The 57,671-nt window shown below is 44.5% G+C and carries 47 protein-coding genes (1 of these 47 running past the window's edge); 25 read left to right on the top strand and 22 right to left on the bottom strand.

Annotation, left to right across the window (positions count from 1 at the left end):
- Positions 1 to 612 carry the 5' portion of a LysR substrate-binding domain-containing protein gene (locus CW749_RS15435; protein WP_101113165.1) on the bottom strand. It extends 273 nt beyond the left edge of the window, so the window shows 612 of its 885 coding nt (coding positions 1-612); its start codon is at positions 610 to 612; its stop codon lies beyond the left edge, outside the window.
- A 102-nt stretch (positions 613 to 714) separates the two neighbouring features.
- Here CW749_RS15435 and CW749_RS15430 point away from each other — a divergent pair, with 102 nt between their 5' ends.
- The gene (locus CW749_RS15430) at positions 715 to 1,689 is read left to right on the top strand and encodes a TDT family transporter (RefSeq protein WP_101113164.1); all 975 of its coding nucleotides are present in this window, start codon (positions 715 to 717) and stop codon (positions 1,687 to 1,689) included.
- Positions 1,690 to 1,792: 103 nt separating this feature from the next.
- Here the strand turns inward: CW749_RS15430 and CW749_RS15425 are convergent, their stop codons facing one another.
- Entirely contained in the window at positions 1,793 to 2,671 is an 879-nt protein-coding gene (locus CW749_RS15425; protein ID WP_101113163.1) for a class I SAM-dependent methyltransferase, read from the bottom strand.
- A 551-nt stretch (positions 2,672 to 3,222) separates the two neighbouring features.
- On the opposite strand from CW749_RS15425, the gene recC reads away from it, so the two are divergent.
- From recC to recD, 3 genes are all read left to right on the top strand, one after another.
- Complete coding sequence (gene recC, locus CW749_RS15420) at positions 3,223 to 6,672, top strand: exodeoxyribonuclease V subunit gamma (RefSeq protein ID WP_101113162.1); 3,450 nt, start codon at positions 3,223 to 3,225, stop codon at positions 6,670 to 6,672.
- A 234-nt stretch (positions 6,673 to 6,906) separates the two neighbouring features.
- On the top strand, positions 6,907 to 10,530 hold the full coding sequence (recB, locus tag CW749_RS15415) for an exodeoxyribonuclease V subunit beta (protein ID WP_101113161.1): 3,624 nt from the start codon (positions 6,907 to 6,909) through the stop codon (positions 10,528 to 10,530).
- Complete coding sequence (recD, locus tag CW749_RS15410; protein ID WP_101113160.1) at positions 10,523 to 12,634, top strand: exodeoxyribonuclease V subunit alpha; 2,112 nt, start codon at positions 10,523 to 10,525, stop codon at positions 12,632 to 12,634. The genes recB and recD overlap by 8 nt, the downstream gene beginning before the upstream one ends.
- Before the next feature lie 85 nt (positions 12,635 to 12,719).
- Here recD and CW749_RS28215 read toward each other — a convergent pair whose 3' ends face one another.
- Positions 12,720 to 13,004, bottom strand: coding sequence for a hypothetical protein (locus CW749_RS28215; protein ID WP_237322475.1), 285 nt, complete (start codon positions 13,002 to 13,004; stop codon positions 12,720 to 12,722).
- Positions 13,005 to 13,273: 269 nt separating this feature from the next.
- On the bottom strand, positions 13,274 to 14,605 hold the full coding sequence (argA, locus tag CW749_RS15405; RefSeq protein WP_101113159.1) for an amino-acid N-acetyltransferase: 1,332 nt from the start codon (positions 14,603 to 14,605) through the stop codon (positions 13,274 to 13,276).
- 351 nt (positions 14,606 to 14,956) lie between these two features.
- On the opposite strand from argA, the gene CW749_RS15400 reads away from it, so the two are divergent.
- The 5 genes from CW749_RS15400 to CW749_RS15380 all read left to right on the top strand — a co-directional run bounded on the left by CW749_RS15400 (position 14,957) and on the right by CW749_RS15380 (position 18,879).
- Complete coding sequence (locus CW749_RS15400) at positions 14,957 to 15,379, top strand: DUF2850 domain-containing protein (protein ID WP_180958420.1); 423 nt, start codon at positions 14,957 to 14,959, stop codon at positions 15,377 to 15,379.
- 81 nt (positions 15,380 to 15,460) lie between these two features.
- Positions 15,461 to 16,564, top strand: a complete 1,104-nt coding sequence (mltA, locus tag CW749_RS15395) for a murein transglycosylase A (protein WP_101113157.1) — start codon at positions 15,461 to 15,463, stop codon at positions 16,562 to 16,564.
- 368 nt (positions 16,565 to 16,932) lie between these two features.
- Positions 16,933 to 17,748 (top strand): tRNA cyclic N6-threonylcarbamoyladenosine(37) synthase TcdA, encoded by an 816-nt coding sequence (tcdA, locus tag CW749_RS15390; RefSeq protein WP_101113156.1) that lies wholly within the window; start codon positions 16,933 to 16,935, stop codon positions 17,746 to 17,748.
- Between the two features lie 187 nt (positions 17,749 to 17,935).
- Entirely contained in the window at positions 17,936 to 18,364 is a 429-nt protein-coding gene (csdE, locus tag CW749_RS15385; protein WP_101113155.1) for a cysteine desulfurase sulfur acceptor subunit CsdE, read from the top strand.
- A 62-nt stretch (positions 18,365 to 18,426) separates the two neighbouring features.
- Entirely contained in the window at positions 18,427 to 18,879 is a 453-nt protein-coding gene (locus CW749_RS15380; RefSeq protein ID WP_101113154.1) for an outer membrane beta-barrel protein, read from the top strand.
- A 411-nt stretch (positions 18,880 to 19,290) separates the two neighbouring features.
- On the opposite strand, the gene csdA is transcribed toward CW749_RS15380, so the two are convergent.
- From csdA to CW749_RS15355, 4 genes are all read right to left on the bottom strand, one after another.
- Positions 19,291 to 20,496, bottom strand: coding sequence for a cysteine desulfurase CsdA (gene csdA / locus CW749_RS15370; protein ID WP_101113153.1), 1,206 nt, complete (start codon positions 20,494 to 20,496; stop codon positions 19,291 to 19,293).
- Positions 20,497 to 20,499: 3 nt separating this feature from the next.
- Complete coding sequence (locus CW749_RS15365; protein ID WP_101113152.1) at positions 20,500 to 21,096, bottom strand: DJ-1 family glyoxalase III; 597 nt, start codon at positions 21,094 to 21,096, stop codon at positions 20,500 to 20,502.
- Positions 21,093 to 21,986 carry a 2-dehydropantoate 2-reductase gene (panE, locus tag CW749_RS15360; RefSeq protein ID WP_101113151.1) on the bottom strand — a complete coding sequence of 298 codons (894 nt, stop codon included), beginning with the start codon at positions 21,984 to 21,986 and terminating at the stop codon, positions 21,093 to 21,095. Before panE ends, CW749_RS15365 begins: the two co-directional genes overlap by 4 nt.
- A gap of 118 nt (positions 21,987 to 22,104) precedes the next feature.
- Entirely contained in the window at positions 22,105 to 22,863 is a 759-nt protein-coding gene (locus CW749_RS15355) for an outer membrane protein OmpK (RefSeq protein WP_101113150.1), read from the bottom strand.
- Positions 22,864 to 23,247: 384 nt separating this feature from the next.
- On the opposite strand from CW749_RS15355, the gene CW749_RS15350 reads away from it, so the two are divergent.
- The 3 genes from CW749_RS15350 (at position 23,248) to CW749_RS15340 (ending at position 25,323) form a co-directional block, all read left to right on the top strand.
- Positions 23,248 to 23,838: an LON peptidase substrate-binding domain-containing protein gene (locus tag CW749_RS15350; protein WP_101113149.1), complete on the top strand. Its 591-nt coding sequence runs from the start codon at positions 23,248 to 23,250 to the stop codon at positions 23,836 to 23,838.
- Between the two features lie 232 nt (positions 23,839 to 24,070).
- Positions 24,071 to 24,604 carry a sigma-70 family RNA polymerase sigma factor gene (locus CW749_RS15345; RefSeq protein ID WP_167404723.1) on the top strand — a complete coding sequence of 178 codons (534 nt, stop codon included), beginning with the start codon at positions 24,071 to 24,073 and terminating at the stop codon, positions 24,602 to 24,604.
- Positions 24,601 to 25,323 (top strand): ChrR family anti-sigma-E factor, encoded by a 723-nt coding sequence (locus CW749_RS15340; RefSeq protein WP_101113147.1) that lies wholly within the window; start codon positions 24,601 to 24,603, stop codon positions 25,321 to 25,323. The genes CW749_RS15345 and CW749_RS15340 overlap by 4 nt, the downstream gene beginning before the upstream one ends.
- Positions 25,324 to 25,398: 75 nt before the next feature.
- Here CW749_RS15340 and CW749_RS15335 read toward each other — a convergent pair whose 3' ends face one another.
- The 4 genes from CW749_RS15335 to CW749_RS15320 are packed head-to-tail and all read right to left on the bottom strand — an operon-like array spanning position 25,399 to position 29,131.
- Positions 25,399 to 26,781 carry an MFS transporter gene (locus CW749_RS15335; protein ID WP_101113146.1) on the bottom strand — a complete coding sequence of 461 codons (1,383 nt, stop codon included), beginning with the start codon at positions 26,779 to 26,781 and terminating at the stop codon, positions 25,399 to 25,401.
- Positions 26,782 to 26,841: 60 nt separating this feature from the next.
- The gene (locus tag CW749_RS15330) at positions 26,842 to 27,384 is read right to left on the bottom strand and encodes a peptidylprolyl isomerase (RefSeq protein ID WP_101113145.1); all 543 of its coding nucleotides are present in this window, start codon (positions 27,382 to 27,384) and stop codon (positions 26,842 to 26,844) included.
- The gene (locus tag CW749_RS15325) at positions 27,384 to 27,956 is read right to left on the bottom strand and encodes a YajG family lipoprotein (RefSeq protein WP_101113144.1); all 573 of its coding nucleotides are present in this window, start codon (positions 27,954 to 27,956) and stop codon (positions 27,384 to 27,386) included. Before CW749_RS15325 ends, CW749_RS15330 begins: the two co-directional genes overlap by 1 nt.
- A gap of 38 nt (positions 27,957 to 27,994) precedes the next feature.
- On the bottom strand, positions 27,995 to 29,131 hold the full coding sequence (locus tag CW749_RS15320) for a methyltransferase (protein ID WP_101113143.1): 1,137 nt from the start codon (positions 29,129 to 29,131) through the stop codon (positions 27,995 to 27,997).
- Between the two features lie 238 nt (positions 29,132 to 29,369).
- Here CW749_RS15320 and CW749_RS15315 point away from each other — a divergent pair, with 238 nt between their 5' ends.
- The 9 genes from CW749_RS15315 to nqrM all read left to right on the top strand — a co-directional run bounded on the left by CW749_RS15315 (position 29,370) and on the right by nqrM (position 37,347).
- Positions 29,370 to 29,684 (top strand): BolA/IbaG family iron-sulfur metabolism protein, encoded by a 315-nt coding sequence (locus CW749_RS15315; protein WP_101113142.1) that lies wholly within the window; start codon positions 29,370 to 29,372, stop codon positions 29,682 to 29,684.
- A 410-nt stretch (positions 29,685 to 30,094) separates the two neighbouring features.
- Positions 30,095 to 31,435 carry a Na(+)-translocating NADH-quinone reductase subunit A gene (locus tag CW749_RS15310; protein WP_101113141.1) on the top strand — a complete coding sequence of 447 codons (1,341 nt, stop codon included), beginning with the start codon at positions 30,095 to 30,097 and terminating at the stop codon, positions 31,433 to 31,435.
- A 3-nt stretch (positions 31,436 to 31,438) separates the two neighbouring features.
- Positions 31,439 to 32,683, top strand: coding sequence for an NADH:ubiquinone reductase (Na(+)-transporting) subunit B (locus CW749_RS15305; RefSeq protein ID WP_101113140.1), 1,245 nt, complete (start codon positions 31,439 to 31,441; stop codon positions 32,681 to 32,683).
- Complete coding sequence (locus tag CW749_RS15300) at positions 32,673 to 33,461, top strand: Na(+)-translocating NADH-quinone reductase subunit C (protein ID WP_101113139.1); 789 nt, start codon at positions 32,673 to 32,675, stop codon at positions 33,459 to 33,461. Before CW749_RS15305 ends, CW749_RS15300 begins: the two co-directional genes overlap by 11 nt.
- Positions 33,461 to 34,093, top strand: a complete 633-nt coding sequence (locus CW749_RS15295; protein ID WP_101113138.1) for an NADH:ubiquinone reductase (Na(+)-transporting) subunit D — start codon at positions 33,461 to 33,463, stop codon at positions 34,091 to 34,093. Before CW749_RS15300 ends, CW749_RS15295 begins: the two co-directional genes overlap by 1 nt.
- A gap of 7 nt (positions 34,094 to 34,100) precedes the next feature.
- The gene (gene nqrE / locus CW749_RS15290) at positions 34,101 to 34,697 is read left to right on the top strand and encodes an NADH:ubiquinone reductase (Na(+)-transporting) subunit E (RefSeq protein WP_006957944.1); all 597 of its coding nucleotides are present in this window, start codon (positions 34,101 to 34,103) and stop codon (positions 34,695 to 34,697) included.
- 17 nt (positions 34,698 to 34,714) lie between these two features.
- Positions 34,715 to 35,938, top strand: coding sequence for an NADH:ubiquinone reductase (Na(+)-transporting) subunit F (gene nqrF / locus CW749_RS15285; protein ID WP_101113137.1), 1,224 nt, complete (start codon positions 34,715 to 34,717; stop codon positions 35,936 to 35,938).
- Positions 35,939 to 36,093: 155 nt separating this feature from the next.
- A complete protein-coding gene (locus tag CW749_RS15280; protein ID WP_101113136.1) occupies positions 36,094 to 37,098 on the top strand; it encodes an FAD:protein FMN transferase in 1,005 nt (334 codons plus the stop codon).
- A gap of 15 nt (positions 37,099 to 37,113) precedes the next feature.
- Positions 37,114 to 37,347, top strand: coding sequence for a (Na+)-NQR maturation NqrM (nqrM, locus tag CW749_RS15275; protein WP_101113135.1), 234 nt, complete (start codon positions 37,114 to 37,116; stop codon positions 37,345 to 37,347).
- A gap of 175 nt (positions 37,348 to 37,522) precedes the next feature.
- Here the strand turns inward: nqrM and CW749_RS15270 are convergent, their stop codons facing one another.
- The 8 genes from CW749_RS15270 to CW749_RS15235 all read right to left on the bottom strand — a co-directional run bounded on the left by CW749_RS15270 (position 37,523) and on the right by CW749_RS15235 (position 48,424).
- Entirely contained in the window at positions 37,523 to 37,897 is a 375-nt protein-coding gene (locus tag CW749_RS15270; RefSeq protein WP_101113134.1) for a hypothetical protein, read from the bottom strand.
- Between the two features lie 9 nt (positions 37,898 to 37,906).
- On the bottom strand, positions 37,907 to 41,869 hold the full coding sequence (locus CW749_RS15265; RefSeq protein ID WP_180958419.1) for an AsmA family protein: 3,963 nt from the start codon (positions 41,867 to 41,869) through the stop codon (positions 37,907 to 37,909).
- A 185-nt stretch (positions 41,870 to 42,054) separates the two neighbouring features.
- The gene (locus CW749_RS15260; RefSeq protein ID WP_101113132.1) at positions 42,055 to 42,699 is read right to left on the bottom strand and encodes a flagellar motor protein MotB; all 645 of its coding nucleotides are present in this window, start codon (positions 42,697 to 42,699) and stop codon (positions 42,055 to 42,057) included.
- 2 nt (positions 42,700 to 42,701) lie between these two features.
- Positions 42,702 to 43,481: a MotA/TolQ/ExbB proton channel family protein gene (locus CW749_RS15255; RefSeq protein ID WP_101113131.1), complete on the bottom strand. Its 780-nt coding sequence runs from the start codon at positions 43,479 to 43,481 to the stop codon at positions 42,702 to 42,704.
- Complete coding sequence (locus tag CW749_RS15250; RefSeq protein ID WP_237322462.1) at positions 43,481 to 45,325, bottom strand: FliG C-terminal domain-containing protein; 1,845 nt, start codon at positions 45,323 to 45,325, stop codon at positions 43,481 to 43,483. Before CW749_RS15250 ends, CW749_RS15255 begins: the two co-directional genes overlap by 1 nt.
- Positions 45,325 to 45,912, bottom strand: coding sequence for a tetratricopeptide repeat protein (locus tag CW749_RS15245; RefSeq protein ID WP_101113129.1), 588 nt, complete (start codon positions 45,910 to 45,912; stop codon positions 45,325 to 45,327). The genes CW749_RS15250 and CW749_RS15245 overlap by 1 nt, the downstream gene beginning before the upstream one ends.
- Before the next feature lie 3 nt (positions 45,913 to 45,915).
- The gene (locus CW749_RS15240) at positions 45,916 to 46,941 is read right to left on the bottom strand and encodes a hypothetical protein (protein ID WP_101113128.1); all 1,026 of its coding nucleotides are present in this window, start codon (positions 46,939 to 46,941) and stop codon (positions 45,916 to 45,918) included.
- A gap of 259 nt (positions 46,942 to 47,200) precedes the next feature.
- Positions 47,201 to 48,424: a diguanylate cyclase gene (locus CW749_RS15235; RefSeq protein ID WP_101113127.1), complete on the bottom strand. Its 1,224-nt coding sequence runs from the start codon at positions 48,422 to 48,424 to the stop codon at positions 47,201 to 47,203.
- A 244-nt stretch (positions 48,425 to 48,668) separates the two neighbouring features.
- On the opposite strand from CW749_RS15235, the gene dinB reads away from it, so the two are divergent.
- Complete coding sequence (gene dinB / locus CW749_RS15230; protein WP_101113126.1) at positions 48,669 to 49,736, top strand: DNA polymerase IV; 1,068 nt, start codon at positions 48,669 to 48,671, stop codon at positions 49,734 to 49,736.
- Between the two features lie 13 nt (positions 49,737 to 49,749).
- Here dinB and CW749_RS15225 read toward each other — a convergent pair whose 3' ends face one another.
- Positions 49,750 to 51,669: a RecQ family ATP-dependent DNA helicase gene (locus CW749_RS15225; RefSeq protein WP_101113125.1), complete on the bottom strand. Its 1,920-nt coding sequence runs from the start codon at positions 51,667 to 51,669 to the stop codon at positions 49,750 to 49,752.
- A 152-nt stretch (positions 51,670 to 51,821) separates the two neighbouring features.
- Between CW749_RS15225 and CW749_RS15220 the strand changes: the two genes are divergently transcribed.
- Both CW749_RS15220 and CW749_RS15215 read left to right on the top strand, forming a co-directional pair.
- Positions 51,822 to 52,304 (top strand): transcription elongation factor, encoded by a 483-nt coding sequence (locus CW749_RS15220; protein ID WP_101113124.1) that lies wholly within the window; start codon positions 51,822 to 51,824, stop codon positions 52,302 to 52,304.
- Between the two features lie 86 nt (positions 52,305 to 52,390).
- Positions 52,391 to 53,137: a YggN family protein gene (locus CW749_RS15215; RefSeq protein WP_101113123.1), complete on the top strand. Its 747-nt coding sequence runs from the start codon at positions 52,391 to 52,393 to the stop codon at positions 53,135 to 53,137.
- A gap of 87 nt (positions 53,138 to 53,224) precedes the next feature.
- Here the strand turns inward: CW749_RS15215 and CW749_RS15210 are convergent, their stop codons facing one another.
- On the bottom strand, positions 53,225 to 55,768 hold the full coding sequence (locus CW749_RS15210) for an Ig-like domain-containing protein (protein WP_101113122.1): 2,544 nt from the start codon (positions 55,766 to 55,768) through the stop codon (positions 53,225 to 53,227).
- A 466-nt stretch (positions 55,769 to 56,234) separates the two neighbouring features.
- Here CW749_RS15210 and CW749_RS15205 point away from each other — a divergent pair, with 466 nt between their 5' ends.
- Positions 56,235 to 57,584 (top strand): sodium-dependent transporter, encoded by a 1,350-nt coding sequence (locus CW749_RS15205; RefSeq protein WP_101113121.1) that lies wholly within the window; start codon positions 56,235 to 56,237, stop codon positions 57,582 to 57,584.
- The last annotated feature ends 87 nt before the right edge of the window (positions 57,585 to 57,671 follow it).

Here is a 57,671-nt window from a genome sequence, read left to right as displayed (position 1 = left end):
AAACTCTCGGCTCCCTGATCCCGTTTCTCTCAGAAGCCAATCCGTGTATTCTAGATCCCGTACCCCTAAGTTTGTCTGTTTGGCGAGTTCATGTTTTGGGCTCGCAATGACGCACATTTCATCTAAACACCAAGGCTGGGTGATGAGCTGAGGGTGTTGTGTCTTTCCCTCTATTAATCCAACGTCTAGCTCGTAATCTGCCAATTTTTCGCAAATGAGGGCGGTATTGGCAATAAAAAGCGATTGATGATGGTGCTGGGTAACAGAACGAAAATTGCTGAGCATAAACGGAGCAACTTGATTACCAATGGTGTCACTGGCACCAATATTGAGTTCGCCATGCAAGGCTTGATCGCTTTGAAAGAGCTGATCGATGTCATTGGCTCTGTGTAACAGTTCGTCGGCGATGGGCAGCAGTCTTTTCCCTTCACGGTTCAATATTAATCGATTGTTCACGCGATCAAACAGGGCGTGCTTAACCTGCTTTTCCAGTTCACTCAACGACATACTGACCGCCGCCTTCGAGAGGTAAAGTTGATCCGCAGCGGCGGTGATGGTTTTTTCCTGTGTTATAGCAACAAAAACTCGGAGCTGTTTCAGCGAAATATTCATAACGTTCAACTTTACTTAACCTTGGTTTAAATATATTCAGATATAATTAAATACTTGGCAAGTTTATTATGTTGCTATTGAGTTAATTAGAGATAAGCAGCCATGATCAAGAAAATGACCACCAGAAGCGCTCTGGCTCCTACTCCAATGGCAGGGTTAGCACTTGGCATTGCAAGTTTAGGGTGGAGTTGGGAAAACGCCGCTAACCTAAACGGAATGGGACAACTGTTAGGTGCGGGTATCGCGGGCATTCTTTTGCTTATCTTAACGGTTAAGTTCATGTCCCATCGGCATTTACTTAAAGAAGACATGGCACACCCTGTTGTTGGCAGTGTTTTGCCTACCTTTGCCATGGCTCTAATGGTGATTTCACACAGTTTTGGTCAGTGGAATCAAGGGTTTGGTGATGCTGTTTGGATGGCGGCAGTCTTAATGCACGTATCGTTCTTGGTTAGCTTTATTTATCACCGCAGCATGAATTTCCAACTCAACCATATGGTGCCAAGTTGGTTTGTGCCACCTGTAGGGTTGATTGTTGCTGATGTTTCTTTCTCAGGAACGCCTGCGCTCGCTTATATTGCAGAAGGTGTGCTTAATTTTGGTTTGGTCACTTACGCGATTTTGCTGCCAACCATGATATATCGTCTTGTTTTCTGTGAAAGTGTTCCGGATGCTGCAAAACCTACTATCGCGATTCTTGCCGCTCCTGCGAGCCTTTCTTTGGCTGGCTATTTAACGGTAACTCAAGAGCCGTCTCCTGTATTGGTTGCTTTGTTATTTGGTATCGCTATTTTGATGACAGTGGTTATTTATGCGGCTTTCTTCCACTTGCTTCGCCTGCCTTTTAGCCCTGCGTATGCTGCTTTTACCTTTCCAATGGTGATTGGTGCAACAGCGTTATTTAAAATGGCGAATTGGTTAGAAAGCATCGCCGTTTCATCGCAATATGTAGAACAGGTTCGTTTTCTTGCGAACATAGAGCTAATCATAGCCAGTGGGGTCGTCGGCTACGTGTGTTGGTGTTATGTACGACACGTATTACCAACCGTGATGATGAGCGGAAAAGTAGCGAGCTAGTCAGTTATACCCAAGTAACCTCAAGATGCTTGTTTCAGCGTCCTCTCTACCAAAGAGTAGGGAACTGGCTTTCAGGCAAGGCACCGAAATGAAGATCTCGTTCCTAAAGCGGGATCTTTATGATTTCTTTGGAAGTTAAAGTATCAGTAATAAGTGCAATTCCTATCTCATTCAAGTCAATAGAAAGCGCGACTCTTTCGTCCTTTTCAATTTCTTGCCAAGCGTTACGCATTCCTTCAGACCAGTTAATATCGTCAATAATCATTACTGTGCTTTTCGCAAGGTAGGGTAAAGCTGTATTGAAATATTCTAGAACGGCATCGTGATCATGGTGACCATCGTTAAAAAGGTAATCGATTGGTTGATGGGCGCTGAGCGTCTTATGAAGTGTCGAATGAAAAGGCCCCGTCACGATGGACGTGTTGTTTAGCTCCATGAAATCGAGGCTTTCTTGAGCCACTTTAGCGACCTCTGGAGAGCCTTCAAGTGTTAGCATCTTTCCTTTGTTGTTCATGTGAAGAGCAGAAGCTTGGTAAGAGGCTGATATTCCGACGCAGGATCCCAACTCGAGGCAGGTGCTGGGTTGCAAGTAGCGAATCAGTTTAAAAAGAAACACTCCCCAAAACGCCGGTTTGCTAGATCGACACACCGCTCTGATGGTTGAGTGGAATTCAACTCCCTGAGCCATTTCTTCATGAGTTCTTATTGAGCTAGGGCTACCAGCACCATAATCCATGACTGAAATTTCAGCGTTCGAATTCAGTAAGGTTGCGCGGCGCTGTTCAATTTTCTCGAACGTCATTCTTTCTTCTGGCGAGTTAGCACTATTGAGTACATCATACAGAGCTGCCCCAACCGCATTTACCGCGGGTGATTGGTGTTTCATCAAGTTTTCGAGTTCGGGCTTCGCCCTTAAACCATTTACTTTGTGCACCGACGTTTTTAGCCAGCTCTTTACTGCCCTTGCAACAACATTTGGCATATATAACCTTTCTTACTACAACTCATCCAGCGACCTCGCTGCTATTACCCATGTGCATAACGTTATCAGCGCAAGGGAGAAAATAGCGCACGAGGCATTTATTGAATGAAAGAAATACAACATATCCTCTATTGACCCGATATTGTCTATCTAGATCGAAAGAGGCACCAACGTAAGTTCTTGCCTTAAGTTCAGCATGGTGGGTTCAGAAGTCAAACTGAGCTATGTTATAAAACTGCAAATTCTCAACCATCAGAATGCATCGTTATTATTGCGATAATAACTGTGTATATGGTCGCGAAAATGAGCCACTAACGATACTCATCAAGTTTAATGGCAAGCCTTGCCATAATTTCGCATCAGCTCAAGTAAACGAAAATATCGACGTGACTATCTATACTCAAACCACCTCAAGGTCATTTGCGCATATTTAACTAACTTACTGATTGACCGTCCTTTCGCTCGTCTTTGAATGCATATTTCAGTTCAGCAGATTCGATGCTCTATGCTAATCTAAGCAGTAACCGTCCAACCATGTAGCCGGATGCTTTGTGTTTACTGTCTATCACTCGAATCAAATAGAGTTGCTGAAATCTCTACTTGTTGAACTCATCAAACTTTCCCCATTAGAAAACCCATTTGAAGCAGAACAAATACTGGTTCAAAGCCCTGGCATGTCTCAATGGCTAAAAATGGAATTGGCGAAAGAATTTGGTGTTGCCGCAAATATTGATTTTCCTCTTCCTGCGACATTTATTTGGGATAGATTTACGCAAGTCCTTCCCGATGTGCCAACTCGCAGTGCTTTCAACAAAGAAGCCATGACTTGGAAGCTCATGGACATACTGCCATCGCAGCTATCTCAACCTGAATTTTCTCCTTTACTGCGCTACTTAGAAAACGACGAAGATCATTCCAAACTCTTTCAATTGTCAGAGAAAATAGCGGATATCTTTGATGGATACCTAGTGTACCGACCGGAATGGATCGCCGCATGGGAAGCGGGAGAAACGGTACAGGAAATCGGTGAAGAACATCCTTGGCAGCCCATCCTTTGGCAAGCGCTTTACGACCGCACGGTAGTACTCGATCAATCGCCTTACCATCGCGCTAATTTATACGAACATTTCATCGATGCCTTAAGCCAAGCACCTTCGGGGCTTGCTGACTTACCCAAGCGATTGTTTGTGTTTGGTATTTCTTCCTTGCCGCCTCGCTACATGGATGCCTTAAAAGCATTGGGTGAGCACATAGATGTTCATCTTATGTTTACCAACCCCTGTCGTTATTACTGGGGAGAGGTTCGAGACAGAAAATACCTCGCTAAGTTAGCGGCTCGTCATCGAAAACACATTGAGTGGAAACAAGATCATTCTGAAGAGCACGGCGTGACAGAGCAGCTAAAAGGCGAACTTGAAGATAACGTGATTGATGAACTTCATACCGATGTCGTTGGAAACAGTTTGCTGGCGTCCATGGGGAAATTGGGGCGCGATAATATGTATCTGCTCTCCCAGTTAGAAGCCCATGAAGTGGAAGCCTTCGTAGAGGTGGACTGCGATAGCGTATTGCACCAATTACAAGCGGATATTTTGAATTTAGAAGAGCACCAAAAAGATGAAGTGCTTGAAACCAGCCAACACAAACAGTTGGTTTCAGAAGGGGATACATCGCTTTCGGTACACGCTTGTCATAGCCCAATGCGTGAAGTTGAAGTACTGCATGATCAGCTTTTAAGCATGTTTGACAGAGACTCTGGCTTAAAACCTCGTGACGTTATCGTCATGGTGGCGGACATTAATGCTTACAGCCCCGCGATACAGTCGGTTTTTGGTAATGCACCTGGTGAGCGTTTTATTCCTTACTCCATTTCAGACAGAACGGCGCAAGAAGAGAGCCCTGTTCTGTCTGCATTTATGCAGTTAATGCTGCTACCCGATAGCCGTTTCCAAGCTTCTGAGATACTCGAGCTTCTCGAAGTGCCAGCCATTATGGCTCGGTTTGGTCTGGATGAAGACCAGTTTGAGCGAGCAAAGATCTGGATTGAAGAAATTGGTGTACGCTGGGGGCTAGATGAACAAACCGCCGGGCAATTTGAGCTTCCAGAGCTAACGCAAAATACATGGCTTTTTGGTATTCAAAGAATGCTATTGGGCTACGCGATGCCAGAAAGTGCTGGGTTGTTTGAAGGGCAAAGAACCATTGCTTCTTACAATGAAGTACAAGGAATGGACGCTGAATTAGCGGGCAAATTGGCGCACTACGTCGATACACTCAACCGATTCCAAAAGCAGTTGAACGCCACTCAAAGCGCGGCAGATTGGACTCGCATCATCAATGGCATGCTGGATGCCTTTTTTAGCGTAGAGCTTGAAGGTGAAATGGCGCTTAAATCCATTCGAGACACCTTATCTCAGTTGCTTGAACAGGTTCATGATGCCGGATTTGAAGAAGACATTTCGCATACGGTATTGCAGCAATATTTGCAGAACAAACTGTCTGGAACCCGTGTCAGTCAGCGCTTTTTAGCTGGGCAAGTGAACTTTTGTACATTGATGCCCATGCGTTCTATTCCATTTAAATTGGTGTGCTTGCTTGGCATGAATGATGGGGCTTACCCTCGCTCAATGCCGCCTGAAGGCTTCGATTTAATGAACAATCGCGCAAGGCCCGGCGATCGCTCTCGACGAGATGACGATAGATACTTATTTCTCGAAGCCTTGTTGTCAGCACAGCAATCCTTATACATCAGTTATGTCGGGCGATCCATTCAAGACAATACAGACAAAGTACCATCGGTTTTAGTATCGGAGTTGTTGGAGTACTGCCACCAAAACTATTGTTTGGAAGGGGATGAAATGTTGGGCGTGGATGCGTCCGGCGACAAGCTTCTGGCTGCCCTTTCTAATACTCACCCCATGGTGCCATTTAGCCCTCTTGCTTTTTCGGGCATCGACAAAAGCTACGCCAAAGAGTGGCTACCGAGCGTTAACCGTTTAGGCGCGCGCGCTGGCGCATTTGAGCAACCTTTGGATGATTACTTAGCCGAGCTAAGTGCGCCTTACCAACTTGATTTGGTGGAACTTCAACGTTTCTGGCGTTTACCCGTTCAGTATTTCTTTAACCGACGTCTCAAAGTGTTTTTTGAGCCACCTATGGCGACACTGGAAAATGATGAACCGTTTGTTTTGGGTGGTTTACAAAGTTATAAAATGCGCGACGAATTGGTGGATACGTTACTTCAATGCAGAGTAAACGGTGAAGCAGAGGAGCCTGTTTTAGCCCGTTACATGGAAAAACAGCGCGCCAAAGGGTTACTGCCTATTGGTGCTTTCGGTGAACTGGAATTTGCTGCCAACCGAGAACAGACGGATTCACTCGTGAATGTACTTCATCCTTTGGCTGGAAAACCGCTTGACGACAGTGAAGTGAAGATCAGCCTAACAATAGACGGGAAACCTTGCCAATTAACGGGTTGGTTAACACATCGATACCAATCTGGTCTGCTTCGGTATCGTAGCGGAAAAATCCGCGCACAAGATTGGTTATCTGCATGGATTGATCACCTCTGTCTCGCTGCCATGGGAGGCGTGAGCCGTACCCACATCGTTGGTTACGACAAAAAAGAGGGAGCGGTGCATTGGGTCATTTCTCCTTTAGATAACCGCGATCAGGCCATCGCCATGTTACAAGAGCTGGTTCGCTTGTTTTATCAAGGCATGAATCAACCATTACCCTATTTCCCTAAGACAGCGCTAGCGGGCGTTCAAGCCTGTATTAACAAAGCAGGTGAATGGGTAGATGATGAAGAAACGGCACTTAAAAAGATGGGAGATGCTTTTAACGATGGCTATATGTTCCCCGGTGAAGGCTCAGATAACTACATCGAAAGGATCTGGTCTCACTGGAATGAAGAGCTCGGTAGAGAAGTAAGGTTAAACGCAAGTTTGGTTTTACAAGCCGCAGTTATGGCAACGCAAAACAGTGAAGAGATAGAGTAAGTTTCATTTGAAAGGGTGTAGGGTGGTCGCCAGCAAATCATTGTTATTTGTAGGGCGTTCGCTGTGCGACCACAGGGTCAGAGGTGACCACAATTCTGTGGCAGGGATACTAACCACAGCAGGTAGCCTGAACCGTGAAGCAAGTCTCAACCTGATCTATTTTGATCTTTAAAGTTAATTATAAATTGCAAAATAAGTGTTTGATCACAAATTATTAGGCGGAATCGACGACATATGACTAGCCAATCTGATTCAAAACCTCAACAAGCGAGTGTTTTGTCACCAATGGATTTCCCCTTGCACGGTGCCCGATTAATAGAGGCCTCTGCGGGAACAGGGAAAACGTTCACCATTGCGGGGCTGTATCTACGTCTACTTCTTGGTCATGGTGAGAGTGGCACTTCACATCCCTGCCAATTGACTGTTGATCAAATATTGGTCGTGACCTTTACAGAAGCTGCCACGGCAGAGCTGAGAGATCGTATCCGCGCAAAAATTCACGACGCACGTTTGGCGTTTTCTCGTGGTGGGGCTTCTTCAAATGATAAAAAAATAGATCCCGTTATCCAGCCCTTGTTAAACGCCATTTCGGATCACAAAGAAGCCGCAAAAATATTGCTTCAGGCTGAACGCCAGATGGACGAAGCCGCCATCTATACCATTCACGGCTTTTGCCAGCGCATGTTGACTCAAAATGCCTTTGAATCGGGCAGCCGATTTAACAACGAATTTGTTACCGACGAAACTCAGCTCAAAGCTCAAGTCGTTGCCGATTATTGGCGTAGGCAGTTTTATCCATTACCGATGAATCTTGCTGCCGAGATCGGGAAGATCTGGGGGGCACCTTCAGCGCTTCTTAACGATGTATCCCGACACTTAACGGGTGCAGATATTGAACTGACGGTCGCGCCTCTTTCAACAAATATTGCGGATCTGCATCAACAGAATTTAAGTAAAATCGATGAACTCAAAGCGCAATGGCGAGCGGCGCAAGACGATCTACAAGACCTGATATCAAGTTCAGATGTAAACAAGCGCAGCTACACCAAAAAATCGCTGCCTACTTGGCTAGAACAAGTCGCTATTTGGGCAGCAAGCCCAACAGTGGATTACGTTTTTCCCGATAAGCTGGAAAAATTCAGTCAGACGACGCTGAACGAAAAGACCCCCAAAGGCGAACCACCCACTCACCCAGTTTTTGATTTGATAGACGAGTTTATCTCGCAGTCGGTTTCGTTGCGTGATCCCATTTTGGCGCACGCGATCGCAGAGTGCCGTGTTCTATTAGCGAAAGCCAAGCAGAGAAAGAATTGGTTATCGTTCGATGATTTGCTGACGCAACTTTCTGCCGCCTTAGATACCGATGAAGATGACTTGTTGGCTGAGCGTATTCGCACTCTTTATCCGGTGGCTATGATCGATGAATTCCAAGATACGGACCCGCTTCAGTACCAGATATTCAGTCAAATTTACGTAGGTCAGCCCCAAACAGGCTTGTTTATGATCGGCGATCCTAAACAGGCGATCTATGGATTCCGTGGCGCAGATATTTTTACCTACATTAAAGCCCGTAATGAAGTGCAAGATCACTACACGCTTGGTACCAACTGGCGCTCCAGTGCCGATATGGTCATGGCAGTGAACCGAGTTTTCGACTTCAGTGATGCCCCTTTTATTTATGATGAAGACATTCCGTTCAGACCCGTCAAGTTCAGCCCGAAAGCCGATTCTAGCCATTGGTTTTTGGATGGCGTTAAGCAGCCAGCTCTAAGGTTTTGGCTGCATGAAGAAGAAGACGGTAAGCCCGTAACGAAAGGGGATTACCTTTCTGTCATGGCGTCAGCCACAGCCAGCCAAATTCAAACGGTGTTAACTGCATCAGATAAGCAACAAGCTTGGTTTGAAAATGGAGGGGAACGCCACAACGTGCAAGCTGGTGATATTGCTGTCTTGGTTCGAACCGGTACGGAAGGGCGAAAAATTAAGGAAGCATTAGCCGATCAAGGCATTGCGAGTGTGTATTTATCTAACCGAGACAGCGTGTTTGACAGTGTCGTCGCGCACGATGTACAACGCCTACTCCAAGCCGTCCTAACGCCGGAGCAAGACAAAACGCTTCGCGCTTGTTTGGCATCGTCTTTGTTCGCTTTGAACGCTCGTGAATTGGATGCCCTAAATAACGAAGAAACACTGTGGGAAAATACGGTGAATGAGTTTCGGGAGTATCGGAAACTTTGGCAGCAACGAGGCGTAATGCCAATGATTCGTTCCGTTATGTCAAAGCGAATGATGGCAGAGCGCTTACTGGAAGAAGATAACGGAGAGCGCACCATTACCGATTTGCTGCACATTGGCGAGCTATTACAGCAAGCCAGTTTGTCGCTTGAAAGTGATCACGGTTTGCTGCGTTGGCTATCTGAAACCATCAGCGATATTCAGTCTGGCTTAACGGGGGGCAGCGACGAGCAAATCCAACGTTTGGAGTCTGAGCGTAATTTGGTTCAAATTGTCACCATCCATAAATCCAAAGGCTTGGAATACGATTTGGTCTTTCTTCCTTTTGTTAGCAGTTACCGCGAAGCCAGTGAAGGCAAGTATTACGACGTAAAGAAGGATAAAACCGTATTAGACATTACTAAGAACAGTGAAGCCCTAGAACTGGCCGACAAAGAGAGATTAGCGGAAGATTTACGTTTGATTTACGTGGCGCTTACCCGCGCGGTTTATGGTTGCTTTATTGGTATGACACCGATACGAAAAGGGCGAGCCACTAAAGGACCTTCAGGGCTTCATTTAAGCGCCATTGGGTATTTAGTGCAAAACGGCGAGCCAAAATCGCCAGAAGAATTAGCGGGGTGCCTTGCTTTAGTGACCAATAATCATGATTTCATGACCATTGATACGCCACCTGATCAGCAAGGACAGCCATATACACCAGTAAAAGAAGCGGCAGAAGTCCTTACGGCAAGCGAGTTACAGCAAGATATCGATCGCTCATGGAGAATCAGCAGTTACTCGGGGTTAGTCAAGCAATCAGGGCACGGTTCACATGATGCGTCTTTTGAAATCGCGGGGTTTGATATTGACTCATTTTCTGAAGAGGAAGAACACCTAATAGAAGCGCCCGCGCGTTCTATATTTACTTTTCCAAGAGGCGCGAGACCAGGAACGTTTCTTCATACTTTATTTGAAGAGGTGATTTTCAACGAACCCGCGCACAGTGAAGCCAATAGTGCAACTATTGCCCATTTGATGGAAGTAGAACAGCTCGAACCAGAATGGCAGCCCGTATTGGAATTACTGGTAGATACGGTGCTTAACACGCCTTTGGATGGGGAAGGGCTCCAACTTTCGAACAAAATGCCAAGTCAGCTATTGGTGGAGATGGAATTCTTATTACCTATCGATGTACTCCTCGCTCCAACGTTTAACCAATTGGCTCACCAACATGATCCGCTTTCTAAGCAGGCTGGCGATCTAGGTTTTCACCGCTTAAAAGGTATGTTGAAGGGCTTTATCGATCTCGTGTTTGAGCACAACGGAAAGTATTATGTCCTCGACTGGAAATCGAACCACTTAGGCGATTCCGTCGCCGACTACCATGGTGAGAATTTGGCGCGTGCGATGGCGGATCACCGATACGATTTACAATATCAAATTTACGCGTTGGCACTGCACCGCTTCTTAAAAAGTCGGCTTGCACAATATGACTATGAACAGCACTTCGGTGGTGTGTATTATCTTTTTTTACGAGGTGTGGATGGGCAATCGAATAACGGGATCTTTTCAGCGAAACCTTCCCAAGCCTTTTTGGAACAGTTCGATAAGCTCATTGATGGAGAAGCATTAGATGTCTGATTCTCAGCCAGTAAACTCCGACATGCCTACAACCGATTTACTCAATGTCATGCAGCAGCTTGCGGTTCAAGGAGCAGTTCGACAACTGGATTATCAATTCGCTCGATTTATTGCCTCTCAACAGCCTGATTCGAATCTTTCCGTGCCTTTTATTGCGGGATTAGCCAGTTCTGAATTAGGAAAAGGGCATATTTGTGTGCCCATGGACAGAGTAGATATTGCAGCTTGCCTTGGCCTTTATGGCGAGCAAGCACAATTATTACAAGAAAAACTCGCGGGTATTGATTGGAAAAAAGAGTTGGAGAGCTCTCCTGTCGTCGGACGAAACGGTGAAGCCAAACCTTTAATTCTAGATGGTGCGAAATTGTATCTGCACCGCTATTGGCATTACGAGGTGGTGCTCAGTCAGACGCTGCGCGATTTGATGTCGCCCATTGTTTTAGAGCCTGCTCAAGCGACTCGCCTAAAAACAACGCTAGATCATTTGTTTGCTCGCAGTTACCAATACTTGTTCTCAACAATAGTGCATTCAGAACAAAGCCATCAGGTCATGCGACAGCAATGGGTATGCGATCACTTAGATGTCGTTGCACCGGAAACATTGGATTGGAATGCGATTGACAACGTTTTGGTGAGTGCGAAAAAAGTGACGGACTTAAGCAGTTTGGATGCCTTAGTACCGCAGTCTGCGTGCTTAAATTGGCAAAAAGTGGCTGCTGCTGTCGCGCTTACCAGACGCTTTGCTGTGATTTCTGGTGGGCCAGGAACAGGAAAAACCACAACGGTCGCTAAATTGTTGGCGGCTTTGGTTCAGCAGGGGAGTGACCTAGGTGGGGTGCCTGACATTAAACTGGTTGCTCCAACGGGGAAAGCCGCAGCTCGTTTAACCGAATCCATTGGTAAAGCCGTGGATGTTTTGCCGATAGATCCGAATATCCGTGACCAAATCCCAACCGATTCGAGTACGATTCACCGCTTACTGGGTGCGATCCCTGGGCGAGCTGAGTTCCGACACCATAAAGACAACCCATTGCATCTCGACATTTTGGTTGTCGATGAAGCTTCAATGGTTGACCTGTCTATGATGTATAAGCTGGTGGATGCGATGCCACCGAACGCAAGGCTGATTTTACTTGGCGATAAAGATCAGCTTGCTTCTGTGGAGGCAGGCGCAGTGCTAGGTGATATCTGTGATTTTAGTGAACAGTTCATGAGCCCAGCGCAAAGCCAACAAATCGCTACGTTAACGGGTTACGATGCAGTGAGCCGCCAACATTCAACGTCAGCCCCACCCATCGTGGACTGTTTGTGCATGTTGCAAAAAAGCTACCGTTTTGATGCCCGTTCTGGCATAGGGCAGTTGGCTAAAGCGATCAATTCAGGTCATCCCATTCGAGTCGAAAAAGTTTGGGAGCAAGGGTTTGGTGATATTGCCCACTATGACTTGGACAAAGACACCTATCAGCAGATGCTGAAAATGGTTACAGCAGGTTATGCCCCTTATTTGCAAGAGGCCAACCGCAAAGTTTCACTGGATGAATTACCCAGTGCGAAAGCAAAGCAGGTGTTAAAACTGTTTTCAGAATGCCGGCTACTATGTGCTATTCGTGAAGGTGATTTTGGGCTTGTCGGGTTGAATCATCGAATAGAGCAGAGCCTTAGAAAGCAGAATAAGTTACCAACCACCGATGATGTTTGGTACCCAGGCAGACCGGTCATGGTCACGCGTAATGATCATGCACTTGGGCTTTATAATGGTGATATTGGAATTTGTATGCTGGATGAGTCTGAAGAAGTGCCAAGACTTAGGGTGTACTTTGAATTACCCGATGGCACGGTGAAAGGTGTTCTTCCAAGTAGAGTCCCCGAGCACGAAACAGCGTATGCTATGACCATTCATAAATCTCAAGGAAGTGAGTTTGAACATACGATTATGGTATTGCCGCCAAGCTTTAGCCCTATTTTAACGCGAGAGTTGATCTATACCGGTATTACACGAGCTAAGAAGAAGCTGGATCTGTTTGGTGAGCGAAATGTGATGAATCGAGGGGTAAAAGTGAAAACACTACGCGCAAGTGGGTTAGCTGGGCGATTGGATTGGTAGGGCGCTAGATACAGTTTGAAAGTGTGATTGAATTTTTGGCTCCACCGTCCTTGGTGGACCATCAAATTTCTAAGGTCTGCAAATCCTAAACTTCGGCAAGTGCTAGGAATTTGAAAACGTCTTTGACGCTGCTGTTTTCATCTATTTTCGTACTGAATACTTCCGAAAATGAGATGTTTCTTATGTTACAACGATTTTGATAAGACAGTATGTAACGTTTCATGCTGTCGTTTACTGGAAAAACGCAGTGTACTTCTCTGCCATCCAAAAACTGGTTGTCAGCCATATCCCAAAAGCTTTGGGCCGAGTTGCAAATAATGGTTCTCATTGAGTTTATGCTCGCAAGTTGTGGACTCTCGCTTCCTAGCATTTGACTCCGTACTAGAGTGAACCTCCATGTGGCAGTGAACATTCTTGACGTTGATGTTTAAAACCTTTTGATAGGCGATAAAGCAAACTAAAAGGTAAAACAGAATGATTCAACTGAATTTGGCACTGGAAAGCATGGCTTTCCAGTGGCGGGGATTGTACCAGCAGAATGTGATATGAAAAGTCAATTTTTAACCGATTTGCGGTTTTTTTTAGCAATTAATTATAAATCAGTTGCTTATGAACGAAATTAATTGGAACGAGGTTCTATTAAATAACTTGGAGTTGTAAAATCTTAGAACGTCTCTGGTAGTTATATAAATCTTGCTTCTCTCCAGGCAACGCGCCTATGCCGACTTCGGTGAATCCTTGCTCTCTAAACCAGTGAATACTTCGCGTGGTGAGCACAAATAAATTCTCTAGCCCCATCGTTTTAGCTTGATTGTATATGTGTTTAAGTAAGTGAACACCGCGGTTACCATCACGATAATCGGGGTGTATAGCCACGCAGGCCATTTCACCCGTTTGGTCTTCAAGAAAGGGATACAGAGCGGCACAGCCAATGATCATGCCGTCTTTCTCTATGATCGTAAATTGGTGGATCTCTTGTTCCAGTTGCTCGCGTGACCGACGAACCAATATACCTTGCTCTTCCAGAGGGCGAATCAAGTCTAGGATCCCGCCAATATCATCAATATCAGCACTGCGAACTTGCTCTGCGCTGGCCATTACTATTTGAGTTCCGATACCATCGAGTGAGAACAGTTCTTGTAGAATGGCACCATCCAGTTTGTAACTGACTAAGTGGCTTCTTGGAACGCCAGCTCTGCACGCGGCGATAGCAGCCTTAAGGAAGCGAATCGATCCTCTCTGCCCTTCGTCCGAATCGGAAACTCGTTGTTGAAGTATTTCTTGGGCACCCGCTGGGAAGAGTTCGGCAATGACATTGCCTTCGTCGTCTGTAATGCCTTGCTCAGAACTGAAACCAATCAGCTTATCGGCATTGAGTTTGATGGCGACTTGCGTAGCCACTTCTTCTGAAAGTAAGTTAAAGCTTTCCCCTGTAACGGACGACCCAATAGGACCGAGAAGAACAATAGATCCCTGCTGAAGTGTTCTGTAAATGCCTTCGGTATCGATACGGCGAATACGACCGCTGTGGCAATAGTCGATGCCATCGTCGACACCAATAGGTTGTGCGACGATAAAGTTTCCGCTAGCCACGTTCAACTGAGTGCCGGCCATCGGGGTATTATTCAAACTCATTGAAAGCCGAGCGGTAATGGCGAGCTGTAACTGCCCTGCGGCTTGCATAACAACGCTTAAGGCGTTCTCATCGGTAACACGAATACCTTTGTGATAAGGAGTGCGATGTTCTTGTTTGTCGAGCAACTGGTTAATTTGAGGACGAGCACCGTGCACTAACACGATCTTTACCCCTAAGCTATGTAGCAGTGCGATATCGTTAATTATGTTGCCAAAATTCTGATCTTCGAATGCTTCTCCACCCAGCATTATCACCATGATTTTTCCACGGTGAGCGTTAACATAAGGGGCGGATTGTCTAAACCCTTTTACTAGTGCTGTACTTCTTATCTTCACTATTTAATCTATCCGTGACTATTTATGCTGATTTTATGATTATTTATTTTCTGTATATTGACGCCAAATTTCTTTTTGTTCAATCAAAAATTTGGAACTGTGCCAAATAATGATCCATGCAATGCGAATTCATATAGACTATGGTTTAAACTGAGTGAAAAGTCAGCAGTAATTGCGCTTACTATGAAATTATCAAAGAAATTATCAAAATTTTGATAATGGACACTTGTTGGTAATAGACATGTGTTGATATCGAGACCGTTGGTATAGAGACGGGTTGATATAGACAAGTAAGTGCACACCTGTAATTCTTGGCACACGTTATGAGATGTTAGATGTATGAGTGGTGAAGTGAGCAAGAATTTGCGGGGAAGTTCGCGTCGAGATGTGTCGTATTATTTACGTGCAATATTGTTGGTTGTTACGGTAGCGATTGGCGCAGGTGTCACCTTGTATCATGTACTCGGTGAATACAATGCAAAACAACAAGACCTCAAAAAGAACATCTATGGTCATTGGGTTGAACAGCATGTAGCCCCTTATATGTCAGATTCTTATACCATTAAACCCGAAGGCATTTACCGTGATGGGCGTATGCTGACGTCAAAATTCAGTTTTAATGGCACTGAATTGGAATTCGAAAGCGGTGGTGTTGAGCATGAGTTCATCGTGATTTCTGAAAGTTTCAACAGAATGCGCCGACTCCGCCCCGAACACTACGAATCCATATTTTTGAATACAACACCTCCAGCTGTCTTAAATTCAAGCAACTAGCTATCTCAATAGGGTGACTTGTGTTGCTGATGGCGTCATATTTTGCCATGCTGATACAAATCATTTTGTCTGGATGTCTTTGTGTTTAAAAAATTTCTTTGCTTTGGTATCGCGTTGGTTCTTGTTGGGTGTGCTGCACCTAAAAAACGCGGTCAGCAATACCTTGACGGTGAATTCTCATCGCCATTGAATCAAACCGCTCAAATCGAGTCGAACAAGCCCCGAAACTTTCTTACGTTTGATGCTCAGGCAGACGCTGTTTTATCCAAATCTCCTTCGATGGCACGTACTTATCAATCTTTGTATGAACAGCTTTCAGTTTGGGCGCTCAATAGCGGTGAACCAAGTGAGCTCGCAAATTACGGGATTCAGTCTGCGCAGCTTGGTGGGGGAGACAGCCAAGGTAATGTATTGTTTACGGGCTATTTTTCTCCTGTCATAGAGCTTAGGCACCAGCCTAACGACACGTTCCGTTACCCTGTTTACAAAATGCCTGAATGTCATGGTCAGTGTCCGACTCGTGCAGAAATCAATGACGGAGCATTAAATGGGTTGGGGTTAGAGCTTGGTTACGCAGCCAATATGATTGATCCGTTCATTATGGAAGTTCAGGGCAGTGGCTTTGTACATTTTGAAGACGATGACACATTAGAATACTTTGCTTATAGCGGAAAAAATGGTCACCCCTATGTGAGCATTGGTAAGGTTTTGATTGAACGAAACCAAGTACCTCGTGAGAAAATGTCGCTGAAAGCCATTAAAGAGTGGGTATTAGCACAAGAAGAAGAGGTTGTTCGCGAGCTACTGGAACAAAATCCATCTTACGTTTTCTTTGAACCTAGAAAGGCGGCTCCGGTGACGGGAACTGCTGGTATTCCATTGCTGCCCATGGCGTCTGTCGCAGGTGATAGACGTTTGTTCCCTATGGGAACCCCTATTTTGGCAGAAGTACCTCTGCTTAATGCGGATGGCACGTTCAGTGGTGCGCATGAGTTGAGGCTGCTGATTGTGTTGGATACGGGCGGTGCTGTAAAACAGAACCACCTCGACCTTTATCATGGCATGGGACCAAGAGCCGGAACACAAGCGGGGCACTATAGGCACTTTGGTCGAGTGTGGAAATTAGGATTAGAAGCGTCACCTACACAATCGCCATGGGCACTGCCTCCTGAAAAGCGTGAATAGGCTAAACGCATCTCGCCATACCCAAGTGACCTCAAGGTGCAGGATTCAGAGCCTCATATTCTGTTTCAATTCAAGCCTTTCTACTTCAAAATCAGGAACGCAGCGGAATGACGAGTCCTTTCCAAGTTCTTAGACGATGAAGTGGGGCAGAATATGGGCTCCCAAGGGCGAGTTTAACTGGCTTTCATACTGCGTTATCGATTCTTGATTTAGAACCACTAGATCTTCAAATCGATGCCTTGTCTGAAAGCCAGTTAACTCTCGCTGAACCTAGCATCTTGAGGTTACTTGGGTATAGACTTTTCTAGAAAGAGTGCGTATAAATCGCACTCTTTCTTTTTGAACTCTACTTTGCACAAGGTCATATCATGCAAGACAACCTTCCTCCAGCATCCGAGCAGTACGATCAGCGATTTGGTGGTACAAGGCGGTTATACGGGTATTCTGAAGTCGATATTCTTCGGGCATCTCATGTTTGTGTGGTGGGTATTGGTGGTGTCGGTTCTTGGGCAGTAGAAGCGCTTGCCCGAACGGGGGTTGGCGAGCTGACATTAATCGATATGGATGACGTGTGTGTCACCAATATTAACCGTCAGATCCATGCATTGAATGGCACCGTTGGTCAGAGCAAGATTGAAGTAATGGCTGAAAGGGTGAAGCTGATTAACCCAGAGTGTAAGGTGAATTTAATCGATGATTTCATTTCGCCTGACAACTTAAAAGAGTACATCACTAAAGACTTTGACTATGTACTGGATGCGATTGACAGTGTGAAAGCCAAGGCTGCATTACTGGCATTTTGTCGGAGCAATAAGATTAAAGTGGTCACGACAGGTGGTGCGGGCGGTCAAGTGGACCCAACACAAATTCAGGTTGCCGACTTAACCAAAACAATTCAAGACCCGTTAGCGAAGAAGATCAAAGACACACTTCGTCGCCATCATAATTTTCCTAAAAACCCGCAACGCAAGTTTGGTATTGAGTGCGTTTTCTCTACTGAACAACTTAAATACCCACAAGCTGATGGCAGTGTTTGCGCCACTAAGTCGACGGCGGAAGGTCCGAAACGTATGGATTGTGCCAGCGGTTTTGGTGCGGCTACGGTTGTTACGGCAACGTTTGGGTTTGTTGCGGTATCGCGAATTGTCGAGAAGTTGATTCAGCGTGGAATGAAAACAGCCTAACTGCTCCTAACACCTATATTCTAAAAGAAAGCCCAGCGTTGATGCTGGGCTTTCTTATTCTGGCTAGGTTTTCTTGTACTAGCTAGCCTTTCTTATACTGACAGTAGAAAGGTATTTTGAACCTTCACCTGAGTGGGTTTGGGTATATAATCTCACACAGTTTAAATTGGATAATTCAGCAAATATTATGAGCAACTTTCCTTCGTCCCCTTTTGGTACCGATATTTCTAGCGAGCACATTGCAGAGACAATGCAAGGTTTTAAAAGCTGGGAAGACCGTTACCGACAAGTTATTCAATGGGGTAAGAAACTGCCCGCTATGCCTGAAACGTTGAAATCAGATACTGTCACGATTTCTGGGTGTGAAAGCCAAGTATGGTTTGTTACTGAAAAGCACGGTGATTGTTGGCATTTTTGCGCCGATTCAGACGCAAGAATCGTTCGTGGTTTGATTGCTCTTGTGCTGGCGGCTTATGAGGGAAAAACGTCGGAGCAAATTCAGCAATTTAATATTGATGACTATTTTGAGCGAACAGGTCTTATTGCCCATTTAAGCCCTTCACGTGGCAATGGATTGAAAGCCATTGTTGAGCATATTCAAACGGTGACCCGATAGCTTGCTGGCTTTAGCGATTTCGTGGATCGAGTTTTGATTCAATAAAAAGAAAAAGGAATAACATGAAAAAATATTTCGTCTTGGCTGCCGCACTTATTTCTACATTTAGCATGGCTGAATCACAAAAACACGGTGAGCGAGAAGGCTTTCGCTTAGCGGCAGGTTTTGCTAGTACCAGTTATTCATCCAGTGTAAACAGCACCTATTTCACCACCAATGGCGGCGGCGGATTGAGAGTTGACGGGGCTTATGATTTCAATGCTATGTTTGCTGCAAAGTTAACTTTTGAAGCCAATTCACAAGATTTGCTTTCCGCTAACACCGGAAAAATTGCGGGCGAGCTTTCACACCCATTCAATGTTGATGCCGGTGGAGCAATTAAACCTTATGCAACGCTTGGCTATGGTCTACATACTGTGAAAGCAACGGCATTTACACCGCAAGAGCGAGAGTCTGGTTTGGTGTATGGCGCAGGCATACGTTTTATTGCATCACATGGGTTTATGCGGATTTAAACGTTGAGTTGGTCGAACTGAAAAATATCCGGTTAAGCCAAGGGGCGTTTTTGATTGGCTATAAATTTTAAGCTTGAATGCCTCCAACCAGCGAGCTAATGCCTGTTGGAGGTGTTTCTTTTGTGGTGGAGACTAGGGTCTGTTGACCTTTCGAGATGATTTTTGCAGCAATTTGTGGGTGATTTATACAAGGCAGAGCTTATTCGGTGTAGTCGCTCTACATCAATGAGCGATAACGCAGTAGAAATAAGCCACAAATGCTGCCCGAAGGGTTCAACTAGGCGTCCCCGCTCTATACCTTTTACTCTTTGTTGCAAGGTATTTGCTTAGAATGACTAGGCGTCACACCTTGCGTCGCGATTAAAAGGCATAGAATTCGAACAAAATTTAACCGCAAAAGATCAACAGACCCTAAAGAATGTCTAACGCTTTTTCTACCGCTTTCACCAGCTTCTCTACATCTTCTTCCGTGTTGTAAATCCCGAACGAGACTCTTACGGTTCCTGTTACTCCCAAAGCATCCATGAGTGGATGAGCACAATGGTGCCCAGCTCTTACTGCTATTCCTTGCTGATCAAGAAGGGTGGCAATGTCTTGGTGGTGAATGCCATCGGCAACAAAAGTCAGCACACTCGCATTAGGCTGATAGCCGAGTAGTGAAATGTCTTCCATCTGTTCCAGTTTGTTAGCCGTTAGTCTTTGCAGCTGATGAATGTGCGATTCTATGTCCTCAAGAGAGAACGAGCGATACCATCTGATGGCGGTGCTTAACGCAATCGCTCCGGCAACGTTTGGTGTGCCAGCCTCAAACTTTCCGGGAAGCTCGGAAAATGTCGTTCCGGTGAAGCTCACACGCTCGACCATCTTCCCACCGCCATGCCATGGCGGCATTGCTTGCAGTAAATCAAGCTTGCCGTACAACACCCCAATTCCTGCTGGCGCATATAATTTGTGACCGGAAAACACATAAAAATCGGCATCCAGCGCTTTGATGTCTACGGATTCATGAACAATGCCCTGAGCGCCATCAATGACAATGACCGCGCCGACTTGCCGGCTGAGCTTGATGATCTCTTCAATAGGTTGCCGATACCCTGTTACATTCGTCACATGAGCAACGGCCACGATTTTCACATTGCGAGATAAGCGAGACTCAAATGCCGCCATATCGAGCTCACCAGATGGCGTCATGGGAATTTTGACGATACTTGCGCCCGTCTGCTCTGCCACAATTTGCCAAGGAACAATGTTCGCGTGATGCTCCATTTCGCCGATCAGAATTTCGTCACCTGCTTGAAGTGTGCTTCGAGCATAAGTTTGAGCGATTAAGTTCAACGCTTCCGTTGCACCTCGAGTCCAAATTACCTCTTTTGGTTGCGCACCGATAAAATCGGCAACAGTCTCTCTGGCTTCTTCAAAAAGAGAAGTGGCATTGGCGGTTAAGGAGTGGCTACCGCGATGTACATTTGCATTTTGCTGGCTGTAATATTTTTGAATCGCATCTATCACGACTTGAGGTTTCTGAGTGGTCGCAGCGCTATCAAGATAAACCAAAGGGGTCTCGTTGACATCTTGTGCCAGCGCAGGAAACTGTGAGCGTACGTCGGTTAAAGGCATTCTTTACTTACCCATTTCATGGTAGTGAAGGTTAGGTAACGTCACCATTGGCTCAGCCACCTTCCATGCGTGTGGTTTACCCGAAAGCTGGATGACAATTTCCATCGCAAACTCCAATGCACTGCCTGGTCCTTGGCTGGTAATCAGTTTGTGATTGATATCGGTGACGACTCGTTTCACACGCCATTGCGACTCTGGGATCTTATCCTCGAAGTTTGGATGACAGGTCATGATGGCTTTAGGGTAAAGATCGTGCGCTTGTAAAACGAGAGCAGGGCTTGCGCATATCGCAGCCATCCAGCGAGCATCGTACATATGCTGCTTCAAGATCTCTATGAGTAACGTGCTGTCCCTAAAAACTTCTGCGCCCGGTACACCACCTGGCAGTGCAATGACATCAAATTGCTCATCGGCAACATCCACCAACCGACAATCGGCTGTTAGTGTGACACCACGGGAGGCTTTCATGGTGAGCGCTCCTTCAGGATCGACACTTGCAACCGTCACGTCATAACCAGCACGAACCATAATATCAATGATGGTTACGGCTTCCATTTCCTCTGTACCTGCAGCGATAGGGACCAGTATTTTATGGCTCATGATGAAATCCAGCTTTTTTCAATGTTTAAAACGGCGTCCAGTAATGCTTGATTAGCAGGAACTGGAATATGATGGCGAGCGGCAACTCGAATGACGTAGCCAGTGATAAATTCTATCTCAGTTTTCCGTTGGTGAAATACATCTTGCTGCATTGAAGAATGATTTTTAGCCGTGGCGTGAATTACGGTACTGACTTTTTCTCTCAATACCTCAAAGTTTGCCTCTAAACCTTCGCGGAGCATAACAGAAACAACTTCTTGTGTGACTTCATCCAGCACTGTGTTGAACTTTGGTTCGGAAAGGTTTCCATTCAAGCATTGATGAATACCTGTTAATGGGTTGATGGCGCAGTTGATGGCTAACTTATCCCAAAGGGCTTGACGGATATTGGGATTCCACTTTACTTCAGGAAGGGCGTGATTCAGCACCTCTTCTAAGAACTCACATTTCTCACCCTTTGAATTGAAACCGCCTATCTGAGTTTGACCTACTCCTGTGTGTATTACTTGATCAACATTCGGCTTGTAAGCGGCTTGAGTCGTAGTACCGACAACAACAGGAAAAGAGGCAATATCGGATTTCAACGTGTCAACAGCCCCCATTCCATTGTGAAGAAACAACAATATGGTGTCTGGATGTAGGTGCGACAAAATGGGGAGCAAGGCTGTTTGTACTTGCCATGCTTTCACTGTGACCAAAACGACATCACAATGTTTTAAGGCATTCAGGTTATTGGTTTCAAAGGTAACTGGTGGGGTATCGCCAAGCGACAGATCTCTTTGGGTATCTTTGTTATTACGTGTCCACAGGGAAACGTGATGTCCTGCTGTTGCCAGCGACGCCGCCCAAAGTGATCCAATTGCACCTGGACCTAATATGACGATATTCAAACCTAGAAGCCTTATCAGAAACGATTGGAGCAAGGATAGCGACAGGAATGAAAGATGCAATATAAAGTCGAAACAAAAATGGCGCTTCAATAGCGCCACTTTTTTATATAGCTACTTGTTAGAATTTGTAGCTTAAACGATAGATCACGATGTCTTGGTAATCTTTACGTGCCAGTTTGTTCACTGTGTAACGGTAAAGAACGCCTGCAGACCAATCTTGATGGAAGTTCCACATAGCGTTTACGCTACCATTCAAACCTGTTTTACCACCGTTGATATCAGCGTACGCTTCTTGACGACCGAATTCGTATTCACCCCAAGTTGAAAACGTGAAGTTTTGACCAGCAAGATCGGTGTTGTAGAAACCAACCCAGCCAACCATTCCGCCGTTTGCACCGCTGATGCCGCCTTCGGTGTTAACTTGATGAGCACCAATAAATGGAGTGAACCCCCAGTTATCGCCTTTTAACGCTGTGTAGCCTAAGCCAGCAACACGGTTCTGCTCGTGAAGTGTTGGGCTGATGTCTTTATCTGTGTTGTACACTTGTGCATAAAGACTGACGCCAGTGTCTGCTAGGTTGTAATGGATTGTACCTTTAAGGGATGCACCACGGTTGTCTTGACCACGGTCAACACCTTCGTAGTCGTAAAACCCGTAGATTTGGCCCCAATCAAATACCGCACCACCTTCGATGCCGATGACGGCTTGGTTGCGTTCATGGATTTCCTGACCAAAGTTAGAAGCATCATTGCCGATACCGTGATCCCACTTTTGGTAATCAAGGTACGCGCTACCAAAACCAAATAGATATTCTGCTTGTGCTGGAACAGCGATAGCTGCAGATGCAAGGCTTAGAGCTAAAATTGACTTATGCATTAGGTTCTTCTCTCATATAAACGATTGGTGTAGGGCTCAATCCATAAACCTTAAATCCTTCGCCGCGCATTCTATATTTTCATCTCTCATTTGGAAGTGAAAAATACCGCAAATAGAAAGCAATTGAGTGACTAAGATCACGTAACTGAACATAATTAGGAACTCTGTCAATTGGGTGCAATAGTAATCAGGGTTTTACTAATGACAAAGTTGTTAATTTGAGAAAAACGTTTTCGTTCTTACTTTCAACAGCGTTAGGAGATTAGATATTTCCGGGCTGAAACATCGGTGGTTACTGCATTCGTGCGGTAAATGAATAATGATTGTGATCGCGATTACTGGCGCGCTCGTAAATCCTGAACATAAAGACAAAGGAAAATGAGCATGTCATTAATTACCAAATTGTTTCCTCTGAGTTCGGTTGTTTTACCTGAGGGGAAAATGAACTTGAGAATATTCGAACCCCGTTATAAAAGACTGGTGAAAGAGTGTTGCCAACAGAATGAGGGATTTGGAATTTGCCTCATGTCCGACGGTGATGAGTCTTCCCCACACAATGTTTCTCAAATCGGTACGCTTGTTGAGATCGTGGACTTTGAAACGTTAGAAGACGGTTTGTTAGGGATTACTGTGTATGGAAAGCAAAGAATTCGCGTAAAAAGGGTCTGGTCTGAGAAGGATGGGTTGAGAGTAGGGGAGATTGAACACCTTCCTAACTGGCAAACAGCGGAGTTTGTTGAGGATACAAAGCATGTTTCGCAACAACTCAGGCATGTCTACAGTCAGTTCCCACAAGTTAAAAACCTGTATGAACAATGTTTTTTCGATGATGCAACGTGGGTAAGTCAACGTTGGCTTGAGCTGCTTCCGATAAACCAAACGAAATTCGATCTTTTGGTTTCCCAAGAATCTTGCAGCGCTACGTTGGACTTTTTATCTGAAGCAATAGATAGCAAGCCACTAGCTCGAGACTAGAGAATTAAGCTTTAGTCTTTTTAAATCCATCTCTTTTGCCTGCTTTTCATTTTAAAGTGATCGATAATCCTGCGTGTTCGTATATGCTTTCTACAGGAATAAAAACTATTTTCCGGTGCTGGGACAAGTCTCAGCTCGATGTTAAGGAACTATCATGAGCAAGACGCTAGAAGCAGGCTCTGAATGTAAGTCAAAAGCTAAAGGAATCGACCGAGCGCATTGGTCGGCTTGCATGGCACGAATTCAGAATGGAGACAAAGAGGCATACGCTGAAGTGTTTCGATTTTTCTCGCCAAGACTTAGAACATTCGTCATCAAGCACGTGAGTAACGAGCATGTGGCAGTTGAGATTATCCAAGACACAATGGCAATGGTATGGCAAAAAAGTCATCTTTTTGATCCCGATAAAAGCTCGCTTTCAACTTGGATCTATACGATTGCGAGAAACTTAAGCTTTGATTTATTACGAAAACAAAAAGGCAAAGAGCTTCATGTACATTCTGAAGACATTTGGGCAAGCGACTATTGCCCGCCGGATCTTGTAGAGCATTATTCCCCGGAACAAAATATGTTAAAAGAACAGGTCGTCCGTTTTTTGGACACTCTGCCGCAGAGTCAAAAAGACGTAGTTAAAGCGGTTTACCTAGATGAGCTTCCACATCAACAAGTCGCTGACATGTTTGATATTCCTTTAGGGACAGTAAAATCGCGGTTGCGACTAGCTGTAGAGAAGTTACGGCATTCAATGAAGGGAGATGCATTATGAGTTATCACCCAGAGTTCGAGCTGATTCGCGCCTACGTAGATGGCACTATTGACCCTTGCCACGGCATTATGGTGGCAGCGCACTTAGAAACATGCAGTCAATGTAGACAAACCGTTCAAAGGTTAGAGGCTGAAGCGGCTAATGATATGTTTGAAGCGCACAGTGCTGCAGATAAGGCAAGCTTCGCTGAAGAGCATGGCATCGCCGAAGAAAAAAACGCACCTAGTCTAGATTTGGAATCAATGCTCTCAACCATAGTTGACATGAAACAGCTCAAGCCAACTTCTCATGCAGAAGAAACCCCTTCCGTGCATATTGAGTTAAATGGGAAGAAGTTTGTGTTACCTAAGGCGTTGAGAAATCAGGTGTCACGCATTGGTGAGTGGCGCAGTTACGGCGGCAAGGTGTACAGCGCTGCAATTGAGCTTGAAGAAAACGACGCGAGAATGAACCTACTTTACATCAAGGAAGGGGTTCAAGTTCCTCAGCACACACATAAAGGCGTCGAAACTACGTTAGTTCTTCATGGCAGTTTTAGTGACGAGGATGGAAAATATGCTGAAGGAGACATCATGTCTCGCGATGCATCAGTGAAGCATGCTCCGCAAACGTCGGGAAATCAGGACTGTTTGTGTCTGACTGTTTTGACAGAACCGATGATATTCACTCAAGGTGTGGCACGAGTCTTCAACTTGTTTGGACGAGGCATGTACCCTTAAGGTGTGTTTGTTCCAGTTAAATGAATAGAAAACGAAAAGAGGCTCTAATACGAGCCTCTTTTTTACGTCTGAAATTTATTTAACCAAAGGAGAATCTTCCATTTCTTCTTTTTCAGATTCTTTTTTGGCTTTTGCCAGCAAGTTTGTGAAGTGGTGTCTTAGAGAGTAAAGCATAATCAAGCTTGGAATCACCATCAACGAAGTAACAATGAAGAAGGTTGACCAATCGTCCAAGAAATCCACAAGCTCCCCACTGAAAGACGCCAAGGTCGTTCTTCCGAAATTACCCAGTGAAGCGAGCAACGCGTATTGAGTTGCAGAGAACGCTTGACCTGTCATCGCGGTTAGGAAGGACACAAACGCGACGGTAGAAAACGCCGTTGTGAAGTTATCGACAACAATGGTTGCGAAGAACAGTGTTTCACTCGGTCCTACTTTGGCTATCCAAGCAAACATCAAGTTACTTGCCGCCATAGCAATACCACCAATCATTAAGCCGCGAACAATGCCAAACTTCACATTCACCATACTTCCGATGATGGTAAAGAGAATGGTAAAGCCCCAACCAATCAATTTGGAGTAGTAGCCAATTTGTTCATTGCTAAAGCCGACTTCCTTATAAAACGTAATCGACATACGCCCCAAGAAGGCTTCACCGATTTTGAAAAGGAATACGAATAAAAGCAGAGTGACGGCAACTTGCACACCGTTGCGTTTGAAGAAGTCATAAAACGGTTCAATAACGGTTACTGTAAACCATGCAGCGACCGGAGACCCGACGACTTCAGAGTGGCGCTCCTCGGCTTGTTTCTGAAGGGCTTCACGTTGGGTTTGTGGCTCGCCTACTAACAACGTGAATAGGATTAGCACACCTACAATGATAGCCATTCCATAAAACACACCGTTCCAGCCAATGCTGTCGGCATTGATAAAGGCTAAGTACCCAGGAAGAGAATAACCAGTCCACCAACCTACGACTGCCATAGCGGAAGCTTGAGGGAGTTTATTGGATTGAGATTTTGGGAAAGTATCAATACGGTAAGCATCAATGGCGATGTCTTGTGTTGCAGACGCTATCGCAATACCGAAGGCAATCATCGATGTAAACATCAAGTTGGTTGCTGGATCGACTCCTGCAATAAACAGAGTGCAAATCAAAATAAGACATTGACACAAAAGTATCCAACTGCGCCTTTGACCTAACAAAGAGTGAAGAATGGGTAATTTTACGCGGTCGACTAAAGGTGCCCATAAAAAGTTAATAGCGTAAACCGCGAAAATAGAACCAAAGTAACCAATTGCAGCGCGTGTTAGCCCTGCATCTTTGAGCCAACCGGACATGTTAGAGCCGATGAGTACCCAAGGAAAGCCGCTGGAGCAGCCAAGCATAAAGACCCAGAGCAAGCGTTTATCAAGGTAACTTCGGATAGTTTCTGTCCAAGTCATATTGCTTGACATAGAACACTCCTTGTATGAAAAGCGAAAGAAAACGCTGGCGGTTTGCCAGCGTTAGTTTTGTTATTTTTGTAGAGTTACTTTTTTAATAACGATAGGTTTTACTGGAATATCTTGCATTCTACCCATGGACTTGGTTGGTTTGGTGGCCATTTGCTGAACCACATCAAATCCTTTTGTCACTTTTCCAAAGACGGCGTAGCCTGGATTGGAAGATGAGTAGTTCAGAAAGTCATTGTTTTGCAAGTTAATAAAGAACTGGCGTGTTGCAGAATGAGGGTTAGATGTGCGCGCCATTGCGATAGTCGCAGTGTCGTTTTTCAAACCATTGCTGGCTTCATTCTTTATTGCATCATAAGTGGGCAGGCGACCCATTTTTTCATCAAACCCACCGCCTTGAGCCATAAAACCAGCAATTACGCGATGAAATTGAGTACCTTCATAGCTGCCATCTTCGATGTAGCGAAGAAAGTTTTTGACTGTGACAGGGGCTTTTTCTTCATTTAATTCCACTGTGAATGAGCCAAGTGTTGTTTCAAATACAACGTTTTGAGCCCAAGTTGGTAGTGAGAAAAGACATACCAAAGATAAAATCAGGCTGCGCATTAGAATCTCTCCTTCATGTAGTTTAGAAGTTCTTTGTCGTTAGCGATTTCAGCAAGCACTAAGTCGACTACATCATTTAGTACCAATTCAACGTCGTCATTAGACGCAGATAAAGTGCCTGTTTTCGTCGCTGTACCGTTGTAAGACTTAACGAGCTTACCGCGTGGTGTTTCAGCAGTGACCTGAAGCGTTACTTTGGCGTCCAACTCGTTTTCCATTAATGTGTTTGAAACATTGACTAAAGCTTCTTGAACTTCAAGGCTAAGTGTATTGTTGCTATTCGCTACCATTTGGAAACCTTGAGAGACCAATTGCTGGTACATCGCAGTTTCAATGGCGATACGCAGATTTTGCTTCGTATGGATAGGTTGTGTCGTGCGACGACCGCTGTTGACCAACGCGACATACTGAGAAGTTCGTATATCACGGCTTTCTAGAGAGAAAGACTGCCCATTCACCAATTTCACGCTGCTCAAGGTGGGTGTCGGTGTGAGGTTTATTTGTTCTTCTTTCTGTGGAGAAGCGCAAGCTGCTAAAAGTGTCACAGATGCAGCAAGTATCAATTTTCTCATGACGAGTTCCTTAATTAAACATTCTCGCAGGACGTTTTCTATTTTTTAGTGGCTTGTAATATAACAAATTTACGGTTCGATGCGACGAGCTTAACCTGCGATTTTCCAAATAAGCGTTCAAGTTTTATATCGTAGCCTAGGTGACGGTTACCAATAACAAATAAATCCCCTCCACTACTAAGAACATGCTTTGCATCACAGAACATCTGCCACGCAATGTGGTCTGTAACGGCTTGTTGTTGATGGAACGGGGGGTTGCATAACACTAAGTAAGTACTCTCTTTTTCAAATCCATCAAGGCAATTATTGGCTATGCACTGGATATTGCGATCTTCCCCCAGAGTTTCTGTGAGATTACGCTTAGCCGATTCCACAGCCATGTAGCTTTCGTCTACACAGGTAATATTTGCTTGGGGGTTTAACTGTCCTGCTTTAACAGAAAGAACGCCATTGCCACAACCAAGATCGAGAATGTGCTCTAGCTTAGGGTTCTGAGGAATGTGCTCAAGCATAAAGCGCGCACCTAAATCGAGCGCTTCTCCGGAATAGACATTAGCGAGGTTGGTTAGAGAAAAGTTTTCACCGTCCACTTCCCATTTAGTTTCAGGTTCTGCCTTATGGCTGACGGGAGAGTTCGGTGTCGAGAATACAAGGCGGTGCTTTTTCCACGCAAGAGAGGTCGTTGTAGTACCAAGGTGTTTTTCAAACAGCTTTAATGTGGATGTGTGTATTTCTTTAACTTTGTTCACTGCCACTATTTTGCAGTGCGAAGGTAACACCGATCGCAATTGGTTGAGCTGATACGTTAAAAATCGATTAATTTTGGGGATCTGCATGAGTACTAAGTCGACATCGGTAGGGATGCATTCCAAGCTGGTTAGAAAGTCGACTTTATTGCATTGATTCCGTTGCAGATTTTTCAGTGTTCCTCGATGCGATACAAACGAGTCCGTCATCATCGTGACGTGATGTTTTTCTGAAAACCAGCAAGATAAAGCCCCAAAGTTATCGTTCAGAATAAGGATTTTTTTTCCGTCTGAAACTTTAAGCTCGTTCTCAACGTAATTAATAAGGTATTCGTCACCCGCATTCCATGCCTGAAGTGTTTCTTGTGCTCGTTTGGGAAAGCGTTGTAGCGTTAAAGTGCGACCGTCGATGTGTAGCTCGGTATTCATTGTGCTTGGTTTCTTATGGGCTAAGAGCGCATTGTCGCAGAAAGCGGCAAATTCTAGAAATGAAAATAAATACAATTCGCTTGGATGCGTAGAAAGGGGGCTCGCTACCAAGGGCTTATTCTTCAAAAGCCATCTTGAGTGGTTATCTGACCTTAGAATGTTGTGATATTGATAACAAGGACATAGCGGGCGATCGTCAGTAAGGTATAATCAAACAAAAATTGAGCAAGGAAGAAATATGATTCATGAAATCATTGAAGAAAAATTGCGCAGTGCGTTTGAACCAAAGCACTTAGAAGTTCTTAATGAAAGTTACATGCATAACGTCCCCAAAGGCTCTGAAAGTCACTTTAAAGTGATCATCGTTAGCCAAGCGTTTGAAAACTTGAGACTGGTTGCTCGTCACCGCAAAGTTAATGGCGTATTGATAGAAGAATTAGAAAATCACATACACGCTCTCTCTATTCATACCTATACTGAATCAGAATGGTTGCAACAAACGGATGGTGCTCCAGAGAGCCCAATGTGTTTGGGTGGAAGCAAACTGGGGTGATTTTAAGGCGGCGTGGCTGCCTTTTTTGTGCAATTACTCGTTTAGTGAATGAATATTAAAGAAGTGAATTGTTAAAAAAACATATAAATAAAAATGAATGGCTTAAGTCTAAATATTTTTATGAAATATTAACATTTGTGCGACAGTTCAAACTTATTCACTTTGGTTAGCTAATCTATAACCAACATACAAAAAATTACAGATTTATCCAATGCATGGTCATGGCATCACCTTCACAAAAGATGCTAGACTATCGCACCTGATAAAACTCGCTATTTTTTGTGACGAGTTAATTAAGAGGATGTTGCGATTTTGACCAGGGTGTCAGGTCAAAACCGGACACAAAATGTCGTGTCTAACTTTTACGCAATTAAAAGAATCTTTTTCCCGATAAAGTAGTGCAAGTGCGTATGATTACAATAAATAAGGGCTTGGATATTCCAATTTCTGGAGTTCCATCCCAGGTGATAAGTGATGGCAAGTCCATCAATAAAGTCGCCTTGCTTGGCGAAGAGTACGTTGGAATGCGTCCTACGATGCATGTTCGCGTAGGCGATGAAGTGAAGAAAGGTCAGGCTCTTTTTGAAGACAAAAAGAACCCAGGCGTGTTATTTACTTCTCCAGCAAGTGGTAAAGTCATTGAAGTTAACCGAGGCGCAAAGCGCGTTCTTCAATCTGTAGTGATTGAAGTTTCTGGTGACGAGAAAGTGACTTTTGACAGTTACACAGCCGATAAATTAGTGAGCCTTGAACGTGAAGCGATCAAAACTCAACTGGTTAATTCTGGCGCGTGGACTGCACTCCGTACTCGTCCGTTCAGCAAGGTTCCCGCGATCGAGTCTTCAACTCAAGCTATCTTTGTAACCGCTATGGATACCAACCCATTGTCGGCAGATGCTGGAGTGATCATTAACGAGCAGTCTGATGCTTTTACTGCCGGTTTGGACGTTCTTTCTCGTCTAACGGATGGCAAAGTATTAGTGTGTAAGAATGGCGAAAGCCTTCCTCGCTCATCTCAATCAAATGTTGAAGAACATGTATTTGATGGACCACACCCTGCTGGGCTTGTTGGTACACACATGCATTTCCTTTACCCAGTTAACGAAGAATACGTTGCTTGGAGCATCAACTATCAAGATGTGATTTCAATCGGTCATCTCTTCCTTACTGGTGAAGTCTATTCAGACCGTGTTGTTTCTCTGGCAGGTCCAGTGGTAAACAACCCTCGTCTAGTACGTACAACAATGGGTGCAAACTTAGATCAGCTTACCGATGGTGAGATGATGCCTGGTGATGTACGTATTATTTCTGGTTCTGTACTAGCTGGTACTCAAGCGAAAGGTCCTCATGCCTTCCTTGGTCGTTACCACCTTCAAGTGTCTGCACTTCGTGAAGGCTATGAAAAAGAGCTATTTGGCTGGGCGATGCCTGGTAAGAACAAATACTCTATTACTCGTGCATATTTTGGTCACCTGTTCTCAGGGCGTCTGTTTAACATGACAACAACGACCAACGGTAGTGATCGTTCTATGGTGCCAATCGGTAACTATGAGAAGGTATTACCACTGGATATGGAACCAACTCTGCTGCTTCGTGACCTATGTGCCGGCGATACTGATAGTGCTCAGTCACTCGGTGCGCTTGAGCTGGACGAAGAAGATTTAGCACTGTGTACGTTTGTGTGCCCAGGTAAATATGATTACGGCGAGTTGCTTCGTGAATGTCTAGACAAGATCGAGAAGGAAGGTTAAGTCATGGCCCTAAAGAAGTTTCTTGAAGATATAGAGCACCATTTTGAACCTGGTGGCAAACATGAAAAATGGTTTGCACTGTACGAAGCTGTAGCAACAGTATTCTATACACCTGGTTTGGTGACAAAACGTGGTTCACACGTTCGTGATAGCGTTGACTTAAAACGCATCATGATCATGGTTTGGTTTGCGACGTTCCCAGCAATTTTCTGGGGTATGTACAACGCAGGTAACCAAGCAGTTATGGGTCTTAACCATCTTTACCAAGGTGCAGAACTAGCGAATGTTGTCGCTGGCAACTGGCACTATTGGCTGACAGAGATGATTGCCGGTCCAGTTTCCGTTGAAGCCGGGTGGGGAACCAAGATGATTCTTGGTGCAACCTATTTCCTACCGATTTACCTAACAGTCTTTGTGGTAGGTGGCTTCTGGGAAGTTCTGTTCTGTATGGTTCGTAAGCACGAAGTAAACGAAGGCTTCTTTGTTACTTCAATCTTGTTTGCGTTGATCGTTCCACCAACACTTCCTCTTTGGCAAGCAGCTCTAGGTATTACCTTTGGTGTTGTAGTTGCGAAAGAAATCTTTGGTGGTACAGGTCGTAACTTCCTTAACCCAGCGCTTGCTGGTCGTGCGTTCCTATTCTTTGCATACCCAGCACAAATCTCTGGTGATGTAGTTTGGACTGCGGCGGATGGTTTCTCTGGTGCGACTGCTCTTAGCCAATGGGCTCAAGGCGGTAACGGTGCGCTAGTGAACACGATCACAGGTGATGCAATCACTTGGATGGATGCTTTCCTAGGTAATATCCCAGGCTCTATCGGTGAAGTGTCGACTCTGGCGCTTATGATAGGTGCTGCGTTTATTGTTTATATCGGTGTTGCCTCGTGGCGAATCATCATTGGTGTGCTTTTAGGTATGGTGGCGACGTCATTCCTGTTCAACGTCATTGGTTCAGACACTAACTCATTGTTCAGCATGCCGTGGCATTGGCACCTAGTTTTGGGTGGTTTTGCATTTGGTATGTTCTTCATGGCAACCGACCCAGTATCTGCTTCCTTTACGAATAAAGGTAAGTGGGCATACGGTGCACTGATTGGTGCAATGTGTGTGATGATTCGTGTGGTTAACCCAGCTTACCCAGAAGGTATGATGCTGGCGATTCTATTTGCGAACCTATTCGCACCTCTGTTCGACCACGTCGTGATCGAGAAGAACATCAAGCGGAGAAAAGCACGTTATGGCAAGTAGTAACGATAGCATTAAAAAGACGCTGGGTGTTGTTGTCGGATTGAGCTTGGTTTGTTCAATCGTCGTATCAACAGCAGCCGTAGGTCTACGTGGTCAACAGAAGGCAAATGCTGTTCTGGATAAGCAAAGCAAGATTGTTGAAGTTGCGGGCTACCAAGCCAGCAGCCCAGCTGAAGTTCGTGAACTGTTTGGTGAAAAAATCGAACCTCGCTTGGTTGATTTCAACACGGGTGAATACGTTCAGGAAACTGAAGACGGTTTAACTGCTTCAAATTACGATCAGCGTAAAGCCTCTAAAGATCTTTCTCAGTCGATCAAACTGACGTCTGAAGACGACAAAGCAAAGATCCTTCGTCGTGCAAACTTAGGAACGGTTTACCTAGTTAAAGATGGCGGTGACTTTTCTAAAGTTATAATCCCTGTCCATGGAACTGGTCTATGGTCAATGATGTACGCATTCGTTGCTGTTGAAACAGACGGTAATACAGTGTCGGGTATTACTTACTACGAGCAAGGTGAAACTCCTGGTCTTGGTGGTGAGGTTGAAAACCCAACTTGGCGTGCACAGTGGGTAGGTAAGAAACTATTCGACGAAAACCACCAGCCAGCAATCAAGGTTGTTAAAGGTGGCGCACCAGCCGGTTCTGAGCACGGTGTTGATGGTCTATCTGGCGCAACACTAACTGGTAACGGTGTTCAGGGTACATTCGACTTCTGGCTGGGTGAGAAGGGCTTTGGTCCATTCCTAGCTAAAGTTCGTGACGGAGGTCTGAACTAATGTCTAGTGCAAAAGATATTAAAAAGAGTGTCTTAGCGCCAGTATTGGATAATAACCCAATCGCGCTTCAGGTACTTGGTGTGTGTTCTGCACTAGCAGTAACCACCAAACTAGAAACAGCGTTTGTAATGACACTTGCGGTTATTTTTGTAACGGCACTGTCAAACTTCTTTGTTTCTCTGATCCGTAACCACATTCCAAACAGTGTTCGTATTATCGTACAGATGGCGATCATTGCTTCCTTGGTAATCGTGGTAGACCAAATCCTAAAAGCTTACTTATACGATATCTCTAAGCAGCTATCTGTATTCGTTGGTCTGATCATTACAAACTGTATCGTAATGGGTCGTGCAGAAGCATTTGCTATGAAATCTGCACCTCTACCGTCTTTAATTGATGGTATTGGTAACGGTCTTGGCTACGGTTTTGTACTGATTACAGTTGGTTTCTTCCGCGAGCTATTTGGTAGCGGCAAGCTATTTGGTATGGAAGTACTTCCGCTGGTAAGTAATGGCGGTTGGTACCAACCAAACGGTCTAATGCTTCTGGCACCATCTGCATTCTTCTTGATCGGTTTCCTAATCTGGGCGATCCGTGTGTTCAAGCCAGAACAAGTAGAAGCGAAGGAGTAAGGTCGTCATGGAACATTATATTAGTCTGCTAGTTAAATCGATTTTCATCGAAAACATGGCACTGTCTTTCTTCTTGGGTATGTGTACATTCCTTGCGGTATCCAAGAAAGTTAAGACTTCTTTTGGCTTAGGTGTCGCTGTTGTCGTAGTACTTACTATCGCAGTACCAGTAAACAACTTGGTTTACAACCTTGTGCTTAAAGAGAACGCTCTGGTTGAAGGTGTTGACCTGAGCTTCCTGAACTTCATTACCTTCATTGGTGTAATTGCAGCATTGGTACAGATTCTAGAGATGGTTTTAGACCGTTTCTTCCCACCTCTGTACAACGCACTGGGTATTTTCCTTCCGTTGATCACAGTTAACTGTGCAATCTTCGGTGGTGTATCTTTCATGGTGCAGCGTGATTACAACTTTGCTGAGTCCGTCGTGTACGGTTTCGGTTCTGGTGTAGGTTGGATGCTTGCTATCGTTGCGTTAGCAGGTATTCGTGAGAAGATGAAGTACTCAGACGTTCCTCCAGGTTTACGTGGTCTTGGTATCACATTTATCTCTGTAGGTCTGATGGCACTGGGCTTCATGTCATTCTCTGGTGTTCAACTGTAAGGCATAAGGAATAGTCAATGGACATTATTCTTGGTGTAGTGATGTTTACACTGATTGTTCTAGCCCTAGTTTTGGTTATTTTATTTGCCAAATCTAAGCTAGTACCAACAGGTGACATTACCATTTCCGTAAACGGCGATCCTGAAAAAGCGATCGTTTCTCAACCAGGTAGCAAGCTGCTAAGTTCTCTTGCTGGCGCTGGTGTATTCGTTTCATCTGCTTGTGGTGGCGGTGGCTCTTGTGGTCAGTGTCGTGTGAAAGTGAAATCTGGTGGTGGTGACATTCTACCAACAGAACTTGATCACATTACTAAAGGTGAAGCCCGTGAAGGTGAGCGTCTGGCTTGTCAGGTGGCAGTGAAAACTGACATGGACATCGAGCTTCCAGAAGAAATCTTCGGCGTTAAAAAGTGGGAATGTACGGTTATCTCTAACGATAACAAAGCGACATTCATCAAAGAACTTAAGATTCAGATCCCTGATGGCGAGTCAGTACCTTTCCGTGCTGGTGGTTACATTCAAATCGAAGCGCCAGTTCACCACGTGAAATACGCTGATTACGATATTCCTGACGAATACCGTGAAGACTGGGACAAGTTCAACCTGTTCCGTTATGAGTCTAAAGTGAACGAAGAAACCATTCGTGCTTACTCAATGGCTAACTACCCTGAAGAAGAAGGCATTATTATGCTGAACGTGCGTATCGCTACGCCGCCGCCTAATAATCCTGATGTACCACCTGGTATCATGTCTTCGTACATTTGGTCTCTTAAAGAAGGTGACAAGTGTACGATCTCTGGTCCGTTTGGTGAGTTCTTCGCGAAAGACACGGATGCTGAAATGGTATTCGTTGGTGGTGGTGCTGGTATGGCGCCAATGCGTTCGCATATCTTCGATCAGCTTAAGCGTCTGAACTCTAGCCGTAAGATGTCATTCTGGTACGGTGCACGTTCTAAGCGTGAGATGTTCTACGTAGAAGACTTTGATGGCCTGCAATCTGAAAACGATAACTTCGTTTGGCACTGTGCTCTATCAGATCCAATGCCAGAAGATAACTGGGAAGGTTACACAGGCTTCATCCACAACGTATTGTACGAAAACTACCTGAAGGACCATGATGCTCCTGAAGATTGTGAGTACTACATGTGTGGTCCACCGATGATGAATGCGGCTGTTATCGGCATGCTGAAAGATCTTGGTGTAGAAGATGAAAACATCCTACTGGATGACTTCGGTGGCTAAACCCATCTAAGTGATTGATTTGTGGCTGACTCGTATGAGTCAGCCATTTATTTTTGTAAATCAAGTTGCTACAGAATAGTATCCAGAACAACAGACGCTAAAGTATTGGGTATTTTTCTCTATCAACTTAAATAATTATAAGCAGGAGTGAGCAAGTGAAATACTGGCTTGTTGTCTTAACTTCCTTATTGTTTCTAGCCGGTTGTAGCCAGCCGAAAGAACAAATCCACTTATCCGGTCCTACTATGGGAACGACTTACAATATTAAATATATTGAGGTCGATGGTGCGCCTGCATCTGCCGATATTAAGAAAGAAGTCGATAAATTACTGGAATTAGTGAATGACCAGATGTCGACATATCGCAAGGATTCAGAGCTTAGTCGTTTTAACCAATACAAAGGTAACGAAGCATTTGAGGTGTCCGCTGAAACTGCAATCGTAGTGAAAGAAGCGATTCGCCTGAATGAGCTTACTCGTGGTGCACTGGATGTGACTGTTGGTCCTCTCGTTAATTTATGGGGCTTTGGACCAGAAGCTCGACCGGAAGTGGTACCAAGTGATGAAGAACTGAGTGCTCGAAAAGCCATGACGGGAATATCACATTTAAGCGCGACTTCTACGACTCTGACAAAGACGCTGCCGGAGTTGTACGTTGACCTTTCTACCATTGCAAAAGGTTGGGGGGTAGACGTTGTTGCCAATTATGTTGAGTCGCTAGGCATTCACAATTATATGGTTGAAATTGGTGGTGAGATTCGCTTAAAAGGTGTAAATCAAAGCGAAGAAGCATGGCGAATTGCTATTGAAAAGCCTTCAACCACAGAGCGTGCGATTCAAGAAATTATCGAACCTGGTGATATGGCAATTGCTACTTCAGGTGACTACCGAAATTATTTTGAAAAGGATGGTATTCGATACTCGCATATTATCAACCCACAATCAGGAAAGCCGATCGACCATAAAGTGGTCTCGGTTACGGTGCTTCACCCTTCTAGTATGACAGCTGATGGCTTATCTACTGGTATTATGGTGTTAGGTGAAGACGCTGGTCTGGAAATCGCGAACGAAAATGACCTTGCCGTTATGATCATTGTAAAAACAGAGCAGGGGTTCGAAGAAAATTATTCAGACGCATTTAAGAAGTATTTAAATAAATAATAGGAGTCGTGAGCAATGGCTACGTTTATCGTTACATTTGGATTTTTCTTGGCAATTGTCACCGCCATGTCTGTCGGTTACATTTTCCAAAAGAAAGTCGTTAAAGGAAGTTGTGGCGGCTTAGATGCTGTCGGCATTGATAAAGTGTGTAACTGCCCAGAACCTTGTGATGCGCGTAAAAAGCGTGAAGCACGCGAGGCAATACGCGCTGAAAAAATTGCTGCTTGGGAAAAAGATAAAATTCTCTAAGCTCTTTAGCTTAAGAAGCAGATAAAATCGAAGATGTTAAAAGCTCAGCCATTGCTGAGCTTTTTGTTTTCAGAGAGAGACGACTGTGCGTATTGTGGTTACTTAAAGAAGTAATAAGTAAAAGAGCCATTAGAAACCAATCTGTTATCCCGAGTTCAGGTTAAATAGGCAAGATTTAAATTGATGGACTGGTTAGCGTAACAGAATAGCGCCATGTCGCCCCGTTCTCTGTATTGACTTTCATGCGGGCATTTTTGCCATCGTTTGTGCTTAGCGTCAGCGTCGGCAACGCCAAAGAACTTGGACCACCTTTTTCATTACAGGTAACACTGCCAGTTAGCTCCACATTGCCTAAGGAATCTGGCGTTATCTTCGCGAGGAATTTACAGTTTCCCGATACGGCTGCTCCCCATTCATTCGCTTCTAGAAACGCTTCAAAATAGTGGCGTTGACCCTGTTGCTCTAGCGTAATAGACGCCTTGTAGTCAAAATTGGCTGCCGCCGGAAAGCTGGCAGCGACCAATAATAAACACATCACCTGAATGTTCATTCTTCACCTTTACTTCGTGATCGGGGTTCCACGCGAAATCATTTCACACAGATGGCTTCCATCGCTATCTAGCGGTTTTTCAACTAGCCAACGAATCGGTGAAATAACAGGGCTGGTAGTGAAGCGTACAGACGTTTCTAAAATGGCAGAAAATGGCACACTCAAATCAAAGTCTTCAAAATTACCGGAAACTTCAATCGGTGTTTGAAGGCTGAATATCTGGGCTGATTTGGGTCTTGGAGCGAGATAAAGGTCAAACGTCCTATCTGAGTAAGAGGCTGAAAAGTTGCCATTTACTTGAATACGCGTAGTGTCCAATAACAAATCTCGCTGCTGCAAATCACCATTTGTAATATCAAAACCACCAGCCACGCAATTCAGAACCGATTCCTGTTCTTTAGTAAAACTAGGCAGTATTGCATCGGTAAGATTGACAGCCCAAAGGTCGATTAAGTCCGCTTCAAACTCTTGTGGCCAAATAGAAAAACCAATAAACCCATTCGCGTTATTCATAAGACTATCAGGAGTGTTGGCCAAACTGGTCAAATTAAAGTAAGTACTGAGATTTCCGCCCATATCTGTCTTATTATCGATACGTCTAGCGATGACACCGTAGTCAAAATGATGCACTTGCCCTTGAATCGCGATATCGAACTGGTCTTGCTGAGCTTCAATTTGTCCAGCTAAAGACACCGATCCACCAGGAATACTGATTTTTAAAGGAGAGACTCGTAATTTTCCATCCAATAGCGATAGCTTCGCGGATGTTGCGCCTAACCAATCATCACCTGAACGAACATTACTTACTTCTAAACTCATTTCCACGTTTGCCCATGATAAGCCTTCAGGGCTCACGATAAGCGGTTGTGTTGTGTTTTCTTTAACCGTTGGTTTATGATTTGAGGCTTCTTGGTTAGCCGCATTCGGTATCCAAGCTTTCCAATTACCCACTTTAAAGTCGTCCATTTGAATTAACGATGATGACAGGCTTAGTGCTATATCAGGACGAGAATATTTCCCTAATGGGCGTAATTGCCCAGTACCAATAAGTTCACTCTCACCAACATTGAGGATAAGTTGTTGTAATTGGTATTGAACGTCATCTAGCGATAACTTGGCCGATAAATCTATTGGACCATAAGGCGGAAGCTTGACCCCTGTGAATTCGTTAAGTCTCTCCAAATTAGGAACAGCCGCGTTTAATTGAAGCTCCAATTGAGTGAAATCCAAGGGTAGTGCAATGTCCGTTGAGGCTTCGATTTTTATGTCACCAAGGGTGAAAAGGAGATTAGCAGGTAAGCTTTCTGATAGCCTATTGGCTTCTTTTAGAGATACCGATTGGATGCTCAGTGTTGTTTTTTTATCCTGTACGGATCCGGTCAATAACAGCTCTGTGTTGAGCTCTGGTCCTGTATGGAAACGTCCTTCCGAGATGCGAATGTCCATCGATTTTCCGGTATAGATATCCGGAACCTTGAGATACCCGCCTTCAAGTACAGCTTGTACTTGAGTCATCTCCATAAACTCAAGTAACGTTTTTCCTGAAAGCGTTAAGCTTATTCGGGCACTATCTAATGCCATATCCATATCATCGGCGATACCAAAGCTTTGGGCGATCGCGGCAATATTTGGTGAGTCAGCTTTAAGGTTAAGTGTTGAGGATATTTGAGCAGCGTTGATGCTAACAGCAAGATCGCCTGTCATTAGATTGTCGGCGAGGTGCATTGAAAACGGTGCTGGTTTCATTATGCCGTTTCGAAGCTTCCCCGAAAAGGTGATGTGTTTGAGGCTTTGATTGGACCATCGCATATCACCGACATTTAGGTTGATATCTGCATCGACAATATTTATGTCGTTACTCAAGATTGGAACGGAAAGGTTGACCCCTTGAGTTGGTATGGCTTGTTCTACTTCAGGTAACGTTTCTTCTTGTGCTAGCAATGCGAGTTGATTGAAATCCAATTTGGAAAAATCAGCATCAATGTCCACAAATGACTGTTTAGGGTCATTTAACCATTTGAGCGCTAACGTCCCTCTACTGTCCATAACGCGAAGGTTTTGAGTAGACAGTGTCAGCAACTCATTTTGATGTTCTAAGGTCGCATTGAGCTTTAGAGGGCCGCTAGCCCCTGACTGCGTACCTAACCAAGGTGAAAGCTTTGAGATATTCGGGCTCGATATGTCTAGCTTAAATTGGCTGCCAACTTGCCAGCGTGTTTCAGGGAGAGAGCCAAACGCGTGAATATTCAGTATTGGGCTGTCTAATGTGATGGTCGTTTCCCAATCCCGCTTGTTGATAATATCTGACAGTGCACCCGCTTTAGCTGTGATGGTCGCAGGCACACCTTGGAGGTTACCGCGAATATCGACATCGACTGGTTGATTCATTCCTGCTTCGAATCGCGCTTTCTCAATGGCAAACTTTGCACCTTCTGTCCAAGATATAGCGGCATTATCCAATGCGAAAGCAAGGTGGCTGTTGTCTATCCACTCCTTAAGTTTGGTGCCTTCAGTTTGGACACTCAGTAACGCACTTTCAAGGTGACCCTCCGCTTCTTCGATACCCGCCAGCCAATGAGCAAGTTCACCAAGTGGGGAGTCTTGAGCACCAAGCTCTATATTTAACGTTGAAGACCATTCTGTTGCGTCAATTGATGCCTTTCCTCGGAAAGGAACTTGAGCGATATCGGCAGAAATGGGGGCGTTCAATGTGCCTTTTTCACCAACGACGGCGAGGGATAAACGTTTTATTTCTGTACCGAGACCTAATATTTCTCCTATGGAGACCGACAGATTGGTTTGGGTAGAGACTAGCCATTGATCAAGAGCTTGTTGTAATGGGGATTTTTGCTGCGGAGCCGACGCATAACCCATCATTTGCTGTTCTGGCTCTGGTTGGAGCCAAGGCTTAAGATCGATCACAGGAATCGTGAGTTTGCCATCAATGGTGTTAACGTCACCAAGTGCAATGTCCAGATACCCTTCTGCTTGTGTGATAGGGCTATCCACGTTAAGCGACTTAACGTGCAGTGCGCCCTGTTTTGCCGATATATCAGCGGAGATACTAAGCGGAGCTATATGATAGACATCGAGCCCCAGCAAGGCTTCAATAGGTTGTGTGTCGAGCCAGTCTAATTGGATGTTTGCCGTTGAAAGCGCTTTCCCGTTTGGTTGAATATTGGAATTGAATTCCAGAGAAGCGCCTGCGAAATGGCCTTTGACATCAAGGGAGCCTGTTTGGGCATTGAGGAGCTTTTCAATTTCACCCGTGACACTCAGGTTGTACTCTTGACCTAATGCTGCCCCTTTGGTGTTGAGATGCCAAATTTTATCATCTTTGGTTAAATCAAATTCATCCAGAAACCAATCCACATAAGTTTGGGTATTCTGATCTTCGTAAATCACGCTCAAGCTTTTGGCTACGGCTTTCTCGCCGAGTTTGACCGTCCAATGCGCTAACTTGCTATCTGAGTTGAAATTGCTGTCTGAATTTAAACTGCTCTCTGAATTCTCGCTGTTTTCTTGTGCCACTCTGGTTGTTTGGGGAGTAATAGATTCTGCCTGCTTTCCAATTACCCAGTTTTCATTGCCATTCATATCTTTTGCTAGATAGAGATGGATCCCTTCCAAATCTATGTAATCAATGAACAGTGTGTTTTCGAATAAGGGGAATATCGCCACTTTTGCTGAAGCGTGCCCCACACGCAGTAGCGGTTGCCACTCTATTGAAGGAATATTCGCGACTTCAATATTGTTGATTTCCAACTCAGGTCTAAACGATACATGAAATCGGATATCACCATCAATTTTGACAGAACGATTGATTTGGCTTTCGAGAATATGGGTGATTTTTTGCTTATGCGGCGTCAGGTTTATGTTGAACCCAATGGTAAGCGCGATAGCCAGCATGGCGACAAGTGAAAGAAGGGCTATACCCAAATATTTCAGGGTACGAAGCAGAAAAAATGGCATTCTAGTTTTGGTTGCTGTTGGCGTATTCATAGCACGTTATACGATGTGTCTGATGTCATATTAGGCGCAAAGGACAATAGCACAGACCCAAGCAAAAATATAAAGTTATACCCAAGTAACCTCACCCTTAGGATCCTATAGAGAGATTACTTTGGTATATGATCGCGACAATGACAGTGTTGTACCTAGTGCCGAGTACTGCGTTTGATGTAAATGCTAACGCGACGATTGGCTTTCCTCTGAGCAGCGAGTTCTTTTGAATCTGATATTGTTGGGTAGGTATCTGCGTACGCAACAGCGCTCAGTTTTGTCTTGTCGACTGACAAGGAAATCAGCTGTTTTGTCACCCTGATTGCTCTTGCACCGGAAAGCTCCCAGTTGCTATCAAATTGGGCATTATGAATAGGTAAGTCATCTGTATGACCTTCGACGACAATTTCCTTTCCGTCTAGGTTTGTATTTTCTATGGATGACGCAAAAATAGTTAAAAGCCGAACGCCTTCATTACTTAACGTTGCAGAACCTTCTTCGTAAAGAGCTTCTGTATCGAAATCCACTTTAATTCCATCAGGCATTTTCGTTAAGGAGATAGGCACATGCTCAGTCGATTGCTCTAGGGTTTGAATGAGCTGGGTCATTGGCATCTCGGCTTTTCGGTTTGATAGCGCGCTCCAACTGGCTTTCAGTTCTTCAAACTTGCCTTGATCGATTTGAGATGTCGCGAGAATAACGATGAAAAAAGTCATCAAAAGTGTAATGAAATCACTGTATGTTACTAGCCAGTCATTTTCTTCTCGGACATCAACACCACTCTGTCTTCTACGCGGCATAACTAGGATTCCAGACGTTTCTTGGGAGGGAGATAGCTGTTCATTGAGTCTTTGATGTGCAAATCAGGCTGCTTTTCCGTCATCATCACAAAGGCTTGGATCTGCATATCTCGACGGTGAAAATTGTCGTCAGATTTACGCCTAACATTGATTGCTGACGGTTTGAACAAAGCCTGAGCAAGTAGAGTGCCGTATAACGTTGTAAGTAGGGCAATCGCCAGCCCTTTCCCCATGGTAGCCATGTCCCCATCTAAGCTATCCAGCATAACAATCAACCCAACCAGTGTGCCTATCATGCCAAATGCAGGAGAGAAATTTGCCATGGTACTCAACACATTGGCGGGTTGTGCTTCCTGCACTCGCTGGCTTTCGTTACTTTCATCAAGCAAGTTACGAAGTGCCTTCCCTTTGTATCCCGTCCCTAATAGTTCTATGGCCATTGCAATGAAAGGGTCTTTTAATTCTTTATTCGTTAAGGCTTTCTCCAAGCCAGCAATGCCTTCGATGCGATACACCTTGTTCCATTCTAGTGAGCGAACGATAGAAGAGTGCTTCAGTTTGGTTTCATTCCTACCATCAAACAAGCTGGCTATAACCGCTTGAATAGCTTTAAAGAAAAGGGGATAAGAGTAACTAATTAAAGCCGCAGTTGATGTCCCCCCTGCAACAATAAGAAGGCTGGAAACACTCACAAAGAGCCAATAATTGTCGGTGCTTGATACTACAGCAGTCATTAATACTGCAACAGAAAACAGCCATCCCGTAATGGTGCTCAAAGACATTAGACTAGCCCCTCTAACTCACTCATTTTAAACTTATTTTCTTCTAACGCTTGACGCATGACTCTCACAATATTTTGTTTTGCAGCGTTTCTATCTTGTTCGTTGACGTCCGTTGCAATCTCTAACTCACTGATTACCATATTTACGTAGCGGTCTGGGCAGCCTGAAATTAGCGCTTTTACGCGTTCCACTGGCATATCTGAAAAGGCATAAGCAAGCGTTTGGGCGTCAAGGTTTCGGATATGATTGCTAATGATTTGTGTCGGTGTTCGCCAAATATCATCAAAGCTATAAAAACGTTGTTTTAGTTGTACATAAGCACCCGGAGAGGTTTCTTTTAACTGGCTTAATAGGTCGTTTTGCTTGGTGATACTTAACCCATCGAGGATTTGAGTCAAAACAAAAGGACCGTCGGTAGGTAGCGTTCTAAAGTCTGGAATGGATTGCGCTTTCGTCGCCAATGAAGAAGCAACATCATTAAAAGCAGTCATAGGCAGAGTGTCTAACCTTGCGATTTCCATAGCCAATTCAGCCTGACGTTCCATTGGGTATAGAGAAAGCAGCGCTGCAGAATTCTCGGAAGAAAGTTGGCTAATCACCATAGCCTGTATACGCTCAGGCTCATTCTCCAACAGCCAGCGGATTTGGTTGATGGACAGGGTCTCGAGAAAATCAAATGGTTGTGACTTGCGGGTTGAATGTGCGTGAGGGTTTGAGTCGACAAGAAGTTGCTTGAAAGCTGCAACGTGTTTGGCTACTTGCTCGCGATCATTTGGGTTTTGTTCCAAATAACTTATATAGCTAGGTATCTGAGAAGTCAGGCTAGGGTACATCGTGGTGAACATTGCTCTCCCAAGCTCTTGATAGACGCAAGCAAACATAGGCAGATTTTGTTCGTTCAAACTGAGCTTTTTAATGACCTGATCGACTTGATGGGGCTCGCTTAAGCTGAATTTTACTAACTCTTGGCGACACGCCTCGTGTTCATAATACTGATGAGAAATTAAGGGCTCTGTTTGCACTGGAGATGCAGGATGAGGAGCGTTTTGAGCATCACTATCTGGTTTTGTTGAGCGAGAACGAATAACCATAATGATTAGAGTCAGTACCGCTAAGCCAAGTGCAATGAGCGCTAGCCAAACGTAATCTTGCCAAAATGCTCTCTCCTGAATTTGAGTACTGTCGTTGTTGGGAACCTCAAAGACAGTGCGGATGATGTCCAGCGAATCGCCTCTAAGTGGGTTGTAATCCACTTTTTGAATCAGAAGTTTTTTAAGGAGCTGCTCATTTTCGCTGCTCACTTTTTCGTCCAATAATAGCGTTACGGACAACTTGTTGATTTCAGTAGAGAGAGGTTTGGCTTCCCTTTGGTTTTTGCTGATATTAGCCGTTGGGGCGGGTGCAGGCGTATTTTGCTGGGGGGAAGGCGCTGGCTGAGCTATGGGCTGAACTGGAACCTCAATGTTCTCTTTGGCGGGTATGCCGCTTAATCCAGGCAGTTCAGGGACGAATTCAGGTACTCTTCGAACAGGTGCGGCAATGGTTGTCGTTCTTTGAGGTGCTCCAGTTTGATCGGCTTTAGTTTCGGTTGTATTGGCTGCAGGTACATTAGCTGCAGGTGCGTTGATTTCCGAATTTCCTGTACTCCCCTTTAGTACGAACTCCGATTGAATGGTCAAGACATGCTTGTTGGGTCCTATGATGCGTTCAATATCATCATTGATACGCGCTTCTAATCTCGCTGAGAATTCAAGCGCTTGGATCTCACTGGATGATTGCGCGATGCTCAAGCCAGATATACAAAAAGGCAGAATGAAGGCAAATTTAACTAATGGGTTCATCATTATTTTTCCAGCCATTTCATCATTCGTTTTACTTCAGGAAGGTCAGGGTTATGCTTCAACGCTTGTTGCCAAGCAATGATGGCATCTTCTACTTTGCCCAGTTTGTAAAGAACACTCCCCTTTGTCGCTAGAATGTTTTCTGGTGTTTCTGTTAGTGGTTGGGCTTGTTCAAGTAGAGTCAGTGCGGCATTAAAATCTCCTTTCACTGCATTTTCTTGAGCTTCTAATTTGAGTGCGAGTGACCTCGCTTCATTGAATGGAGATACAGACTTCTCTCCATTTTCTTCTTGATAGGGTACGTCATCTTCAGTCGGTGGGGCAGCTTCCTCAGGAAGAGGAAATGATGACTCTTTCTGAGACTCGTTGGTGTATATGGGCTCAGCACTGTCTGTTTCGATGGTTAACACCATATCCGGATCAGACAAATCAAATTGCACACCTGATTCATACTGGTTGCCCTGCATGTGTATGGTTATCTTTCCATCTTTCATTGCAACTCGTTGTTGAGTTTCTGGTTGAGATGCTGATTCAGCCCAAGCGGTACTTGTCAGCAAAAATAGACAAGCACAAAGGATTGTATTCTTCATGGATTAAAACCTCACACCTAACGTTAGGTCGAAGGCAGGGTTGCCGCCCCATGTGCCGTTTTCAAAGGTGTCTTTGCTGATGTACATCAAACCGAGATCGACAAAAATATCTCCTTGAGTAAAGAAGGCATTTCGTGGTGGTGACAGTTCTAGCCCTGCACGTACTGCGATTTTTTGTTTGTTCTCAACAAACTGAAAGCCCGAACCCGCGTAAACAGATAACCAATCATCGGTAATCGCATACAGTGCTCTTGCTTCTGCACCAAAGCCTTGAATCGAGAAATTTGTACTACCGTCAAAGTTGCGAAAATAGTTACCGATAAAGGCAAAGTGAGCGCGTTCTGATGGGGTGTGCCCGCTGTAGTAACGTATAGAAAGGTCCGTTACATTTTGTATGTCTTCACCATCAGTTGAAGTACCGTTGATACCAATGTAACCAAGAGCGACGCCGACCCCGCTCTCCTTTACATTTTTCTTTGCGATTACATCCGGATCCTCCTTTATATCGAAGTTTCCCGTCCACACCACTTCGTTATTTTGAGTACTAACTAGTGACATCGTGATGTTGTGAGTATTGTCGCTAAGAGGTGCTCGCCACGTTAGAAAGGCGTCGACACGTATTTTCTTTCCGAGCTTCCGCAGTTCATCATTACTTGAAAGTCCATGCTTAAACTTTACGTTGGAGGCAGAGAGGTTGACTTGTGTTTTTCCACATTCGATACAGCTGCGTACTTTGATCCCATTGTTTTTCATTTTGGCAGTTAGGATTGATGTCAGCTTGAGCAGCTCTGTTTTTTCTTCGTCCGTTACGGCTTTACCCTCGAAATACAAGGCGACGCTTTGGATCTTAGCTAGAGACTTATTGTCTAAAATGTCGAACCAAAGATCATCGTGTTCTAAGAATTCTTCAACTGTTTGTGCTCCATTATCTTTTGCGGAGAAAAATTCATTTAAAGGCTTGGAAAAAGCAATCGAAGAGTAAGAAATTAAAAGGGTGCTAATGGTTAGAATCGTGACTTTTTTCCACACAATGAAACTCCATTCAGATCGGGGCTAGGGAAAAGACCTCGAACTGATAGGCTAGGGGACTCGCACTATTTGAATCGCCTTGCACACATGATCCCGAGGGCTGGGTATGAAGAGTATTTTGTTAACCCTTTGGATTTCGTGCAATAAACCATTGAGCTGATGATTAAACGCATGGCGTGCTTTGTTTAGAGGGGGTATGTAGCTTGAAGTGATTTTGCCGCTTTGAGTGATCCGTATATATAGAAATGGTAGGCGTAGATTAGCGTGCAACGAGGCGGTTTCGACCTTCTTCTTTTGCTTGATACAATAGGTCGTCAGCATCCCGAATAATTTTTTCTAGATTTTGCTCTTCATTTCCAGAGCTAACCCCAATACTGACTGTTAGATGAATTTGCAAATCCTCGTATTGAACAGCCGTTTTCTCTATTCGCTGACGCATGTTGTCTAGGCGGCTTTGGAATTCTTGATAATCCCCACAATGTTGAATGCAGAACTCTTCACCACCAAATCTCACCGCAATTTCATTTTTGAAGTAGATGGATATAATTTGCGCCACAGTAACCAGTGCTCTGTCGCCGCCATCGTGACCATAGGTATCATTCACTTTCTTAAAGAAATCGATATCAATCATGGCGATATTGCGATTATCATAACATTTATTATTGTTCTCATTGAACAAGTAGCGACGATTCCAAAGCCCAGTTAACGCATCTTGATTAGCAATGCGATAAAGTTCATCAGTGGCGTCCTTCATGTCTAGAATGTGTTGGACACGGCAATAGAATTCTTCTTGGTTGAAAGGCTTGTAGAGGAAATCGTTAGCGCCCGCTTTTAGAAATCGGGCTGTCATTGTGCGGTCGTTATTACCCGACAGACCAAGAATAGCCAAGTGGTTACGATCGTACTGGTTTCGAATTTCCCTAGTCATGGTAATACCGTCTTTATTCGGCATATCATGATCGGTGATGATCATAGTGATGTCGGGGTTTTCTGCCAATATATCTATCGCTTGCTGACCATCATTTGCTTGTAAAGTGTCAATGTATTGATGCTCAAGGAGATATACTACGTGGTTTCTCACGGTAATAGAATCGTCGACAACCAATGCTTTGTGCGTATGGTTCGCCATTAAACGCTTTAGAAGTGGGATCAAATAGGATACAGAAGCACTGCTGTCTTTCGTGATGTAATCGAGTACACCTTTGGCAATAACATGTTCACGGATACTGTCATTAAACTGCGCCGTGAGCACAATCGCACGGATCTTGTGTGATAAAACGAGATCGATGATTTCCCCGTCAGGACCATCGGGTAAGCAATAATCTAATACAGCACATAGAAAGTCAGTATCTTGGCTTATTATGTTATTTGCCGCTTCTAGAGACTCGGCTAAGACAACCTCAAAACCAATTTGCTTAAGTTGCGAGTTAAGATAATTACGAAAGGCTCGACTATCCTCGACAACCAAAATCCGATTTAGCACCAGCGCTCCATATTTCTTCTAATTCTTTAATGACCTGTTTGTTAAGTCTAATCACAAAAGTGAGTACTTCCATAAAAAAACATTTTATTTCCAATGTCGTAAAAAGGATGAGACAGAATATACAATTGCTAAGCTTTTTGAACTGCCAAAATTTGTCAGGAGAGTTTGGTAAGTGCTGGGCCATGCTTCAGACTTTTATTATACTGATTTTTTATACAGTGTTTCATGTGAGAGCATTTGAGCAATGGCAAATGATGCGATGAAAAAAATAATTCATGTGGATATGGATTGCTTTTATGCCGCAGTGGAAATGCGCGATAACCCTTCCTATAGGGGGCGACCTCTTGCTGTTGGAGGTAGTGAAAAGCAACGCGGTGTTCTGAGTACGTGTAATTATGAAGCGCGTCAATTTGGTATTCGATCAGCAATGCCAACAGGGCAGGCTTTAAAACTCTGCCCTAATTTGCTAGTGGTGCCAGGGCGAATGCAAGTTTACGTTGATACCTCACGAAAAATACGCGAAATCTTTGAGCGGTATACGTCAATCATTGAACCTCTCTCACTTGATGAGGCCTATCTGGATGTTACTGAAACTCAAGTTCTTCATGGCAGTGCCACATTAATAGCGGAGGCGATTCGCTATGACATTTGGAATGAATTGAAATTAACGGCTTCTGCAGGCGTCGCACCTATCAAATTCCTAGCGAAAGTTGCATCTGACATTAACAAACCCAATGGCTTGTGCGTGATCCCGCCAGATAAGGTTCAGGAAACGATTGATACACTGACACTTGATAAAATTCCCGGTGTGGGAAAAGTATCTTTAGAAAAGCTGAATAACGCGGGATTTTTTACTTGCCGAGATATTCGTGAATCGGATTATCGCTCACTGCTGACTCAATTTGGTCGCCTAGGAGCGTCGCTATGGAAGCGAAGCCAAGGTATTGATAATCGAGATGTGGTTACTGAGCGCGAACGTAAATCGGTTGGTGTCGAGCGTACTTTTTCTAAGAATATTCGTACGTTTGATGAGTGTTGGAAGGTGATAGCAAACAAACTCTTCCCTGAATTAGAACATCGTTTAGTGAAAGCTTCACCAGAAAAAGCGATCATTAAACAAGGTATAAAAATGAAATTTGCTGATTTTCAGCAAACCACGATAGAGCATATTCATGGTGAATTAGAGCTGGAAGATTTTCGTGGTTTATTAGAAAAAGTGCTGCAACGTCAGAAAGGCAGAGAGATTCGTTTACTCGGGTTGAGTGTTATGCTCAAACCCGAGCAAGAAGCCAGACAGCTCAGCTTCTTTTGAATCTAATACACACCTAATTGCATTTTACTAACTCTAGAACCTCACTAAATGGGGTGCTTTCCAGCCGACCGAATCCTTCCATTTGCCTTGCTTTAAGTCGTGTCGATTCTGGTGTGGTGATACCACATAAGAAGCGCGCTAAAGCTTTGGGTGTGGCTTGGTCTTTCATCGCATGTTGATAAGGTGCGATCCAATTTGGGATATTCTCTCGTTCGTATTCAGCGAAATTTGAAGATGGCAGGGTGGCAACATGCCCGTTGCAGACTGAGCAGTGTTGGCAATTTTCTGGGGCATTTTCATCGGCAAAGTAGCGAGCAAGTTGTTGGCTTAAGCATCGACTGTCTTCAAAGAAGGCGACCATCTCCCGAATTCGATTGATTTCACTGGCTTCTTTTTGCTCGAACAAAAGGTGCATTTGCTCGGCTAATTCGTGGGGTGATTTTTGGGTATCCAGTACACGGTAAACATCGGTTGCTTGTTTGCTTTCCAACTCAATCCAACCGTTTTCATGAAAGTAGTCCAAGGCAGAAACCACTCGGCTTCGTTCTGCTGAGTAACCTTGCCATAAAGCGTCAAAATCCAATGTATGCCAAGTCTTAGCTTTGGGGGAGCATTGGAAAATCGCTTCCACAAACTGTTTCCTTTCCCCTTGGAATCGCTGGAAAATCGCTTGTTGATCGACATTTAATTTGAATCGGTAATCTGCGAAATAGGTAAACCGCGGTTCAATGACGCCTTGAAGCTCAAGATAAACCAGCAAGGTTTTTAACGGGAGTTGACGAATGTTGACCTCTTTAGAAAGCCTATTAAGCATAATGCTCCACTCGTCTGAGTGTTCGTATATTTGCTCAATGACCATTTGAATGGAATGAGCGTCGGGTGTATCGCCGTATACAAAGTTCTCTAATACTGTTAACCCCGATTTGTCACCAAGCAAAATACACTGGGAGCTTTGTCCGTCTCGACCCGCTCGACCAATTTCTTGTGAGTAGTTTTCGATAGACTTTGGCAAATCAAAATGAATAACGCGGCGAATGTCGGCTTTATCCACCCCCATTCCAAAGGCTATGGTAGCGACGATACAAGGGACATGACCTTGCATAAAAGCGTGCTGGATACGCTCGCGATCTTCGCTTTTTAAACCGGCATGGTAAGCCTGAACCTGTACCCCGTGATTACGTAGGAACCCAGCAACTTGTTCAGCCGTTTGCTGTAAAGTGACATAAACAATAGTGGGTTCTGAAGGCGAGCCATTGATAATGGTTGCCAACTTTTCCAATCGATCTTCGGCAAGACAAGTTTGAATATTTAAATGCAGGTTAGACCGATAAAACCCCGTAATGGTGATGTGTTCCGGCTGAATGGCGAACTTACTCTGCATATCTGAGATGACTTGCGGCGTGGCCGTAGCGGTTAACAGCAACACTTGCGGAATGTTCAACGCTTGTTGGTATTGAGGCAGCTTTAAATAGTCAGGGCGAAAGTTGTGCCCCCATTCAGAGATACAGTGCGCTTCATCCACAACCATCATAGAGATGGGAACTTGTGAAATGAATTGACGAAAACGCTCGTTTTTCAACCTTTCAACTGAAATCATCAGTATCTTAGTTGTCCCATTTCGGACAGATTGCATGATGCGTTGAGTGGTTTCTCTGTCTTGGGTTGAATCGATGGATTCGGCTTCAATGCCTTTACTTTTTAAAAACTGAAGCTGATCCTTTATCAATGCTAATAGTGGTGAGATCACCAAAGTTAAGTGGGGAAGGTGCAAGGCGGGCAGCTGGTAGCAAAGGGATTTACCTGAACCAGTCGGAAAAATCGCCGCACTAGAATGACCTTGCAGAACGTGATTCACTACATCATTCTGACCTTTTCTTAGCTCGTTAAAGCCGAATACGTGCTGCAAACTTTGGCGAATAGCCTGATCGACCATGTAAAACCTTCCCCTCTTTGTATCAATCCGGCTATTCTAACAGACCCTAAAGTTCTAACAGCCTCTAGTTTCTAAAAGATCTAAGCTTTAACAGATCTTGGTTTTTAACAGATATACGTTTCTAACGGTTTTAAGTTTGGTGAATAAAAAATATGAATAAGTCTGAGGTTCGGCAGGCATTTCTAGATGAATTGCAGCGCATACATAAAACGGCGCTAAGTGCGGCTCAAACGGCTATTGAATCCGCAACAGATGAAGAAACGGTACCAGAACATAAGTACGATACGTTGGCATTAGAAGCGGCATATCTTGCTCACGGACAAGCGCAGCGAGTCGCTGAGTGTGAAGAGAACATTCGGCTTTATTCTGAGTTAGTGCTTCGAGAATTTGATGAGGACACGCCGATTGCTGTTTCGGCTTTGGTAAAACTTGACGATCTTAATGGAAATGAGAGCTGGTATTTTATCGCCCCAACGGCTGGTGGAACGAGTGTCGAATTCAATGGTGAGTCGATAGCAAGTGTGACATTACAAGCACCTTTAGGGCAGCAGTTGAAAGGAAAGTATCTGGGCGATGAAATACAATTATTGGCTGGAAATCAACAGAGCAACTTTGAAGTCGTTGAGCTGTTATAACAAATTACTGACAATTCACCCATTAACTTTGTTAGCTTGATTATTCTGTTAGCAAAAATTGAACATGGGTCTATTTTGAGGTGACTATGTATATCAAATGGATAGGGTTAGCACTGCTAACAATAAGTACTTACTCACATGCTTCGCAATGTAAGGTAGATGTCGAAAATGAGGTCCATTTAGATGGGAACCGAGTTGAAGTTTATCAACAAGGGGAAGCAAAAGTTCTTATAGATAAGGACAATAATGTCTTTATCAACGGTGAGAAGTTGGCGCTTGATGAATGGCAGCATAAAGCTGTAGATTCATATCGTGAGAAAATGAACGAGTATGTGCCAAGAGCCAAAGACATTGCTAATAATGGTGCGGATCTCGCAAAAGATATTGTTGATGATGTCAGTGCCAGTTTTAACGACAGTCAAGCGTTCAATAATGTGAAATCTGCCATCGATGATTTTTACACTGACTTAGAATCTCGCTACTACCAAGACGGTGAATTTATTCTTAAGGAAAATGCGTTTGGTGATGCCTTCAGTCATTGGAAAAAAGACTTTGATGGGGCGATGGAAAAGTTTAATGGGGAGTTTTTCTCCAGTGCATTTTCGGCTTTGTCTGAAAAAATGAAGACGGAAGGCGGCATTAATTTTACTGAATTACAAAAGCAATTGGGTTCACTAAAAGACACGCTGAAAGAAAAGATTGAAGGGCAATCGGAGGAGATTCGCAAAGAAGCTCAGCAATACTGTGAACAGCTAAAAGATGTGGCGAGTGAAGAACAAAAACTGCATGAGAAAATACCAGCTCTAAAAGACTACCCAGTATTCTTAATCTAATACTTTCAATACTACAAAACAGACAACAAAGGGGAGCGAATAGCTCCCCTTTCTCTATTTAGTTACCTGTGCTGACTCAGCGAATCGCTATTGTCCTGCATTCAGTTGGTCTAGTTTATTACCAACAGGCACAGAGAAGTTGAAGCCATCGTGCTGGTCCCAGTTGATAGACCATGTCATCACGCCACCAAAACTTGGATACAGCTTAGCAGGCACAACCGTGCTGCATTTCGTGCCTTTAATTAGACAGTCGAGCGCATCATAGATGTTTTGTACTGGAGCTTGACCTGAGTTAGCACTGCTAGGACCTGATGGCAAGCCAATGGCTACCTGATCGTCACGCAGCGGAGCGAACTGAGTACCATCAGCCAGTTTAAACCCTTCAACCAGCATTTTTGCTGAGGCTACCATCATATCGACAGAGCCTTCAGGTGCAGCGCCGGGCATGTAAGGGTTAGGCAAACCACCATTGTTGTATAGCTGAACATGAAGCAAGTCTAGAGTGTCACGCACTTGGTCAATCACCGGAATGTACGCACCCCAAATACCAGTGTACGCGATCATCCCGCCTTGAACATATGGGTGCTCAGGCGCCATTGTGAGGTACATATCGCCACCCGTATTCGCTTCAATCGCTTTAAGAGCACGACCTAAACGAGCCTGTATTTGAGAGCCATGTAATAGGTTTGAACCACTTTCTAAGTCAACGTCTAACCCGTCGAAGCCCCACTCTTTGATGATGCTTGTTAAGCTGTTCACAAAGTTGGTTTCATCTTGGTCGGTATTTAAGGTAATAGTCCCTTCAGCTCCGCCTAGTGACAGAACAAAGATTTTCCCTTTGGCTTGCAGCGCTGCCATATCTTGCTTGAACTGAGCTGGATCGAGTGCAGGGCAAGAACTGTGGATATCGCCTGAATACAAGTTGAAGTGAACAGTACCGTCGCTGTTGCGATCGTTATCTGCAAATGCGATGTCAATAATATCCCATCGCTCTGACATATCAGCCAAACGAAGTGGGCAGCCTGAACCATTCACAAAATTATGCCAGTAACCAATAAGATTATGCTTCTTGGCGATTTGCTCAACCGCATTAACAGTAACACCGGATGAAACCGCGCTGTTTCCAGAGGAATCTTTGGCAATAACAGTTAGGGTGTAGTTACCGATTGCAGCCGGTGTCCAATTTACGCTGTAAGGTGCAGTAGTATCCGATGAAATAACAGAGCCATTAACCAAGAAATCAACGCTTTGAACTGTACCTGTTAAGCTGGTTGCGTCCGCGCTGATTGCCGTTGATTTACCGACGCCAACGGTGCTTCCGTTTGCCGGAGAAGTGAGTCGGGTAACAACGGGTTGGTCACTCACGGTAACCAAAGCACTTGCTTCGCCTGTTGAACCACCGTTATCAGTGGCGATGGCTTTCACTGTGGTTTCACCTACAGCCGTTGCTTGCCAATTAACGGTGTATGGTGCTTGAGTATCAATACCTAAACTTGTGTTGTTTGCAAAGAATTCAACTTGCGTTACGTTTCCGTCTGCATCACTTGCTTGCGCATTTACCGCTACGGTTGAGCCAGCGAGAATAACATCACCAGTAGAAGGTGCTGTTAAAGTGACTTCTGGGGCTGCACTGCATGCACCTAGCCCAGTCCATGCTTCTTTCCAGTATTCACCCACACCAGGTTCGTATGCCCATGCTGAGTTAGACGAACACCAACCTGCAACGTCACAACGGTATTTCTGATTGGCATTTTCGACCAATGCACCTGCGCTGTATGCAGTGCCTGCAACATAAGGCGTAGTATCAGCACAACCACCAGAGGACGGCGACTTCACATTCACAGATACCTCTTGGCTAGCTGTTGAAAGGTTGTCGTTATCTGTTGCCTTAGCGGAAACAGTATGCGCACCAGCTATAGCTGTCCAGCTATGTTCAAATGGCGCTGCTGTGTCTGTCGCAACAAGGTTACTGTCCACATAGAATTCTACTTGCGTAACCGTGCCGTCGGTATCTGCTGCATTAGCGGATAGCGTTAGTACGTCACCTTGAGTGACAGACTCAGAACCTGTTGGAGATATGAGATCGATACTTGGTGCAACCAAACCACCTGCTGGTGCTACCTGTACTAGAACTGATGATTCGTTCGTTGCACCTAAGTTGTCAGTTGCAATGGCAGAAATCGTGTGGCTACCTGTCTCAGTCGTCCAATTCAGCGTATAAGGTTCCGCTGTTGCGACACCCAAGCTCACACCAGATAAGAAAAACTCGACTTGCGCGATGCTGCCATCAATGTCGGAGGCGTTGACTTGCAAACCAATGACTTGACCTGTTGTTAGCTGCGCATTGTTGAGTGGCGATGTAATGCTCACTTCAGGAGATGCGTTGAAACCACCACACGCTCCTAGCCATTTCCATTCTTGCCAGTCACCAGAGTGAGTCGCTGGTGAATTTCCTTGCGACCACCATCTAGCCTGATACGCGTTGTTGTCTTGTTGAACCTTTCCATCAGTAGAATAGGCACCATCTGGCTGCCAAACTGGCAGTGTTCTACAATCGACCGTTGCCGCTTGAACTGCGCCGGTCAAGCTTAAAGCGGACAGTATTGCTCCGCTGATAATTGTTCTTTTCATTTCTTCTCCCGTCTTAAAAAGTATGGGGATATACAACTGCCCCCAGAACTTGCTCAAGCAGCCAAATATGACGACTTACGTCATTTCTGAGAGGTTGCTTGGGTATAAAGTGCTTAATTTATAAACGCACAAAGTCTCTATTTATTAGACGGAGAGTTAAACAATGTCATTGTTAGGATATTGAATTAATTGCAAAACTAGATTGAATATCACAGAGAAATATTCTGATGCTCTTGAGTTTCAGTATGTTTTCGAGGCACTTCACCTTATTTTATTCGGAAAATTTCATGTGTATTTTTAGTCGTAGTCTGAAAAAGAATACTTTTCGATGCAATTCTAAATTCCCAGATCAATTGTTTGTAATTTGTGCGTTTGATTGGGTATTACTGCTGCTTACTCTTGTTATTGCCTGTGTAAAACACTATTGTACTAGTCAACTAGTTCGTAAGTGTGTCAGTAACGTAGTATGGCAAATACAAGAGAAAATTTTGGTTCGAGATTGGGTTTCGTGTTGGCTGCGGCCGGCGCAGCGGTAGGTCTTGGAAACATATGGGGTTTCCCTACTCAGGCTGCGAGTAACGGGGGCGGTGCATTTTTAATGGTGTACCTCTTCATGATCCTCGTCGTGGCTTTTCCTATGCTGGTTGTTGAAATGGCGATAGGGCGTCATGGTCAAGCCAACCCTGTCGATAGTATGAAGTCGCTTACAGGGAACCCGATCGGTAAAAAAGTCGGAGGTTTGGTCGGTTGGATTGGTCTTAGTGTACCTAGTGCCGTTCTTGCTTTTTACTCCATCGTGGGTGGGTGGTTAATCTGTTTCTTACTGGGGGCGATAACCGAGCTATTCGGTTTTGCGTCCGTAGCTCAATGGTTTAAAGGCTTTAGCGTTGAAAGAAACCTGTTTGGAACATTGGTTTTTTATGTTCTGACTATTTTGATTGTTCAAGGTGGGATTAAGCAGGGGATAGAAAAATGGTCGACTCGATTAATGCCCGCGCTGTTTGTTTTGTTTGCATTGCTTTTCGTCTACATCATGATGCAATCGGGGGCGGTAGAAGGGCTTAAGCATTATTTGATTCCTGACTTCGAAAAAATTTGGGATAGAAAACTGATTCTTGCGGCAATGGGACAAGGCTTTTTCTCACTGACGATTGGTGGCTGTTCGATGCTCATCTATGGCTCATACCTGAGTAAAAAAGAAAACCTGCCCAAAATGGCAATGAATGTCACGCTGGTGGATACCGCAGTCGCTTTCATCGCTGGTTTAGTCGTTTTGCCTGCGATGTTCGTTGCCATGCAAAAAGGCGTACAGATTTATGCAGAAGATGGCTCTTTACTGAGCTCCGATACCTTAGTTTTCACTGTTTTGCCTTTGATGTTTGAAAGCCTTGGTTTGCTTGGTCAGCTATTTGCGATCATTTTCTTCTTACTTCTTACGATTGCAGCGCTCACGTCATCTATCTCTATGCTGGAGTGCCCAGTTGCTTTGGTGAGTGAACGTTTGGAATCAAGACGCAGCACCACAAGCTGGATATTAGGCGGTTTAATTGCACTGTTTAGTGTCGTGATTGTCTTTAATTTTGGTGAGCTGTTTGGATTGGTAGCCATGGTTGCGACCCAATATTTACAGCCTACAGCTGCATTAATGTTCTGCCTGTTTGGTGGATGGGTGTGGAATCGACATTCAAAAATTAAAGAGCTTGAACTCGGTAATCCAGACTTTCAATTGGGCTGGTTCGGTAAAATTTGGCCAGCGTATGTGAAGTTTGTTTGCCCTATTCTTGTGGCGACAGTTATATGGGCGTCATTTGGTTAAAGGTTATCGGTTAATTGATGTGCCTTTAAATGATACCTACAAAAAACGCCGCTGATATCAGCGGCGTCAGATTGATGACGAACCCCA

Origin of the sequence: Vibrio sp. vnigr-6D03, assembly GCF_002835515.1 — a bacterium.
In the GTDB taxonomy this organism is placed as follows: domain Bacteria; phylum Pseudomonadota; class Gammaproteobacteria; order Enterobacterales; family Vibrionaceae; genus Vibrio; species Vibrio penaeicida.
This window is presented reverse-complemented; position numbering and strand designations above follow the sequence as displayed.

Bases quoted from the DNA above. Each gene is read 5' to 3' on its own strand.
- CW749_RS15430 (WP_101113164.1), top strand. From the start codon at position 715: ATGATCAAGAAAATGACCACCAGAAGCGCTCTGGCTCCTACTCCAATG.
- CW749_RS15425 (WP_101113163.1), bottom strand. From the start codon at position 2,671: ATGCCAAATGTTGTTGCAAGGGCAGTAAAGAGCTGGCTAAAAACGTCG.
- recB (WP_101113161.1), top strand. From the start codon at position 6,907: ATGACTAGCCAATCTGATTCAAAACCTCAACAAGCGAGTGTTTTGTCA.
- recD (WP_101113160.1), top strand. From the start codon at position 10,523: ATGTCTGATTCTCAGCCAGTAAACTCCGACATGCCTACAACCGATTTA.
- CW749_RS28215 (WP_237322475.1), bottom strand. From the start codon at position 13,004: ATGCTAGGAAGCGAGAGTCCACAACTTGCGAGCATAAACTCAATGAGA.
- tcdA (WP_101113156.1), top strand. From the start codon at position 16,933: ATGCAAGACAACCTTCCTCCAGCATCCGAGCAGTACGATCAGCGATTT.
- csdE (WP_101113155.1), top strand. From the start codon at position 17,936: ATGAGCAACTTTCCTTCGTCCCCTTTTGGTACCGATATTTCTAGCGAG.
- CW749_RS15380 (WP_101113154.1), top strand. From the start codon at position 18,427: ATGAAAAAATATTTCGTCTTGGCTGCCGCACTTATTTCTACATTTAGC.
- csdA (WP_101113153.1), bottom strand. From the start codon at position 20,496: ATGCCTTTAACCGACGTACGCTCACAGTTTCCTGCGCTGGCACAAGAT.
- CW749_RS15365 (WP_101113152.1), bottom strand. From the start codon at position 21,096: ATGAGCCATAAAATACTGGTCCCTATCGCTGCAGGTACAGAGGAAATG.
- CW749_RS15355 (WP_101113150.1), bottom strand. From the start codon at position 22,863: ATGCATAAGTCAATTTTAGCTCTAAGCCTTGCATCTGCAGCTATCGCT.
- CW749_RS15350 (WP_101113149.1), top strand. From the start codon at position 23,248: ATGTCATTAATTACCAAATTGTTTCCTCTGAGTTCGGTTGTTTTACCT.
- CW749_RS15345 (WP_167404723.1), top strand. From the start codon at position 24,071: ATGGCACGAATTCAGAATGGAGACAAAGAGGCATACGCTGAAGTGTTT.
- CW749_RS15340 (WP_101113147.1), top strand. From the start codon at position 24,601: ATGAGTTATCACCCAGAGTTCGAGCTGATTCGCGCCTACGTAGATGGC.
- CW749_RS15335 (WP_101113146.1), bottom strand. From the start codon at position 26,781: ATGTCAAGCAATATGACTTGGACAGAAACTATCCGAAGTTACCTTGAT.
- CW749_RS15330 (WP_101113145.1), bottom strand. From the start codon at position 27,384: ATGCGCAGCCTGATTTTATCTTTGGTATGTCTTTTCTCACTACCAACT.
- CW749_RS15325 (WP_101113144.1), bottom strand. From the start codon at position 27,956: ATGAGAAAATTGATACTTGCTGCATCTGTGACACTTTTAGCAGCTTGC.
- CW749_RS15320 (WP_101113143.1), bottom strand. From the start codon at position 29,131: ATGAATACCGAGCTACACATCGACGGTCGCACTTTAACGCTACAACGC.
- CW749_RS15315 (WP_101113142.1), top strand. From the start codon at position 29,370: ATGATTCATGAAATCATTGAAGAAAAATTGCGCAGTGCGTTTGAACCA.
- CW749_RS15310 (WP_101113141.1), top strand. From the start codon at position 30,095: ATGATTACAATAAATAAGGGCTTGGATATTCCAATTTCTGGAGTTCCA.
- CW749_RS15305 (WP_101113140.1), top strand. From the start codon at position 31,439: ATGGCCCTAAAGAAGTTTCTTGAAGATATAGAGCACCATTTTGAACCT.
- CW749_RS15300 (WP_101113139.1), top strand. From the start codon at position 32,673: ATGGCAAGTAGTAACGATAGCATTAAAAAGACGCTGGGTGTTGTTGTC.
- CW749_RS15295 (WP_101113138.1), top strand. From the start codon at position 33,461: ATGTCTAGTGCAAAAGATATTAAAAAGAGTGTCTTAGCGCCAGTATTG.
- nqrE (WP_006957944.1), top strand. From the start codon at position 34,101: ATGGAACATTATATTAGTCTGCTAGTTAAATCGATTTTCATCGAAAAC.
- nqrF (WP_101113137.1), top strand. From the start codon at position 34,715: ATGGACATTATTCTTGGTGTAGTGATGTTTACACTGATTGTTCTAGCC.
- nqrM (WP_101113135.1), top strand. From the start codon at position 37,114: ATGGCTACGTTTATCGTTACATTTGGATTTTTCTTGGCAATTGTCACC.
- CW749_RS15270 (WP_101113134.1), bottom strand. From the start codon at position 37,897: ATGAACATTCAGGTGATGTGTTTATTATTGGTCGCTGCCAGCTTTCCG.
- CW749_RS15265 (WP_180958419.1), bottom strand. From the start codon at position 41,869: ATGCCATTTTTTCTGCTTCGTACCCTGAAATATTTGGGTATAGCCCTT.
- CW749_RS15260 (WP_101113132.1), bottom strand. From the start codon at position 42,699: ATGCCGCGTAGAAGACAGAGTGGTGTTGATGTCCGAGAAGAAAATGAC.
- CW749_RS15255 (WP_101113131.1), bottom strand. From the start codon at position 43,481: ATGTCTTTGAGCACCATTACGGGATGGCTGTTTTCTGTTGCAGTATTA.
- CW749_RS15250 (WP_237322462.1), bottom strand. From the start codon at position 45,325: ATGATGAACCCATTAGTTAAATTTGCCTTCATTCTGCCTTTTTGTATA.
- CW749_RS15245 (WP_101113129.1), bottom strand. From the start codon at position 45,912: ATGAAGAATACAATCCTTTGTGCTTGTCTATTTTTGCTGACAAGTACC.
- dinB (WP_101113126.1), top strand. From the start codon at position 48,669: ATGGCAAATGATGCGATGAAAAAAATAATTCATGTGGATATGGATTGC.
- CW749_RS15225 (WP_101113125.1), bottom strand. From the start codon at position 51,669: ATGGTCGATCAGGCTATTCGCCAAAGTTTGCAGCACGTATTCGGCTTT.
- CW749_RS15220 (WP_101113124.1), top strand. From the start codon at position 51,822: ATGAATAAGTCTGAGGTTCGGCAGGCATTTCTAGATGAATTGCAGCGC.
- CW749_RS15215 (WP_101113123.1), top strand. From the start codon at position 52,391: ATGTATATCAAATGGATAGGGTTAGCACTGCTAACAATAAGTACTTAC.
- CW749_RS15210 (WP_101113122.1), bottom strand. From the start codon at position 55,768: ATGAAAAGAACAATTATCAGCGGAGCAATACTGTCCGCTTTAAGCTTG.
- CW749_RS15205 (WP_101113121.1), top strand. From the start codon at position 56,235: ATGGCAAATACAAGAGAAAATTTTGGTTCGAGATTGGGTTTCGTGTTG.